General features: G+C 38.0%; 53 protein-coding genes and 2 pseudogenes (1 of these 55 running past the window's edge). 32 read left to right on the plus strand and 23 right to left on the minus strand.

Annotated features, from left to right (window positions below):
• Positions 1–414: 414 nt before the first annotated feature.
• On the plus strand, positions 415–1170 hold the full coding sequence (locus M3610_RS16760) for an IclR family transcriptional regulator (protein WP_098575995.1): 756 nt from the start codon (positions 415–417) through the stop codon (positions 1168–1170).
• A 379-nt stretch (positions 1171–1549) separates the two neighbouring features.
• On the opposite strand, the gene M3610_RS16765 is transcribed toward M3610_RS16760, so the two are convergent.
• Entirely contained in the window at positions 1550–2545 is a 996-nt protein-coding gene (locus M3610_RS16765; RefSeq protein ID WP_251460793.1) for a 5-oxoprolinase subunit C family protein, read from the minus strand.
• Positions 2542–3276, minus strand: coding sequence for a 5-oxoprolinase subunit PxpB (pxpB, locus tag M3610_RS16770; RefSeq protein ID WP_251460795.1), 735 nt, complete (start codon positions 3274–3276; stop codon positions 2542–2544). Before pxpB ends, M3610_RS16765 begins: the two co-directional genes overlap by 4 nt.
• Before the next feature lie 273 nt (positions 3277–3549).
• On the opposite strand from pxpB, the gene M3610_RS16775 reads away from it, so the two are divergent.
• The 5 genes from M3610_RS16775 to M3610_RS16795 all read left to right on the plus strand — a co-directional run bounded on the left by M3610_RS16775 (position 3550) and on the right by M3610_RS16795 (position 8225).
• Positions 3550–4320, plus strand: coding sequence for a LamB/YcsF family protein (locus M3610_RS16775; protein ID WP_251460796.1), 771 nt, complete (start codon positions 3550–3552; stop codon positions 4318–4320).
• Position 4321: 1 nt separating this feature from the next.
• Complete coding sequence (locus tag M3610_RS16780; protein ID WP_285851299.1) at positions 4322–5560, plus strand: NRAMP family divalent metal transporter; 1239 nt, start codon at positions 4322–4324, stop codon at positions 5558–5560.
• A gap of 32 nt (positions 5561–5592) precedes the next feature.
• Positions 5593–6384, plus strand: a complete 792-nt coding sequence (locus M3610_RS16785) for a putative hydro-lyase (RefSeq protein ID WP_251460798.1) — start codon at positions 5593–5595, stop codon at positions 6382–6384.
• A 163-nt stretch (positions 6385–6547) separates the two neighbouring features.
• Positions 6548–7432 carry a DMT family transporter gene (locus M3610_RS16790; protein ID WP_251460800.1) on the plus strand — a complete coding sequence of 295 codons (885 nt, stop codon included), beginning with the start codon at positions 6548–6550 and terminating at the stop codon, positions 7430–7432.
• A gap of 226 nt (positions 7433–7658) precedes the next feature.
• Entirely contained in the window at positions 7659–8225 is a 567-nt protein-coding gene (locus M3610_RS16795; RefSeq protein WP_251460801.1) for an MOSC domain-containing protein, read from the plus strand.
• A gap of 73 nt (positions 8226–8298) precedes the next feature.
• On the opposite strand, the gene M3610_RS16800 is transcribed toward M3610_RS16795, so the two are convergent.
• Entirely contained in the window at positions 8299–9204 is a 906-nt protein-coding gene (locus tag M3610_RS16800; RefSeq protein ID WP_251460803.1) for an AEC family transporter, read from the minus strand.
• Positions 9205–9628: 424 nt separating this feature from the next.
• Between M3610_RS16800 and M3610_RS16805 the strand changes: the two genes are divergently transcribed.
• Genes M3610_RS16805 through M3610_RS16815 form a run of 3 tightly spaced genes read left to right on the plus strand, consistent with a single transcriptional unit; the run spans position 9629 to position 12811 of the window.
• Positions 9629–10207: a biotin transporter BioY gene (locus M3610_RS16805; protein ID WP_251460805.1), complete on the plus strand. Its 579-nt coding sequence runs from the start codon at positions 9629–9631 to the stop codon at positions 10205–10207.
• 47 nt (positions 10208–10254) lie between these two features.
• A complete protein-coding gene (locus M3610_RS16810; protein ID WP_251460806.1) occupies positions 10255–11721 on the plus strand; it encodes an AMP-binding protein in 1467 nt (488 codons plus the stop codon).
• Positions 11717–12811 (plus strand): acetyl-CoA C-acyltransferase, encoded by a 1095-nt coding sequence (locus tag M3610_RS16815; protein WP_251461018.1) that lies wholly within the window; start codon positions 11717–11719, stop codon positions 12809–12811. The genes M3610_RS16810 and M3610_RS16815 overlap by 5 nt, the downstream gene beginning before the upstream one ends.
• A 206-nt stretch (positions 12812–13017) precedes the next feature.
• On the opposite strand, the gene M3610_RS16820 is transcribed toward M3610_RS16815, so the two are convergent.
• Together M3610_RS16820 and M3610_RS16825 are read right to left on the minus strand one after the other, a co-directional pair.
• On the minus strand, positions 13018–13920 hold the full coding sequence (locus tag M3610_RS16820; RefSeq protein WP_251460808.1) for a DMT family transporter: 903 nt from the start codon (positions 13918–13920) through the stop codon (positions 13018–13020).
• 222 nt (positions 13921–14142) lie between these two features.
• The gene (locus M3610_RS16825) at positions 14143–15531 is read right to left on the minus strand and encodes a M28 family peptidase (RefSeq protein ID WP_251460810.1); all 1389 of its coding nucleotides are present in this window, start codon (positions 15529–15531) and stop codon (positions 14143–14145) included.
• 429 nt (positions 15532–15960) lie between these two features.
• On the opposite strand from M3610_RS16825, the gene M3610_RS16830 reads away from it, so the two are divergent.
• Together M3610_RS16830 and M3610_RS16835 are read left to right on the plus strand one after the other, a co-directional pair.
• A complete protein-coding gene (locus M3610_RS16830; RefSeq protein ID WP_251460812.1) occupies positions 15961–16719 on the plus strand; it encodes a DNA replication protein DnaD in 759 nt (252 codons plus the stop codon).
• A gap of 142 nt (positions 16720–16861) precedes the next feature.
• On the plus strand, positions 16862–19675 hold the full coding sequence (locus M3610_RS16835; RefSeq protein ID WP_251460814.1) for a DEAD/DEAH box helicase: 2814 nt from the start codon (positions 16862–16864) through the stop codon (positions 19673–19675).
• Between the two features lie 19 nt (positions 19676–19694).
• Here M3610_RS16835 and M3610_RS16840 read toward each other — a convergent pair whose 3' ends face one another.
• Entirely contained in the window at positions 19695–20093 is a 399-nt protein-coding gene (locus M3610_RS16840; RefSeq protein WP_251460816.1) for a (deoxy)nucleoside triphosphate pyrophosphohydrolase, read from the minus strand.
• A gap of 560 nt (positions 20094–20653) precedes the next feature.
• Between M3610_RS16840 and M3610_RS16845 the strand changes: the two genes are divergently transcribed.
• A complete protein-coding gene (locus M3610_RS16845; RefSeq protein WP_251460818.1) occupies positions 20654–21100 on the plus strand; it encodes a carboxymuconolactone decarboxylase family protein in 447 nt (148 codons plus the stop codon).
• Between the two features lie 216 nt (positions 21101–21316).
• Here the strand turns inward: M3610_RS16845 and M3610_RS16850 are convergent, their stop codons facing one another.
• The 4 genes from M3610_RS16850 to M3610_RS16865 all read right to left on the minus strand — a co-directional run bounded on the left by M3610_RS16850 (position 21317) and on the right by M3610_RS16865 (position 25727).
• On the minus strand, positions 21317–21820 hold the full coding sequence (locus tag M3610_RS16850; RefSeq protein ID WP_251460820.1) for an RrF2 family transcriptional regulator: 504 nt from the start codon (positions 21818–21820) through the stop codon (positions 21317–21319).
• 173 nt (positions 21821–21993) lie between these two features.
• Positions 21994–23355 carry an MFS transporter gene (locus M3610_RS16855; RefSeq protein WP_251460822.1) on the minus strand — a complete coding sequence of 454 codons (1362 nt, stop codon included), beginning with the start codon at positions 23353–23355 and terminating at the stop codon, positions 21994–21996.
• A gap of 35 nt (positions 23356–23390) precedes the next feature.
• Positions 23391–24920: an FGGY-family carbohydrate kinase gene (locus tag M3610_RS16860; RefSeq protein ID WP_251460824.1), complete on the minus strand. Its 1530-nt coding sequence runs from the start codon at positions 24918–24920 to the stop codon at positions 23391–23393.
• A gap of 30 nt (positions 24921–24950) precedes the next feature.
• Entirely contained in the window at positions 24951–25727 is a 777-nt protein-coding gene (locus M3610_RS16865; RefSeq protein ID WP_251460826.1) for an SDR family oxidoreductase, read from the minus strand.
• A 222-nt stretch (positions 25728–25949) separates the two neighbouring features.
• Between M3610_RS16865 and M3610_RS16870 the strand changes: the two genes are divergently transcribed.
• On the plus strand, positions 25950–27074 hold the full coding sequence (locus M3610_RS16870) for an ROK family transcriptional regulator (protein WP_251460828.1): 1125 nt from the start codon (positions 25950–25952) through the stop codon (positions 27072–27074).
• Between the two features lie 327 nt (positions 27075–27401).
• Here M3610_RS16870 and M3610_RS16875 read toward each other — a convergent pair whose 3' ends face one another.
• On the minus strand, positions 27402–27536 hold the full coding sequence (locus tag M3610_RS16875) for a BA3454 family stress response protein (protein WP_098575974.1): 135 nt from the start codon (positions 27534–27536) through the stop codon (positions 27402–27404).
• Between the two features lie 579 nt (positions 27537–28115).
• Between M3610_RS16875 and M3610_RS16880 the strand changes: the two genes are divergently transcribed.
• Complete coding sequence (locus M3610_RS16880; protein WP_251460830.1) at positions 28116–28748, plus strand: MOSC domain-containing protein; 633 nt, start codon at positions 28116–28118, stop codon at positions 28746–28748.
• 192 nt (positions 28749–28940) lie between these two features.
• A complete protein-coding gene (locus tag M3610_RS16885; protein WP_251460832.1) occupies positions 28941–30173 on the plus strand; it encodes an aminopeptidase in 1233 nt (410 codons plus the stop codon).
• Between the two features lie 149 nt (positions 30174–30322).
• Here the strand turns inward: M3610_RS16885 and M3610_RS16890 are convergent, their stop codons facing one another.
• On the minus strand, positions 30323–31261 hold the full coding sequence (locus M3610_RS16890; RefSeq protein ID WP_251460833.1) for an amidohydrolase family protein: 939 nt from the start codon (positions 31259–31261) through the stop codon (positions 30323–30325).
• Positions 31262–31293: 32 nt separating this feature from the next.
• Complete coding sequence (locus tag M3610_RS16895) at positions 31294–32076, minus strand: IclR family transcriptional regulator (protein ID WP_098575969.1); 783 nt, start codon at positions 32074–32076, stop codon at positions 31294–31296.
• 319 nt (positions 32077–32395) lie between these two features.
• Between M3610_RS16895 and M3610_RS16900 the strand changes: the two genes are divergently transcribed.
• Positions 32396–32590 carry a 4-oxalocrotonate tautomerase gene (locus tag M3610_RS16900; RefSeq protein ID WP_098575968.1) on the plus strand — a complete coding sequence of 65 codons (195 nt, stop codon included), beginning with the start codon at positions 32396–32398 and terminating at the stop codon, positions 32588–32590.
• 28 nt (positions 32591–32618) lie between these two features.
• Positions 32619–33470 (plus strand): DODA-type extradiol aromatic ring-opening family dioxygenase, encoded by an 852-nt coding sequence (locus M3610_RS16905; protein ID WP_251460835.1) that lies wholly within the window; start codon positions 32619–32621, stop codon positions 33468–33470.
• A 74-nt stretch (positions 33471–33544) separates the two neighbouring features.
• Here the strand turns inward: M3610_RS16905 and M3610_RS16910 are convergent.
• A pseudogene (locus M3610_RS16910) lies at positions 33545–33660 on the minus strand (IS6 family transposase); the annotation flags it as partial.
• Positions 33661–33898: 238 nt separating this feature from the next.
• Between M3610_RS16910 and M3610_RS16915 the strand changes: the two are divergent.
• From M3610_RS16915 to M3610_RS16940, 6 genes are all read left to right on the plus strand, one after another.
• On the plus strand, positions 33899–35191 hold the full coding sequence (locus M3610_RS16915) for a Rieske 2Fe-2S domain-containing protein (protein WP_098575966.1): 1293 nt from the start codon (positions 33899–33901) through the stop codon (positions 35189–35191).
• A 100-nt stretch (positions 35192–35291) separates the two neighbouring features.
• The gene (locus M3610_RS16920) at positions 35292–35528 is read left to right on the plus strand and encodes a ketol-acid reductoisomerase (protein ID WP_098575965.1); all 237 of its coding nucleotides are present in this window, start codon (positions 35292–35294) and stop codon (positions 35526–35528) included.
• A 7-nt stretch (positions 35529–35535) separates the two neighbouring features.
• Positions 35536–35901, plus strand: coding sequence for a DMT family transporter (locus M3610_RS16925; RefSeq protein ID WP_251460837.1), 366 nt, complete (start codon positions 35536–35538; stop codon positions 35899–35901).
• A gap of 170 nt (positions 35902–36071) precedes the next feature.
• On the plus strand, positions 36072–36758 hold the full coding sequence (locus tag M3610_RS16930) for a class II aldolase/adducin family protein (protein WP_218936519.1): 687 nt from the start codon (positions 36072–36074) through the stop codon (positions 36756–36758).
• Between the two features lie 152 nt (positions 36759–36910).
• Positions 36911–38005 carry a zinc-dependent alcohol dehydrogenase gene (locus M3610_RS16935; protein WP_251460839.1) on the plus strand — a complete coding sequence of 365 codons (1095 nt, stop codon included), beginning with the start codon at positions 36911–36913 and terminating at the stop codon, positions 38003–38005.
• Between the two features lie 221 nt (positions 38006–38226).
• Complete coding sequence (locus M3610_RS16940; protein ID WP_098575961.1) at positions 38227–39048, plus strand: DODA-type extradiol aromatic ring-opening family dioxygenase; 822 nt, start codon at positions 38227–38229, stop codon at positions 39046–39048.
• A gap of 131 nt (positions 39049–39179) precedes the next feature.
• On the opposite strand, the gene M3610_RS16945 is transcribed toward M3610_RS16940, so the two are convergent.
• The 7 genes from M3610_RS16945 to M3610_RS16975 form a co-directional block, all read right to left on the minus strand.
• Positions 39180–39968, minus strand: coding sequence for a 2-keto-4-pentenoate hydratase (locus tag M3610_RS16945; protein ID WP_251460847.1), 789 nt, complete (start codon positions 39966–39968; stop codon positions 39180–39182).
• 40 nt (positions 39969–40008) lie between these two features.
• The gene (locus tag M3610_RS16950) at positions 40009–40788 is read right to left on the minus strand and encodes a 2-keto-4-pentenoate hydratase (protein WP_098575959.1); all 780 of its coding nucleotides are present in this window, start codon (positions 40786–40788) and stop codon (positions 40009–40011) included.
• A 109-nt stretch (positions 40789–40897) separates the two neighbouring features.
• A complete protein-coding gene (locus tag M3610_RS16955; RefSeq protein WP_098575958.1) occupies positions 40898–42382 on the minus strand; it encodes an aldehyde dehydrogenase in 1485 nt (494 codons plus the stop codon).
• Positions 42383–42775: 393 nt separating this feature from the next.
• Complete coding sequence (locus M3610_RS16960; RefSeq protein ID WP_251460849.1) at positions 42776–43585, minus strand: ABC transporter permease; 810 nt, start codon at positions 43583–43585, stop codon at positions 42776–42778.
• Positions 43585–44400 carry an ABC transporter ATP-binding protein gene (locus M3610_RS16965; RefSeq protein ID WP_098575956.1) on the minus strand — a complete coding sequence of 272 codons (816 nt, stop codon included), beginning with the start codon at positions 44398–44400 and terminating at the stop codon, positions 43585–43587. Before M3610_RS16965 ends, M3610_RS16960 begins: the two co-directional genes overlap by 1 nt.
• A gap of 44 nt (positions 44401–44444) precedes the next feature.
• Positions 44445–45470, minus strand: a complete 1026-nt coding sequence (locus M3610_RS16970) for an ABC transporter substrate-binding protein (protein WP_251460851.1) — start codon at positions 45468–45470, stop codon at positions 44445–44447.
• Positions 45471–45886: 416 nt separating this feature from the next.
• Positions 45887–46639, minus strand: a complete 753-nt coding sequence (locus tag M3610_RS16975; protein ID WP_180230212.1) for an IclR family transcriptional regulator — start codon at positions 46637–46639, stop codon at positions 45887–45889.
• 191 nt (positions 46640–46830) lie between these two features.
• On the opposite strand from M3610_RS16975, the gene M3610_RS16980 reads away from it, so the two are divergent.
• A complete protein-coding gene (locus M3610_RS16980) occupies positions 46831–47823 on the plus strand; it encodes an ABC transporter substrate-binding protein (RefSeq protein ID WP_098575953.1) in 993 nt (330 codons plus the stop codon).
• Between the two features lie 32 nt (positions 47824–47855).
• On the opposite strand, the pseudogene M3610_RS16985 reads toward M3610_RS16980, so the two are convergent.
• Positions 47856–47986, minus strand: a pseudogene (locus tag M3610_RS16985) (IS3 family transposase); the annotation flags it as partial.
• Between the two features lie 479 nt (positions 47987–48465).
• Between M3610_RS16985 and M3610_RS16990 the strand changes: the two are divergent.
• Positions 48466–48906: a CBO0543 family protein gene (locus M3610_RS16990; protein ID WP_251460853.1), complete on the plus strand. Its 441-nt coding sequence runs from the start codon at positions 48466–48468 to the stop codon at positions 48904–48906.
• A 100-nt stretch (positions 48907–49006) separates the two neighbouring features.
• Complete coding sequence (locus tag M3610_RS16995) at positions 49007–49651, plus strand: TerC family protein (RefSeq protein ID WP_251460855.1); 645 nt, start codon at positions 49007–49009, stop codon at positions 49649–49651.
• Between the two features lie 56 nt (positions 49652–49707).
• Here M3610_RS16995 and M3610_RS17000 read toward each other — a convergent pair whose 3' ends face one another.
• A complete protein-coding gene (locus M3610_RS17000) occupies positions 49708–50715 on the minus strand; it encodes a DUF3231 family protein (protein ID WP_251460857.1) in 1008 nt (335 codons plus the stop codon).
• A 419-nt stretch (positions 50716–51134) separates the two neighbouring features.
• Between M3610_RS17000 and M3610_RS17005 the strand changes: the two genes are divergently transcribed.
• The 6 genes from M3610_RS17005 to M3610_RS17030 all read left to right on the plus strand — a co-directional run.
• Positions 51135–52352 (plus strand): eIF2A family protein, encoded by a 1218-nt coding sequence (locus M3610_RS17005; RefSeq protein ID WP_251460859.1) that lies wholly within the window; start codon positions 51135–51137, stop codon positions 52350–52352.
• Between the two features lie 312 nt (positions 52353–52664).
• The gene (locus M3610_RS17010; protein WP_251460861.1) at positions 52665–53420 is read left to right on the plus strand and encodes a DeoR/GlpR family DNA-binding transcription regulator; all 756 of its coding nucleotides are present in this window, start codon (positions 52665–52667) and stop codon (positions 53418–53420) included.
• A 127-nt stretch (positions 53421–53547) separates the two neighbouring features.
• Positions 53548–54303: a DeoR/GlpR family DNA-binding transcription regulator gene (locus tag M3610_RS17015; RefSeq protein WP_251460863.1), complete on the plus strand. Its 756-nt coding sequence runs from the start codon at positions 53548–53550 to the stop codon at positions 54301–54303.
• A gap of 365 nt (positions 54304–54668) precedes the next feature.
• Complete coding sequence (locus M3610_RS17020) at positions 54669–55532, plus strand: sugar phosphate isomerase/epimerase family protein (protein WP_251460865.1); 864 nt, start codon at positions 54669–54671, stop codon at positions 55530–55532.
• Between the two features lie 312 nt (positions 55533–55844).
• Positions 55845–56234: a tautomerase family protein gene (locus M3610_RS17025; protein WP_251460866.1), complete on the plus strand. Its 390-nt coding sequence runs from the start codon at positions 55845–55847 to the stop codon at positions 56232–56234.
• Positions 56235–56456: 222 nt separating this feature from the next.
• A protein-coding gene (locus M3610_RS17030; RefSeq protein ID WP_251460868.1) for a CoA-acylating methylmalonate-semialdehyde dehydrogenase crosses the window boundary here: on the plus strand, positions 56457–57671 show its 5' portion. 261 nt of this gene lie beyond the right edge of the window; the window shows 1215 of its 1476 coding nt (coding positions 1–1215); it begins with the start codon at positions 56457–56459; the stop codon falls past the right edge of the window.

Below are 57671 nucleotides of genomic sequence, written 5' to 3' on the forward strand. Positions count from 1 at the left end.
AACTGGCTGTAGATCGAATCAACAAGCAAATGAGAGAAATGAAATTGGCTGCCTAATTTTATAAAAAATTGCATTTGATAATTCGGTCAGCCTAATAATTCAAAAAAACAATTATGAAATTAACTCACTTATAAGAAAATTCGATATGGAAAAAAAAGGGATATTTTTTACACCTTTAGTCAGTGCTTTTTTTGGATGGCACTTTTAGGCGAGAATCTTCATTTGAATTTACTAAATATAATCATCTTTTTCCAATAACCTGTGCAAACCTGAATTTTCATGTAGAATAATTTTTGTATAGAATACGTAAGGAGTATATTAAAGTGGAATGGTAGAAAAGCTTATGGAATACTAGAAAGATCATCGCAGGAGTAACTACGATCCGAAATGGTGAATGGGAAGGAGGCTACGATTATGAACAACAAAAACAAAACGGTTGTCCGTTCGATGGATGTATTAAATTTATTTATAGAGCATACCGAATTATCCTTTCAGGAAATTATTAATCTATCGGGGATTCCGAAAACTTCAGTCTATCGAATGCTCAGGTCGTTAGAGGAAATGGAGTTCTTGGAAAAAGGAAGTGATTCGAAATACCGACTTGGACTCTTGTTTCTCAAATTTGGTCATTTGGTTTTGGGCAGGATTGATTTACGTAAGATTGCTTATCCGTTTATGAATGAATTGCATAATGATGTAAAGGAAGCAATTAACTTGATTGTTAGAGATGGTAATGAAGCAATCTATATTGAGAAGATTGACACCAAACAAAAGGTTCGTCTGTATACTGCGATAGGAAGGAAAAGCCCGCTTTATGCTGGTGCCTGTCCACGTGCGATCTTGTCCTTTTTACCTGATTCGGAAGTGCAGTCATACCTCGAATCCATTGAGCCAAAATCATTTGCAATTGGTACAATTACTGACAAGGATAAAATTTATGAAGCGATAAAACAGGCGAGAATAGATGGATTTACAATTAGCCATTCTGAATTGGAAAACCATACATCTGCCATTGCCGCTCCGATTTTTAATCACAAAGGAGAAGTTGTTGCGGGTATAAGTATCGCAGGTATCGAAGCAAATTATCAGGGTGAGAACATTGAGAAATATGCGAAAAAAGTAAAAAGCGTTGCAAAGGAAATTTCAACGCGTTTAGGCTATACGGAATAAAAAGAACGGGGTGGTCTCTGCATCAATGGTTCGCACTTATCGGTTGGGGGACCAGCTTAAGCACCCGAGTTGATAAATAGACGGAAAAATTCCGCTTAAATCGTAATTATTATTAAAAAAAGCTTAAATAGACGGAGAGATTCCGCCTATTTACTCGAAAAACATGAAATGGGGAGATTTTTCTTTGCATAAGCGGAAAATCTTCCCTTATTTACTCCGAAACGAGCTACATTCTACATTTAACCGGAAAATCTCCGCTTATTTTACTTTTGTTGGTTGGACGTGCATAGAAATTTACGGTAGTACCGGCAACTTCTAGAGGGGGATGTGGCAGTGCCGTATCAGCAATCAGTTGTCGATTTTCATCCGCTTATATCCTTCATTCATAAAATGCTTTAAAATGAATGCCCATCGATATTTTACGGAGCAACTGCTCTTGCTTGATTAATTCTACTTCTGCTTGTTCAAGTGACACTTCCTTGAATTGAATGTGTGCGTTTGGCTGCATCTGTGCTAAACAAGGTAGATCAGTGGAAATGACTTGACCGATTTTTGGATATCCTCCAGTTGTTTGTCGATCAACCATTAAAATAATGGGTTGTCCGTTTGAAGGGACTTGAATGGTACCGTACGTGACCCCTTCTGATAACAACTCAAATTTCTCTGATAAGCAGAGTGATTCGCCTTCTAACCGATAGCCCATCCGATCAGCTTGAGTTGTTAATCTATAGTGCTTTGAAAAAAACGCTTGTTGACTGGCCGAATCGAAACGTTCGAACTCAGCCCCTTGTAAAACCCTAATCGTTTGTGTTTTATTGAACGTCAAAAATTCTGTATAGTTGACAGACCAATTAAAATGAGTAGGCATTCTTTCTAGTTGATGAACGAATGCCCGGCTGAGTGGATTGAAGTCTCCACATTCCAATACATCGCCTTTTTGTAATGCTCTGCCGTGAAACCCTCCGATCGCTGCACGAAGATAAGTGCTTTTACTTCCCATAACTTCAGGAACCACTATTCCGCCGGCGAATGCCACGTAGGCCCTGCACCCATTCATGGCGGATTTAAATTGTAAAATAGATCCTTTCCGAATCAGGACCGGCCGCCACATGGGTGCTTTTTTTCCATCAATCGTGGGCTGCAGGTCTCCTCCCGTAATGGCAACTAATTCATCAGTTTCAAATTGGAGAGTGGTCCCAAAAAGTGTTATTTCAAGTGCTCCTTCGCCTTCGTCATTTCCGACAAGTAAATTTGCAACTCTAAGAGAAATGGGATCCATTGCTCCACTGACGATGACCCCGAATTTTTGTGAGCCGAATCTCCCTAAATCTTGAATCGTAGTCAATAATCCTGGATGAAGCACTTTAATGCTCATTGTTTCATCTCCTTATAGGCAGCATACTCTTCAAGTGTTATCGGTACATAGCGGATTCTATCTCCAGACTGTAATAAGGTTGGCGGTGAAAGTTCTGGAAGAAACAAATCAAGCGGAGTACGGCCGATAATTTGCCATCCACCCGGTGTTTCCAGCGGGTAGATTCCTGTTTGTTTACCAGCAATTCCAACAGATCCCGGAGTGATGGCAAGTCGGGGTGAATCCTTTCGTGGTGTGGCAATTCTTTCGTCCATTCCGCCCATAAACGGAAACCCTGGTGCAAAGCCAATCATATAGACTAAGTAATCATTTGAAGAATGAATTTGAATTACTTCTTCAACAGAAAGGCCGTGATAATTTGCTACATATTCCAAATCTGGACCAAACTCTCCTCCGTACAGGACGGGGATTGTTATCAGCCTTTGTTCGGATATTTCGCTTGTTCCTAATTTATCAAGCAACGCTAAAATGAAAGCGCTGACTTTTTTATAAGGATTTGATAGTTCGTTATCTGAGCTGGAATAATAGACGGCAACAGGATTGTAATAAATGGTCAAGCTATTATAAGACGGCACAGATTCAATCAATCCTGTAAACGGCTCTTTTTCTAATAGGTTGGAAAGATTTTTCACTCTCTCATGGGTGGCGGGGCTGATTCCATCGCCTAATTGAATGACTAGTGCAGAATCCCCTAAAGGCCTTATGTTTGCTTTATTTTTCTGATGGGCCATTCTAAACAGCTCCTCTAGGTTTCGAATTTCGGTAACTAAGTTCTGTCAAACGGATATTACAAACATTATAGTTTACATTTAAATTAAAATACAAGTCTTGAAATATAGAATATTATGATATTTATAATTTTCATATAATTTTGCAAACAATATATTCAATTGAAAATAATTATGCTAGAATGGGTTTAAGTTTCAAAACCTAAGTTCCGAAATATGGAACAAATGAGAGCGCTTATTGCATGAGTAGACGAGTGATCAATGGAGGGGAGAAATATGTTTCAAGTCGATTTGAATTGTGATTTAGGGGAGAGTTTTGGCCGGTACAAGCTTGGGGAACAGGAAGAAATATTGAAATACGTTACATCTGCCAATATTGCTTGCGGGTTCCATAGCGGAGATCCAAGTGTGATGAGAGAAACCGTTAAGATGGCGATTTCTAATGGAGTCAAAATCGGAGCCCATCCTGGTCTGCCAGATTTAAATGGCTTCGGGCGAAGAGAGATGGCAATTACACCTCAAGAAGGATATGACATGGTTGTCTACCAAATTGGAGCATTGCAAGGATTTTTAATGACGTTCAATGAAAAAATGCAGCATGTCAAACCCCATGGTGCTTTGTACAATATGGCGGCAAAGGATCGGAAACTTGCCGAAGCCATTGCACAAGCAGTTTATGATGTATCCCCGTCATTGATATTATTCGGCCTTGCGGGCAGTGAATTAACAAAGGCCGGCGAAAAGATCGGTTTACGCACGGCACATGAGGTGTTTGCAGATCGCACGTATCAAGCGGACGGGTCTCTGACTTCCCGCTCACAAGAGGATGCGATGATTACAGATCAAGAACAATCGGTTACGCAAATTGTGAAAATGGTGACCGAAGGAAAAGTAGTTTCCCAGCAAAAAACAGAAGTTTCGCTTCGTGCAGATACCATTTGTATTCATGGAGATGGTGCACACGCCTTAGCCTTTGCAAAATATATAAATGAAACGTTAGAAAAGAAGAATATTACTGTAACTACAATCTCTAACTTGGAGGTTTAATATGGAAAATCCTAAATTTGATGTTATACAGGAAAATGCCAAAGCGACAGGGAAAAAGAAGGTAAGTAGAAGCGTCTTACTCGGTGCCGCCTTTTTAATGGCGACATCATCCATTGGACCTGGATTTTTGACACAAACGACTGTATTTACACAGCAATTGGCTGCAAGCTTTGCATTTGTTATTTTAATTTCATTATTATTAGATATCTTTTCACAAATGAACATTTGGAGAATTATTGCCGTTTCCGGGCTGCGTGGACAAGAAATTGCCAATAAAGTGTTTCCTGGACTCGGAGTGGTTTTGGCCATCCTTATCGTCATTGGGGGTTTGGCATTTAATATCGGAAACGTTGCCGGTGCTGGATTGGGTCTGAATGCCATGCTTGGCTGGGATCCAGTTACAGGTGCTGTAATTAGTGCACTGTTAGCGATTTTTATTTTTGTTGTGAAAGAAGCAGGTAAAGCGATGGACAAGGTCGCGCAAGCTGCAGGGTTTGTTATGATCCTCCTCATGCTGTACGTAGCATTCACAACATCACCGCCGGTTGGAGAGGCGATTGTGAATACGGTTATGCCAGAAAAGATTAGCATGTTCGCAATCGTTACACTTGTTGGAGGTACAGTAGGAGGATATATTACGTTTGCAGGCGGACACCGTCTATTAGACGCAGGTATCAAAGGCGTTGAAGCATTGCCAGCCGTGACGAAAAGTTCTGTAACAGGGATTCTCGTTACTGGTATTATGCGTGTGGCATTATTCTTGGCTGTTCTAGGGGTTGTAACAAAAGGACTCGCGATTGATCCAGCGAATCCGCCAGCTTCAGTGTTCCAACTGGCTGCAGGTGACGTCGGATATCGGATGTTTGGTGTAATCATGTGGGCTGCGGCGGTAACGTCTGTTGTTGGAGCGGCGTATACGTCGGTTTCATTTATCCGTACATTTCATCCTGCTATTGAGAAAAACCAAAATTGGGTCATTATTGCATTTATCGTTATTTCAACTGCCACGTTTGCCGTTGTTGGAAAACCAGTAACAATCTTGCTTATTGTTGGAGCATTAAACGCACTTATTTTGCCAATAGGTTTAGGTACATTATTAGTTGCTGCATATAAGAAAAGTATTGTTGGTGAGTATAAACATCCGCTTTGGTTGACGATTACGGGCGGCTTTGTGGTAGTGATTATGGGCTATTTAAGTATAGTGACATTGATCGAGCAATTGCCATTGGTTTTTAAGTAATTCTATAAGTAGCCAATTTGGGAGGTAGCTTTATGGGGAAATATGAAACGTTGGAGCCGCAAGAAATAAGAGAGTTGATTCGGAAACAAGAGATTACTGGACCGACGGCAGGAATGTCAAAAGGGAATACCCAAGCCAACTTGGTTATCTTAAAAAAGGAGCATGCCTTTGACTTTTTGCTTTTTTGTCAGCGGAATCCGAAGCCATGTCCTTTATTGGACGTGACGGAGCCTGGCTCCTATGTTCCTGCAATGATTGCCAAAAGTGCAGATATCCGTAAAGACATCCCGAAATATCGTATTTACAGAGACGGTGTTTTTACAGATGAAGTCGCAGATATTACTGAGTACTGGGAAGACGATATGGTTGGCTTCTTGTTAGGCTGCAGCTTTACATTTGAAACACCACTCCTAGAGGGCGGTATTCCAATCAGACATATCGAAGAAAACTGTAACGTTCCGATGTACAAAACGAATATTAAGTGCCAAAAAGCAGGCATGTTTGAGGGGCCGACAGTCGTCAGTATGCGGCCGATGACACCAGAAGATGCAATCCGTGCCGTTCAAATTACCTCACGTTTTCCAGCCGTACACGGTGCGCCAATTCATATCGGGGATCCTAGCCAAATTGGCATCATGGATATTTCAAAACCTGATTTTGGAGATGCTGTCTCATTTAAACAAGGGGAGATTCCAGTATTTTGGGCTTGTGGTGTAACTCCTCAAGCGGTTGCGATGGAAAGTAAGCCCTCGATCATGATTACTCATGCACCAGGATGTATGTTCATCAGTGATATAAAAGATGAAGAATTGAGTGTTTTATAAGACGTATTTGTCATCATAATTTTATAGTAAAATAGAAATGGAATTCTAATAGTAGGGTGTGTAAATTATCTTACTAAAATGAGGCGATGCATTAGTGCATCGTCTCTTCGAACTTTGCAGTTACAATTGCGACATGCTTTTTGTCGTTGAAAAGGGGATGTAGATGGTGTTTACAAAATCAACTGCTGCGCTTCTCGTCCTCATTTTGATCTGGGGAGCAAGCTGGCCAATCAATAAATTAGCAGTACCCTATTCACCGCCATTGCTTTATGCGGGACTGCGTGCATTTTTAGGAGGAATCCTGCTGACAGCCATTATTTGGAAGACGCGGAAGGCGATAAATTGGCGGAAGAACTGGCAGAAGTACTTTATAGCGGCTTTCTTTAACACCATCCTTTTTTTCGGGCTTCAGACAGCAGGATTGCTCTATTTACCGGGTGGATTGTTTTCCGTTCTTGTCTATTTTCAGCCGATTTTACTGGGCCTTTTCGCTTGGCTGTTACTTGGTGAATATTTATCGCCAGTCCAAATACTTGGTCTGCTTCTAGGATTTGTTGGAATAGCGGTCGTTAGTGTGGATGGTCTGACAGTCCATATCTCACCAATCGGAGTAATACTCGGGTTACTAACTGCAATAAGTTGGGCGTTCGGAGTAATCTACGTTAAGAAAGTAAGCAGAGACGTTGATTCGTTTTGGATGGTGGCGCTTCAATGTATCATCGGCGGTATTTTCCTCCTAAGTATCGGATCAGTGTTCGAAAGTTGGTCTGCCATCGAATGGAATGGATTTTACATATCTGGCCTCGGCTTTGGTGCGACAATTGGCATACCATTGGCATACATTCTTTACTACAGTCTTGTTAATGCCGGTAAGGCAAGCAAAGTGGGTTCCTATACGTTTCTCGTCCCGATTGTGGCTGTTATTCTCGGAGTGCTTTTCTTAGGAGAAAAGGTAACATATCCACTGATTATCGGGATGCTGCTAGTAGGAATAAGCATTCATTTTGTGAATTTCCGGTATAAGCCTAAATACAAAAGGAATATGTAAAAATTACAGTTTTGTCTTTGGTGCCTGACCCCCAATGCGTTAAAGTATTAATTCATTGGGGGTCAGGCACCTTTTTCCACGTAACCACTTGCTTTGTATTGGATTTAATTGATTGATAAAATGAATTTAACTACACCTTTCAATTAGTTTGTAATTAAGTGCACAGGTATTTCCAATTCGACCGGTGTTGTGAGGTATTATTTGTAAGAATAAAAGGAGCTTTCTTATGGAAAAAGTATGGGCAAACATAAATGCAGTACTAATTGCAGATGATCCAAAGACATTCGTAACTAGAAGAATACCAGAAACAAATCTTGAGTTTGGCGGGATTCGTGGTGACCGCCACTTTGGTATTACCAGTAAGGCGGATTCGAGGCAGCCGATGTATCCAAGAGGAACAGAGATTCTAAACCGCCGCCAAATAACGATTGTGTCAGTAGAAGAATTAGACAGGATCGCAGAAGAATTAGGTGTTGAAGCTGTTCTGCCAGAGTGGTTAGGGGCAAATCTCTTGATAACGGGATATCCGGAATTGACAAAACTCCCCATGGGATCACGTATCCTTTTCACAAGTGGAGCTGGATTAATATGTATGGGTGAAAACCAGCCTTGTACCTTACCTGGTGATGAAATCCAAAAGCATTATGATGATCATGAGAAGTTAACCATCCGTTTTGTAAAAGCAGGTTATAAGCGACGGGGGATTGTTTGTGCAGTAGAAAGTCCTGGAATCATTCACGAAAATGATGAAGTACAGATTTTGGTTAATAATTTTAAAAATCCGATGCAATAAATGGGAATATAGAAAGAATAGAGCTTGTAGGGAGATTGGATTACCTACAAGCTTTTTATCTTTAAGTGAGTACTTATACACCTAAATATAGAAGCACGAGTGGAATAGTCACAATGCTTAAAATCGTAGTGACCAAGGTTGTAAATGAAACGAGGTCGGGTTCTGTGCCAAATTGGACGGCAAACATGGTTGTATTTGCTGCAGCCGGCATTGCTGCTAGTAATATTAGGACATTTTTTAGTAGAGTATCAATCGGCATAAACGATACTATCAAGACCGCTAATGCTGGAGAAATAAACATTCGTATAAGTGTAATGGCGGATACAAATTGATAGGCGACTCGTTTTCTTGCGATTACTGCCAATTGCATTCCGAGGACAAGCATAACAGTCGGAATGGAAGCATTGGCTATCATATTAAATGCTTCCATAAAAGTTTCTGGTAGGTTTATAGAAAACAGTTGTAGACTAACACCCACTATTGCTCCGTGAAGAACCGGCATCCGAATCACACGTTTAAAGGAATCGCCTATAGAAGCTCCCTCTTCACCGCCAAGCGATGCAAAAAAGAGACCAACAGTATTCATAAGAAAGGATTGAAAAACCATCATAACGACCGCGTAATCAAAGCCAGCCGAACCGAAAGCAAAGAGAACAACAGGGGCACCATAATTACCAGCGTTCATAAAGGCTCCTCCGAGCATCATCGCGGACATTTGCTGCTTGGAAGCATGAGAGAAATAACTGCTCACTGCCACGACTAAAACTAGCAGAAAACAAAGAAGAACACAAAATAAAAAGATATAAAAGTATTCCATTGTTAATTCATTCGTGTAAAAAGTTCGGAATGCCAAAAAAGGAGACATGAGATATAGGGCGGCCATTGAAATCGATTTGATATCAAAGCCAATTAATTTTTGACCAAGATACCCGGTGAAAAAAATGAAAAAAGGAGGCAATATGATCATCAATAATGCCACAGGCTTCCACCCCCATCTGGTATGTATTTTTAACTAAAATGGCTGAGCTGCCACTATGGTTATTATAGTTGAAGAAAATAGAAACGTGAATTAAAAAAACTGATAGAAATTTTTTCAAAAAGCCAATTTGGATTAAAAATAGATAGAGAAAATTCAGTAGAGGTAGACTGTTAAAAAATTTATACTAATAAAAGTATGGTTTGGGATTTTTTTTGAAAAGGTGTGGGGGTTTTGGAAGAGGCATTATTGCATGGGGATGTCGTAAATAAGGAAGCTGTACATTCGAAAGGTCTTGATAATACTGATAATTTGAATAATGAAATTCGATTGTTAACTTCATTAAAAATCTAGTTGACATTTAATGTGAGATTCATTATTATGATGGTTGTAAATATTACAAATTCATCATTTGGGAGAATTAAAAATGAAAATTAAAGAAATGACCTCTGTTGCAGTGTTTGCTGCCGTCATGGGCGCTCTAGGCGTAGTTCCGCCTATTATGCTTTCTTTTACTCCTGTTCCTATTACATTACAAACTTTAGGTGTGCTTCTTACAGGAGGAGTATTGGGAGCAAGATTAGGGGCGATGAGCCAAACCATCTTTTTATTACTTGTTGCTGCTGGAATGCCTCTTCTATCTGGAGGACGAGGTGGACTAAGTGTATTTGTCGGACCAAGTGTTGGTTATTTAATTTCATGGCCAATTACGGCTTTTTGTATTGGGTATTTACTATCACGTTTTCAAAATTTAAAATTACAACATGTTTTAATGGTTAATTTGACAGTTGGAATTCTATTAATCTATTTAATTGGAATTCCTGCGCAAGCATTTATGATGGAAATTCCTGTTTTAGAAGCTGTTAAATTAAGTTTAATTTATATACCAGGGGATGTGTTAAAAGCTATTTTAGCTTCTATTTTAGTTTACAGACTAAGAAAGCACCCGTTTTTTTCACGCTCATTAGCAACAAGTTATTCTAATAACTTAACTAAAAATATCTAAATCTTAAGAGACACCTTGATGTGTCTCTTTTTTAAAGGAGATATATCATGGGAAATATTACAGATTCATATAAGACTTTCGCAAAATTATCCCCCAACCGAATAGCGATCCATACAAATCATCAGCAAATTAATTATCAATATTGGTATAAATTGATTAATCAAACAGCGAACTGGCTTCACTCACTTCATTCAGAAAATAAAACAATAGGAATCCTTTTGCCAAACGGTATCCCTTTCCTACAACTCTTTGCAGGAGCATCTAAGGCTGGCTGGATTGCTGTTCCATATGATTTGAAATGGAATATATCCGAATTAGAAAAAAGGGTCATCCTTTCCCGCCCTTCTATCGTTGTCACAACTAGAGAAATTTACTCTCAAATCAAGCAAATCATTCCTAATGTAACGATTTTGGATGATTGTTTACAGGAAATCCCTCAATTTGATCCTGCAACTGTAAGAAAAACAGAAGAAAGTCTGCCTTTTTACATTGGATTTACTTCTGGTACAACAGGTAACCCAAAAGCTTTTGTTCGCTCTCAAGATTCATGGGTGGCTAGCTTTGCTTGCAATCGTTTTGATTTCGGATTAGATGAATCCGATCAAGTTCTTATTCCTGGTGCCCTAATTCATTCTCATTTTCTGTATGGAGCTATTAGCACCTTGTATTTAGGTGGAACGGTATTTCTTTTAGAAAAGTTTTCTCCTATTGAAGCACTTACATGGATACAGTCCTTACCCATTACAACCATTTATGTAGTTCCGACTATGGTAGAAGCATTCCTGAAAAAAGGAATCCAAATCGATAAGACTATAAAAATTCTTTCTTCTGGTGCAAAATGGTCTGAAAGATCAAAACTTGAAATCCGTCATATGTTTCCTAGTATGACCATGTACGAGTTTTATGGAGCTAGTGAATTGAGCTTCATTACGGTACTTTCTGATAGAGAAGGTATTCAGAAAGCAACATCTGTCGGAAAGCCTTGTTATGGAGTTGAGGTACAAATACGGCGTCCAGATCAGAAATTAGCAAAGCTAAATGAGACCGGAAAAATATATGTGAGAAGCAAATTTGTGATAAATGGGTACTTTGATTATGAGGGAAGTACCATTCATTCCATTCATGATGAAGAGGGGTGGGCCACGGTCCATGATATGGGCTATTTTGACGAGGATGGCTTTTTATATATTATCGGCCGTGAACAAAATATGATTTTATATGGGGGAATTAATATTTTTCCTGAAGAAATTGAAAAAGTAATTGCCTTGCATCAAGATGTCGAGGAAGTTGCTGTAATAGGCCTATCAGATTCATACTGGGGTCAAATTGTGGCTGCAGTAGTAAAAGGAAAGGCTAGCCCATCAGATTTAAAAAAAGTTTGTAAGATGCATTTATCTTCCTTTAAAATTCCTCGTAAATGGTTTTTTCAATCTGAAATGCCTTATACAACGAGTGGTAAGATAGCTCGTGCTGAGCTTATAAAACAAATGGAAAGTAAGGTGAGCAGTGATTAAAAGGGCAGTAATTGTCAAAGCGAAACGAACACCAATTGGAAAAATGGGTGGAATGTTACGAGACGTTCAGCCACATAAGCTTGCGGCTCCTCTCCTCCAGCATTTAGCGAAAGGATTGGAAGATAGGATAGATGACATCATTTTGGGAAATGTAGTTGGACCAGGTGGAAACGTAGCTCGAGTTGCTGCGTTAGAAGGAGGACTTCCTCTTTCATTAACGGGAATCACCATTGACCGTCAATGTAGTGCAGGGTTGGAAGCAATTCGGATGGCATGTTACTTTGTCCAAGGCGGTGCTGGCTGTTGTTACATTGCTGGTGGTGTGGAAAGTACGAGTACCTCTCCGTTTCCATCTAGAGCGAGATTTTCTCCGGAAAAAATTGGCGACCCAGATATGGGCGTTGCAGCAGAATATGTGGCAGAAAAATACTCCATTTCAAAGGAAATGCAGGATGAATATGCTCTATTAAGTTATAAACGTAGCTGGGAAGCTTATGATAAAGGATATTTTAATCAAGAGATTATTCAAATTGGTGATTTTCACCAAGATGAAGAACTTTTTAGGAAAAGAAAGATGGAAGTACTTTTAAATAGGGCGAAGCCTATATTTAAAAAGTTCGGTACCGTTACCGCAGCCAACAGTTGTGGGATACATGACGGGGCATCGGCTGTACTTGTCATGGAAGAAAACATGGCAATAAATAATGGATTCCAACCCATATTACGATTTTTGGATAGTGAAGTCACAGGTGTACATCCTAATTACCCAGGGGCTGCCCCTATTCCAGCGATTCAAGATTTATTAAAAAGAAACGAATTAACCATTGCGGACATAAACCTAATTGAAATAAACGAAGCTTTCTCTTCCAAGATTGTCGCCTGTATAAAAGAACTTTCCATTTCTTATGACAAGTTGAACGTTTGCGGTGGAGCTTTAACGCTAGGACATCCTTATGGAGCTTCAGGAAGTATCATAATCACGAGGCTTTTCTATGAAGTTCAGAGACGAAAGGGTATGAAATATGTATTGGCTGCCATTGGAAGTGGTGGAGGAATTGGAGTAGCGGTCCTATTCGAGGTGGTAACATGAAAACGAAGGAACATGAGATTTTTTTTAATAAAGATGATGTGCAACAATATAGGATTTGAAGGAATATCTGATTTGACCTTGGGTGGTTTGTCATGTCTGGAAGATTGTTACATGAAATGTACAAAAAAAGGATAGATAGAGCATTTATTCTGCTCCACTATCCTTTTATTATTGACTAAAAAGTGAATGTATCTTCTTTATAAGCATTAAACTCCCATTTTCCCTTGAATGACAATCTGTTCCGACGCCTGCTTTTGCTTCTTATTTACAAGATAGATACTGGCCACGATCAGGACAATTCCTAGGAATAAAAGTTTCGTAAAGGGTTCATTTAATAATACAGTACCGATGATAACTGCGAGCATGGGAACCAAGAATGTAAATGTTGCGACAACACTGGCATCTCCTGTTTTCACAAGTATAACGTAGAGAATCCATGATAACGCAATCCCTAGAATCGTACCAAAGGAAAGCCCCCATATAAATGTATCATTCCAAACAATACTGGACCAATTCTCAGACGAAAGTCCGGCTATCATCAGAACACATCCCCCAATTAAACACTGGAATGCCACCATCCAAAGAGAATCAACCGAGTGAGAATTTTTTTTGGTGTACACTGTACCTAATGCCCAGGAAAGCGCGGATAATATGCCGAGTATAATACCTAAAATGGAAACATGGCCGGAAAATCCTTCTGCGCTTACAGAAATGACTCCAAGGAACCCTAGAATAAGTCCCAATACCTTAGGGAGGGTCATCGATTCGCCTAACCATAGCCATGCAAGCAGACCTACTAAAATAGGTTGAAAATAGACAATGACTGAGAATAAACCTGATGGGACTAATTTAAGCCCCACGGTTTGCAGCCCATAGAACAAAGCAATATTTAAAGTGCCGGTGACGACATATATTTTCCAATTCTTTCGCCAATGGATCCGGTCACGTGTTTTCCAAATGACAGCACCTAGGAGTACGCCGCCAAACAAACACCTCATCCCGGCAAAAAGCAAAGGAGGTGTATAGACTAATGCAACTTTATAAATTGGCCAAGAAACACTCCAAATTATAATTAAGCCTGCCATCATTAAAAACCATTTTAATTTCATTAGATCTCTTCTCCCTCAGTTTAATAGAACTAACTGCTGGCTCATAGACCTTAGATTATTGAGCCTAACATCTATTTTTCTATAAAAAACGAACTTTAATAGAATACGCCTCTATGTAAAAAATTTCAATTAAGAAATCTGGATGAAAATCTGGAAGCTGTTTTATGCCCATAGAAAAAAACGCTTGAATCTTTTGATTCAAGCGTTTTTTCTATTTTTTTATTAATCTACTGGTCTGTTTTCAAAATCGTAGTCTACTGTTGCAGGAGCCACATGTGCTCGATCAAGAGCTGGTGTATCCGGGCGAACAATTTGATAGGCTGATGCTCCAACGATGGATGCAGCTTGTTGCAGCTTTTCCTTGCTGATATGCTCAATCGTATCTGTTGGCTTGTGATACTGAGGTTCAACAGGTGAATGAATAAATAAAGCAGAAGGAATGCCAACGTCATGGAATGGCTGATGGTCACTTCTTCCTAACTGTCCATACGGTATTGCAACATCATACAATCTCGATGTGGATGACGCTCCTAAGTCGGTAACAAGATTCTTCTTACCATCAATTGTATACATGATCAGGCCGCCTAATGGATGATCTTCTCCTGCTTTTGCTCCGCCAATCATATCCATTTGGAAGTGGGCAACCATGCGGTCTATATCACTTTGTGGAAGCTGCGAAACGTAGAATGATGAGCCCACCATCCCTCTTTCTTCCGAACCGAAGGTAAGGAAGCGGACTTCTGTATCAATCGGTGTATTCACAAAAATTCTTGCCAGCTCGAGTACGGCGGATACCCCGGAAGCATCGTCATTTGCACCTGGTCCATTCGGAACGGAGTCATGGTGTGAACCTATTGTGACAATTTGACCGGTATCTTTGTTCTTTTTAGGCTTTAATTTAGCTTCAACTACATAGGATGTTTTTTCGATTTTTTGGATATCGACGTCTAGGGTTGCACTAACTTTTTCACCATTGTTTAATTTTTTTACTAAATCTAAGCCTTGTGCTCTTGTAATTCCGACAGCTGGGATATTTTGTCCCTCAGCAGCTTGTCCAAAGACATTACTGGTTCCGGTGCTATTGTACATAAGAACCCCAACTGCGCCTTTATCCAAAACATTCTGAATCTTATCCACGAAGGTATTTTCACCACGTTCTACTAAGGCAATTTTTCCCTTTACCTCATCACTAACTGTTCCTGGTAAAGCTTTACCTGCATCAAAAAGCTCTGCAGTGATAGTACCACTATAGCTGCCGCTAAAGGCATGTGCAGCAATTTCCGTATCGTTAATTTTCGCTGCTTCATGGTTTGTCTTATAATCATAGATTGGGAAAGGTATTCTTTTAGTTTCGAGTCCTAAGCTCTTAAACTGGCTTTCTATGTACTCAACCCCGCGAACCTCTCCCTCGGTACCCGCTTCCCTTGGTACTGCCGAAAGATACTTTATCGTATTGTACATATTCTCTGAACTGATTTTTTTGATAACCTTGTTGTCAAATGCTGTGTCTGATTGTGCATTTTGGGCACCATTTGCCTGGGCATACACCACTCCTGATGATAGAAGCATGCTTGCTGCGAGAACTGAGATAATCGATTTTCGACGAAACATGAAACTCCCCCTTTGAAAAAGTGATACTCTACTATTATTCCAATTTTGGTAAATATAGTAAATGGGGAAAAAATCCTAGAAGATTCAATAAAATCAGCAAATGGTACTACACCGAGTCGAGTTATTACAAAAAATTTCAATCAAATGCTGGATTCCAAATGAGTTTCAAGCACATAGAAAAAATATCAACTTTACAAAAAAATGGGTGAAATTTTAACGAAATTGCAAAAAAAGCCTTCAAAAATCATTTTTTGAAGGCTTTTTTTGATGTTTCACGCTAAAAATGCCTTCAAAAGTGAAAAAAGGAAGTTCGCTTGATCTTGCCAAACTCGATATCGTAGAAGTGCTGAGGGTGGGGATATTCACATATGGCACTTACCTATATTTATTTCTTTATCAATTATGAAATACGAAAGGTAGTGGTTAGAGATGGCAAGGTTTAGAATGGTTCCTACAGATTTTTGGAAGAATCCGATTGTTGTAGAAGAGATGACCCCTGAGGACAAATATTTTTATCTTTATCTTCTTACGAATCAAAATATGACTCAAACTGGCATCTATAAAATTACGAAAAAACAAATGGCTTTTGATTTGGGCTATTCGATTGAGAGTATCCATTCGTTAATGGAGCGATTCATCGAGCACCACAAGTTGATACGGTACAATCCTGATACGAGAGAACTGGCAATGAAAAACTGGTGGAAGGATAACCTGGTGAAAGGCGGGAAACCGGTGATGGACTGTATTTTTTCTGAGTTAAAGGATGTGGAGGATCTTTCACTTATTCGCTATGTTTCGGAATCCATTCAAAATCAGGAAATTCGCAGCCTATTTGAATCATTTTGTAATCAAGAAGAGAGGGGGTTCAGTAAGGAACATAACGATCAAAATGAAAAGAATACATATCAAGTGACTGACTGCGGAGAACATGACGATACGTTGACGCCTCGTGATACGATACGGGGACAAGAAGAAGAAGAAAATAAAAATAAAAAAGAAAATAAAAAACAACAACAAGAATCTTTTAATCCATGTATTGAGGAAAATCCATGGTTAAATGATTCCTTATATACCGTAGAAGAAATTGATTCCTTTTATGAAAGTCAGAATTGCTCACCAAAGCAAAGGAGATCATCAAAATTGTTCCTGCCGGAAGAGATATTTCATGTGGATTTGAATTTGACCTAACGGTAGGTGAAGATTGATGAATACAGCAGCACCACAGGGATTCCCAATAAAAAATAGATGATCTTTTTATTTCCCCAATTATATTGTACAATTTTGGTATATCCAATAAATAACAATATCAGAAAAATCAGGGGAAATTGAAATGGAAGCGACTGAAAAGAAACTTATTGTTAATTCAGATAAAGGCAATTTATTAAGAGAATTAGTGAAATCGATGAACGAGTGCGAGCGGTTTTATTTTAGTGTCGCGTTCATTAATTTTAGTGGGCTGCAGCTGCTGCTGGATCCGTTAATGGAAGCAGAGAAAAAAGGAATCAAAGGGAAGATTATCACTTCGACCTATCTAAACTTCACAGATGCTAAGGCTTTAGAAAAACTCAAAGAGTTTAATAACGTTGAGTTGAAGGTGTTTGTTACTGATAAAGAGATTGGTTTCCATACCAAGGCATACATATTTGAGTACCGTGATAGTTATAAGGTCATTATTGGCTCATCTAATATTACACAAAGTGCACTAAAAAGTAATATTGAATGGAATGTCGAGATTATTACGAAAGAAAATGGTCGGTTTATTCAAGATGTTTTGAAGGAATATGATAATCTCTGGAATATGAGTGAGGATGCTGATCAGGATTTTATTAAGCGATATGAAGAATTTTTGGCGAGCTTTAAGCAAACACAAAGAACTCACCAATTGATTTATGAAAACAAACAATATATTGTTCCAAATCGAATGCAAAAGCGTGCTACAGAGAATTTGGAGAGACTTAGAAGCTTCGGAGAGAAAAAGGCCTTGGTCATAGCAGCAACTGGAACAGGTAAAACCTATATGTCCGCATTTGATGTAAAGCGTTTTAAACCAAGAAAACTCCTGTTCATCGTACATAGAGAAGAAATATTAAAAAAAGCAAAAGATACTTTTGAGATGCTTCTTCCTAATGAGGGTATCACCTTTGGATTACTTACAGGTAATCACAAACAGAAACATGTTGATTATGTGTTTGCAACGATCCAAACCATTTCAAAATGCTATGAGGAATTTGGAAAAGATGAATTCGATTATTTAATCATTGATGAGGCCCATCATGCCACCAGTCCAACTTATCAAACTGTCTTAAGCTATTTTGAAGCAAAGTTTACTTTAGGGATGACAGCAACTCCTGAACGTAGTGATGGTTACAATGTTTTTGATTTGTTTGATAATAATGTAGCTTTAGAGGTGCGGCTGCACGAAGCATTAGAGGATGAGTTGGTGATACCTTTTCACTATTTTGGCATCACCGATATCGAAGGCATCGATTTAAGTGATGTGGATATTGATGATATCCCCGAAATTACCAAGAGGTTGAAGGTCAATGAACGGGTTGATTTTATCATCGAAAAGATGGATTTCTATGGTCATGATGGTGACAAAAGAAAAGGCCTAGGATTCTGTGTCAGCATAGAACATGCTCAGTATATGGCTAGTGAATTTAATAAACGGGGCTATAAAAGTGTGTGTCTGTATGGTGCTGATTCACCTGAAACCCGTGAGAGATATATTAATCGATTAGAGACTGACAATGATGAGTTAGAATTTATTTTTACCGTGGATATCTTTAATGAGGGTGTCGATATTCCTTCTGTTAATACTGTATTAATGTTAAGACCAACAAACTCTCCCATTGTCTTTATTCAACAGCTTGGTAGGGGATTACGAAGGCATGGTAATAAGGAATTCCTGACAGTTCTTGATTTTATCGGAAACCACAATAAAACATTTCTGATTGCGTTGGCGTTAAATGGGAGTCGTTATTATGATAAAGAAAGTTTGAAAGTAGCAGTTGCAACTGGATTTGCCAATATACCTGGGTGTACTCATATCCAAATGGATAAGATCTCTGAGGAAAGGATTCTGGCTCAGATTGATAAAGAAAACTTTAATTCAATGAAGTATTTGAAGGAAGAGTATTTCGAATTTAAGAAGCTTAATCAAGGGCGAATTCCTTATTTGCTGTTGGATTATCTGAAATACGATGGAGCACCCGATCCTGTGAAATTTATTGATCGTGAGAAAACATATCTATCCTTTGTTGCGAAAGTAGAGAAGGACGAGCATTTAAAAAGTCTGTTACTGAACGAATCGCTTGAGGGTGTATTGAAGGAGTTATCAAGTAAACTTCCACTAAAGAGGATATATGAGTTTGTCATCATTCGGTATTTGTCAGAGCACGAAGAAATTGATCTGGAGACAGCTAAGTATCAAATTCTAAAGATGATCAATTACGTGGATGATGATAGTATTTTGCATGCATTTGAGTGCTTAAATCAAAATTACTATGATAGTGTACAGATTAAAAATAAACCAAGGTTAGTGCACTATAGCAATGGCAAATTAGTTAAAACACCTCTTTTTAAAGAGGTATTAGAAAATGAAGAATTCAAGAATTATATTGAAGATATCATCACCTATGGAATTTTCCGTTACGAGAAAGAATTCAAAGGTGTATATTACGGAGTCCCTCACTTTAAACTTTATGAACAATATCAAATGGTAGACGCTGCTTTACTATCGAATTATCGGAAAATCCATAGTTCTTTCAGGGGCTCCGGTTTACTTGCAAATGGGAACGAGTATTTCCTTTTCATTGACTTACACAAAGAAGAGGATGTAAAGGAAAGTATTAACTACAAGGATAAATTCATTAGCCCTTATGAGTTCCAATGGCAGTCGGTGAATAGTACTACCCAGCAGTCTGAAAGAGGCAAGAATATAATCTTTAATAAGCAGCGCGGCGTAAATCTCCACTTATTTATTCGAAAATATAGAGAGATCGATGGAAAAACTGAACCGTATATTTACATTGGGAAAGGGAATTCTATTTCCTTCGAAGGAGATAAGCCAATTACTGTCATCATGGAATTAGAAAATGAAGTCCCGGCATCTTTATATACTGAGTTTACAAAAAAAGTGTAGTCTTCTCATTTCGAGAAGACTATTTTTCTTGGATTAATTGTTCAACAGCTGGAACATCCGCCGGTGCCCATTTCAGTGAATCTAAGTTTTCTCGTTTTAACCAAATTAACTTTGAATGCTCACTTGGCATCGGTGTCCCCTCAACAACTCTACATTTAATTGATATCAAGTTGATAATAAATGTTTCGTATTCATGGGTGTTGTCATTAAAAACTTCGTTAAATGTCTCAATCTTACAGCCTAGCTCTTCATCGATTTCCCTTTTTAGCGCTGAATAAATGTCCTCATTTGCTTCCACTTTACCACCAGGAAACTCCCACATATTTGGAATAGACATTTCTGGAGATCTTAGCGCACATAGAACTTCTTGCTGTTCATTTTCAATAATGGCAGCAACAACTTTTACAAGCTTTTTCAAGATAACCCTCCTATACATTTCACTAGCCATTATAATACCACTTTTAGTGGATAGATGCTGCACTTCTTTCTCGTAATACAAGTGTTCCTATGATTGTTGTGGCCCAAGGTTCGGAGGCTAAATCCAATGGTGGAATTTTTCGTTTGTGTAGTCAAAGGTGTGGAGAGAAAATGAGAGAAGCCTTGGCAAAGGAACTAGAACTGTTTAGAGAAGTGAATATGGTGTCTATGCAATAGCTGTTTTAGCTATAGATGAATATTAATACTACTGAATGCTCGGAGAAAACTCCGGGTTATTTATTTTTACGGATAATCTAGTGCTTACTTTTCCACCATCTTTCGACCACATAAATAATAAGCAATAACCCGCCAATCTCGATAGCGTGGTCCATTATCACTTTAAGGAACCTTCCATGTGGACCGTATATCTAGGCTAAATTTTTAAAGTCCTATTCTATGGAGAACCAATTATCTCGAATTGACAAAAGCTAATTAAAGGTGTAAATTATAGATACAGTTAATCGTCGATTAACTGTATCTATAATTATAGGGGGAATAAAAATGGAACTACGTATTAATTACTATGATATAGCACCTGAAGCACTTAAAATCATGATGGAAATGGAGAAGTATACGAAAACTACTGGACTAGACCGTAAGCTCCGAGAACTAATTAAAATCCGTGCTTCTCAAATTAATGGCTGTGCTTATTGTATTAATATGCATACCGCTGATGCTCGAAAAATGGGTGAAACGGAACAACGTTTATACTGCGTAAGCGCATGGGAAGATTGTGACTTCTACACGGATGCTGAAAAAGCAGCATTAGAATTAACTGAACATGTGACGTTAATACCAACTAAGCGAGTGCCCGATGAGCTTTATGATCGAGTCCGTGCTCATTTTAGTGAAAAGGATTATGTAGATCTTGTTATTTTGATCAATCAAATTAATAGTTGGAATCGAATCTCGATTTCAATGGGAAATTTCGCAACTGCGGCAAAATAGAATTTTTATGTATACATTAATCGGGCGCTAACCTCAAAAGGGGATTAGCGCTTGATTTGTAATATAGGGATTATCATAAGATAAGAGAATTTGGTTTTAGTAGGGGAAATGAATCGGGATAGAATGTTTGTTTTTGGAGCCGTTTTTTGAAATTTATGGGTAATTGGGTAAAGACCCCCTTAACTTGCGGGATAGAAGGGGAAAGGGGTGTCTTGATTAACTGTTGCTCTTCTCAAAATATTCACGTGTATCTTGACGTGTTTGTTTCGATAAAACATGATCCAGCTCTTCATTCAGCCATGAAAGGGTCTTTTTACGTAAGAAATTTCGCATATTTTCTTCTGCCTCAAGCATAACTAGGTTAATGGTGCAGGCGGAAGTTCCGGAGCAGCAGCTGGAGTTTTGGTTATCTCGAACTAGAAGGCCATTATCTTTTATGTTTTTACATTGAAAAATGGGCTTTTTCCCTTCAATTGCTTCGATTACATCCCAAAAAGAAATTTCTTCTGGGGACCTCGCTAATCTATAGCCGCCCTTAACCCCAGGTACTGAATTTACGATACCAGCCTTGGCTAATTTGGCAAAAATTTTTGAGAGATAGGTCTCTGAAATGCCTTGAAAGGCAGAAAGATCCTTTATTCCTATGCTTGAATCTGAAGGAATATCAATTAAATAAACAAGGCAATGCAGGCCATATTCAACACCAATACTATACTGCATGCAAACACCTGCTTCCTATTTGAATTAAGAGATTAATAATTATATTAGGTATATTTAATTTTTTTGTCAAACTTGTTCATCTGCCTCCTGTGGTGTTCAGGCATATAGAGGAAGAATAAAACATAGATGGAACATAAGAAAAGAGCCTCTCTATTCAGAAAGGCTCCAATTTATTAGAGGTTTACGGCATTGTGGCTTTCAACCTTTTGGTTTACCAATTCACGTCGGCGGTCGAGTTCTACATCCATTTCGGCCCGTTTATCGTCAAGTTTATAGAACCATATCGTAATTCCAATCAGTAAACAAATGACCAATGGCACCCAGATAAAACTAATTTCAATATAGGATAAAGCTTTGGCAGTTTGTGTGGTATTTGGAACATAGCCGCCCATTTTCAAAATAACACCAACGAGTGCACTCCCAAGCCCCAAGCTTACTTTAACAGAAAAACCTTGAAAGGCTGCAATCATTCCTGCAATACTTCTGTTGTTTTTGTACTCTGAATAATCAATAACATCTGGCTGGATCGCAAAGGTAGTACCGAAGATTCCATAAATCCCTAGCCCGGTAATCGTCAACCCGGCAATCAATAAGGCAGGTGATGACTTTCCGAAATAAATCACTAAATCTCCGACAATATAAATGACCGTACTTAATAGCAACACATTTTTCTTCGGCATTTTCTTTTGAAGCCAAGGCAAGAGCAGCAGCATTGGAAGCCCAGAAAGAATGCCGAATAGTCCGACAAACGTCAGCCAATCCGTACGTCCCAGATTATAGGTGAAATAGTAGATCACGGTTGTATTTCGAATGACAAAAAGACCAAAATAGAGAAAGTTCAAGATAAAGAAAATAACAGCAGGGCCCGTCAATCCTTTAAAATCGTCTTTAAAAGAGGACTTCCCAGGTTGAACGGTAGGCGGAACCACCTCTTTTGTATTCATAAAGGTAAACACAAACACGAATATCGCGGCGATGCCATAAATGGTCATTGTCATCAAATAGCCTTTTTGGTTATCTCCTTGACCAAAGAAAGTGACAAGCGGCGTCGTAATCGTCATAACTAAAGCGGTTCCAATTAATGCACAAATCATCCTAGTCGAAACTAACCAGTTCCGCTCATGGTTATCAGACGTTAACCTTGGTACAATCGTATTTAATGGGATATTGACCACTGTATAAGCAATGTTCAACAAGCAATAAGTGATATACGCCCAGAGAATTTTTCCTGATAGACTGAAGTCAGGAACAATGAAGGTCATAATCGTAAAAACAGCAAACGGAATCGCTCCAATGATGAAGTAGGGTCTTCCTTGTCCCCATCTCGTACGAGTCCGGTCAACCAATAATCCCATACCGGTATCGGCAAAAGCATCAATGACTTTGGTTACTAACATTAACGTACCAGCAACAGTTGCAGTGATTCCAAAGACATCTGTATAAAAAAATAACAGGTAAGACGCCATAGTACTAAATACGAGGTTACAGGCGAAGTCGCCCGCCCCGTATCCAATTCTTTTCTTCCATCTATTCATCTGCATCAACCATCCTTTATTTGCTTATGCTCAAATTATCTTGCAGAAAGCCTTGTCAACGTTTTCATATCAGCTTTTAAATTTTGATAGATAGATTTATAAACTTGGTAATACTCAGTATATTTCTGATGATTCCCCTTATTAGGCATAATCTTCTGGTCGAGAACCTGCCATTTCTTCACACCTTCATAAGAGAGAAGACCTGTGCCAATTCCAGCCAGCATGACATCACCCATATTCGCTTCTACATCATGAATAGGACAGACCACTGGATAACCCGTGACATCGGCGAAGATTTGTCTCCACAATTTTGATTTGGTGACTCCGCCGGCCAGCAGGATATATTCTCCAAGGTCTTCTCCTGTCGCTTCCATTGCATCCCGTAAAGAGAACGCAACCGCTTCCAGAAAGGCACGATAAATATGCGCTTTGGTATGCGCCAATGAAAGTCCCACGATTGTCCCTTTTGCATCGGAATCCCAAATTGGACTTCTTTCTCCCATAAAGTATGGAAGGACAATCAACCCATCGCTTCCAACTGGAATTTCTGCAGCTTGTTCATTCAATAGATCATAGGCATTTTTCCCGCCTGCTTTCTCTGCTTCCAATTCATATTGGCACATCGTTTGACGGAACCATTTCACAATCGCTCCAGCTGTCGCTCCACCAGCAAAATTATAGGAAAGTCTTTTGGCATCAAATAAGTAGGGCCAGACAATCAAATCTTTTCCTTTCACTGGTTTATCGGAAATGAAGGCCGCGCACATAGAAGTTCCAATGGCTGCTGCATAAATCCCAGATTCAAATACACCGAGACCGATATTGGCAGCACCACAGTCAATGCCACTGGCGATCACTGGCATTCCTTCAGAAAGTCCCAACTCGGCTGCGGCTTCTTTTGTCAATCCACCTACAATATCAGTTGATTCTACGATCTTTTCTGGCATCATCGACAGCGGAATGCCCATCGCATTCATCAACTCTTTGGACCAGGTTCTGTTATTCATATCAAAAATCCCGCCGATATTTCCTGCAGAAGAATAATCAATAGCAATTTCTCCAGTCAGCTTATAAATGACATAATCATTTGGCGGAAGAAAAAGCTTGGTTTTATTCCAATTTTCCGGTTCATGATTTTTCATCCATAACATTTTGGTAAAGCCATAATAAGGGTCGGCCCCATTATGGGTAATGTCGAGTAGTTTTGCTTCTCCGATCGTATCGATTACCCATTTTGTTTCGTCTTCTGCTCTTCGATCCATCCAAATCATGCATGGCCTAACCGGTTCCATGTTTTCGTCCAAGGGAATTCCAGAACCCCCGTATAGACAGCTAATAGCGATACCCTTTATGTTCTCCGCTGGAATTCCTGACTTATGTACCGTGTTTCTAATGGATGTTCTTGCTGCATCAAGCCATACATCTGGCCACTGCTCTGCCCATAAAGGCTTTGGGGTCAGAACATCGTATTCTTGTAAATCTTGAGCAATCAAATTGCCTTCTGTGTCCATTAGGATGGTTTTGGTGCCGGATGTTCCGATATCTGTACCAAGTAAGTACTTCATAGTTACTCCTCCTAAGAATCTTTTAGTCTATTAAATACAAGTAAAGGCACCATCGATGACAAAGTCAGATCCCGTAGTGAAGCTGCTAGTATCTCCTGCAAGATAGACACAGATGGACTGAAGTTCTTCCGGTCTTCCCATTCTGTGAAGCGGTGCCATTTCATTCCACTGTTGAATCAATGGCTGTAGGCTTGGAGAATTTAATGTCAGTTCGGTTCCAATATATCCAGGACTAATAGAATTGACGCGGACATTTCTTGTCGCCCATTCCACCGCGAGGGATTTAGTCAATTGGATGACCCCGGCTTTTGAGGCATTGTAGGAGCTTTGCGGTTGTGGCACATTCACAATATGCCCTGACATCGATGCCGTATTAATAATAGAACCGCTGCCTTGTTTTAACATGACTTTACCAGCTGCCTGCGCTGTTAGAAATACGCCGGAGAGATTAATATCAATCACTTTTTTCCACTGTTCATACGTCATTTCCTCTGCGGGAACATTCATACAGATTCCGGCATTACAGAAGGCAACATCTAAACGGCCGAAAGCACCCAGTACTTCTTCAATCATGGCATTTACATCTTCTGGGTTTGTAACATCTGCCTTGATGGCAATGGATTGAATCCCATTATTTTCTGCTAGTTCTTTTGCTGTCTTGCTTGCTTCCTCGATATCCAGGTCAACGATGGCTATATCTGCTCCTGCTTCAGCAAAAGCGGTCGCAACACTTTTCCCAATTCCCCTTGCACCACCAGTGACAAAAATTTTCTTCCCGTCTAGTCTCATTTTTTCAATAATGCCCATATTTTTTTCCCCATTTCTTTTTTTGTGAAATGAATTTTATAAAGTCGTTTTATAAAATGTATTTACATAATAAAACGTTTTCTTAACGAAGTCAATAAGGACAAAATATTAAAATGGCAGACACTTCATGACAAAGTTGTGATTGTATGAATTTGTATGGTATATTTAAATTGAATTTAAAAAAGGTTTTTTATAAAATTATTTTGCAAAATGAGGTATAACATGGAAAATAGCATCACATTTAAAGATATAAAAAGAGGTAATTATTCCTCGATTTATCATCTCATATATCAAAATCAGAAACTTTCTAAACAAGAAATTGCGAACCAACTAAATTTAAGTTTACCAACTGTGACCCAAAATCTCGTTCGCTTGGAAAAAGAAAAATTGATTGAGAAGAGTGGGCAGTTTGAATCTTCGGTAGGCAGGCGTGCCACCGCTTATGCAATATGTCCTCAAGCTCGTATCAGCATTGGAATAGAAATACAGAAAAGGACCGTCCAAATTATAGCCATTGATTTACGCGGCCATGCTTTTCAACATCAGAGACTTGCGATGGATTATTCCAATGTGGAGAGGTATTATAAAGAGCTAAGCTATGCTGTACAGTCTTTTATCACATCTCTTAATGTGGAAGAGGATCAAATTCTTGGGATTGGTTTTGCTGTACAAGGATTGACATCAAATGACGGTGAAAAAATAACGTATGGAAAAATATTAATACCAACAGGATTAGAGATTGGGGTTTTTACCCAATTTCTCCATTATCCTTGTAGGTTTTTACATGATGCAAAGTGTGCAGCAACAACGGAGTTGTGGGTAAGAAATGATATTGGAGATGCTGTATATCTCTCGATTGGTCCCCATCTTGGCGGAGCCATTATTATCAATGATCAAATTTATATGGGAAAACACGGACATAGCGGAACAATCGAGCATATGACGATTAATCCTAACGGGCCTTCCTGCTACTGCGGAAAAAAAGGATGCATGGAAACGTATAGCTCTATTAATGCCCTTCTGGATGAAGATGAGTCATTAGATTTTTTCTTCCAACAGGTTCGTATGGGTATCCCTTCTTATGCTGAGAGGTGGAATTCCTTTTTAGATCAATTGGCATTTTCAATCAACAATATCCATCTTGTCCTTAACAGAGAATTTATACTAGGTGGACATCTATCTCCATACTTAATAGAAGAAGACATTGACATTCTTCATGAAAAAATTAATGAAAAATCTGCATTTCCGAGCAGCGAGCCTTTTATTCACATAAGCCGTTCATCCGTTAATGGGGTACCTGTAGGTGCTGCTATCCCATTTATTCAATCCTTTTTGAATTCTATTTAATGTTTTTTTACCATAGATAAAACCCCTCTCAAATGGTGAGAGGGGCTATTTTCATTAGACCCCTTGAATAAAAGATGTGTGAACTCTTTTGATGAAAGAAGAAACCAAATTCAAATTATTCCGTCTAAGAATAGTAGGTATTTATCCATCTTAAATGACCTTTATTTATTTGTATTTGCAAGAAGGTTCTTTTTTTCTTCCCTTTCACGAACCCGTCCTTTTGTTAAACAAAAAAAGCCACCATTGGCAGCTAGATTTCTAGTAAAGGAAGCAATCCAAAATCTACTTTTCAAGTGGAAGTTCCAATTTAATCGCAAGATCCCGTATTTAATTTGCCCATTGTTTAAGAACTTGTTCTTGTGCTATACGATAAACTTCTTCTTCTGTTTGGTTTTTGGTAGCTATTACGTTGGTTTGATAGACTTTGCCATTATGCGTTACATAGATTGTATACTTGTACATTTTGTTCTATCTCCTTTATTTCATTCTAACTTTTTGGTTCGTGCACTTCTCTAATAAATTCAATTGCATTTAGGTATTTCTATAAATGTTTTCTAACTTTTTTATATTTTACAAATAAAATGAAATTGAATAAAGCTAAAAAAAAGGTCAAGATTTGACAAAATCTCGACTTACCAAAAATTTCTATCCCTTCTAGTAAAGGTAATGACAATAAAATCAATAAACTTTATATGATTCTACTCTCAAATGTATTTTTTTACCCTTCCTAGATTGCGGAAAAATGTCGAAAGATAAAAACAAAATTCGTTATGACAATCCTGCTCAATAAGGCACGTTAGCGCTACAAAACAGATGAAAAAACTTTTATTTTTGTAGATTTTTCTTCATAAGGGATGCCACTTGTATAGTATCTTTATATGAATAGACACATAATTCCAAGTAGGTACTGCTTTTTTTGTTAAAATGTTTAGGAATATACATGATTAGCTCCTCCTTCATTTGGCCAGGGTGCGGATTTGCATATTGAATAAGGATTTGCATATTGAATAAAGAGTTTTGTAAAAGTGAGGTAAATTCAAATTGAATCGAAAAATTATTAATTTAGCTGTTGGAAAACCGAAGGAATTTAATTGGAACAATAAAAAAGAACTTTCCGCAATCGGAAAGTCATCTGTACAAGCTGTTGAGCTGAAAAAATCTGGCTTTGTAGGTGATGATGTTCAAAACCACAAGTTTCACGGTGGACCAGATCGTGCGGTATGTTTATATGCATTTGAGCATTACTCTTATTGGGAAGAGATATTTCAAAAAAAGCTAATTCTACCTGCCTTTGGGGAAAATATTACTGCAACAGGAATGGTGGAAGAACAAGTTTGTATTGGCGATATATTTAAAATAGGGGAAACCATTGTTCAAGTAACACAAGGGAGAGTGCCTTGTGCAACTATCTCCAAATATAATCAGGAGAATCAATTTTTAAAGAAAGTAGTTGAGACAACCCTTACTGGTTACTTTTTTCGGGTATTGGAAGAGGGGACGATTAATTTCGATTCGGAAATCACTCTTATTGAAAAACACTCAAAAGAAATATCCGTTTCCTTTGCTACACAAATTCTTTTTCATCAACAACAAGATAAAACATCCGTTGAAAAAATATTGACGGTTGATGCTCTTGCAGAGGACTGGAGAAATAGATTTATAAAATTGATATGATTTTAATAAATACTGCAGATACATAAATAACCTAGCTTAAAAAGCTAGGCTCAGATTGTAGACAAAAGGTATTCGATGAGGATGTGTGAACTCTTTTGATGAAAAAAGAAACCAAATTCATATTATTCCTCTAAGGATAGTAGGTAATTTTCCATCTGTATTTGCAAGAATTTTATACAAAGGGGAAACGATATGAGAACTTTTCATGAAAAATTAGAAAAATACGCTGCTCTGGCAGTTGAAATCGGAGCAAATGTTCAAAAGGGACAAATTTTATTTATTTCAGCTTCAATTGAAAGTTATGAGTTTGTAAAATTAATAACAAAAAGAGCTTATGAAATCGGTGCAAGCGAAGTAATCTATGAATGGAATGATGACACGTTAACTCGAATGAAATATGAATCTGCATCCGATGAGGTTTTTACTGATTTCCCAACCTACCGTGTCATGCAGCGGGAAGAGCTGGCTGCAAAGAATGCTGCCTTTATCTTTATCGATTCAAGAAACCCAGATTTATTAAATGGAATTGACCCAGAGCGAATCTCGAACTTTAATAAAGCATCAGGTACAGCACTTGCTAAATTTCGAACCTATATGTTGAGTGATAAATTTGCCTGGACGATTGTTGCGTATCCTAATCAGGATTGGGCCGATAAAGTGTTTCCGAATATTGATGAAGCGGAAAGAATCAATGCGCTTTGGGATGCTATTTTTTCTGCAACGAGAATCGACGATGAGGATACAATTGGGGCATGGAAAGAGCATATAGCAGCGTTAGATAGTAAAGCTAATTATTTAAATGGCCGAAAATACAAATCACTACATTACCGTGCACCTGGCACCGATTTAACCATAGAACTATCAGAAAAACACAAATGGGTGAGTGCAGGAAATCATAATGAAAAAGGGACACTTTTCATAGCGAATATTCCTACAGAAGAAGTATTTACTTCTCCTAATAAATACGGGGTAAACGGCTTCGTTGCCAGTACCAAACCATTAAGTTACTCTGGAAACCTTATCGAGAACTTTACCTTAACATTCAAAGAAGGCAAAATCGTAGATTTCACCTGTGAAAACGGGTATGAGACACTTAAACAATTGATTGAAACAGATGATGGCAGCAGGTATCTTGGGGAAATCGCCCTTGTTCCGCATCAGTCGCCGATTTCAAACTCAAATACCATTTTTTATAACACGCTTTTCGACGAAAATGCCTCAAATCACTTAGCAATTGGCGAAGGATTTCCGTTTTGTTTAGACGAAGGAAAAACGATGTCTAAAGAGGAACTTGCAACAATCGGTTTAAATGAAAGTATGACACATGTAGATTTTATGATTGGCTCTTGTGATATGGATATTGACGGTATGCTTCCAGATGGAAGAATCGAACCTATTTTCCGAAATGGGAACTGGGCATTTTAATTCCCATTTTTGGAAAGATGAAATCTTCAAGGGCAATAACCGCCTCTGTCAACTTTGTGTGGCAGAGGTAATTAATTTATAGAAGTGATACACAAGCAGTCAAGCGCTTTCATAAAGCCTTGACTGCTAGTCGTTCTATTATAACTCCTTTAGATAGATAGGAGAGATTTAACTCCACTCTCATTATTTGCTATAGGAGGCCAAGCACATAGGTCGAAAGGAAAATCCGATCCAGGAACCACTCTATCGGATCCAACCATTTCTACGAGAAAATTCAAGCTTGTATTGTTCCAAAGTACGTTATCAAACCAAAAGCGGCGCAAGTACTCTTCTGGAGGAGCTTGCAATGAAGAGGAAACCCCTATCCATTTTTCATAACCTTTATTTAAACGCCCAATCTGGTAGGGAAGTAAGCCGCCGCCATGAGCTAGCAAAATTCTTACATTTGGATATTTGTCCAGCATACCACTTAACAATAAATCTGCAGCACAAATGGTTGTTTCCCACGGTACCCCAATTAGATTAGGCATCATCCTTTTCTGAAGTCGCGGATCCTCACAAAGCAGAGGATGAATAAAAATGATGGCTTTTTGATAATTGGCTTCCTCCCAAAATGGAGTGAAAAATTCGTCTGTTAACATGACATTTGATAGCCCTGGCCCAATAATAGCTCCTTTTAATCCTAAATTCATTGCATGCTTTATTTCGTTCGCTGCATGGACAGGATTGTTTAATGGAATGGTAGCTAGTGCCGATAATCGCTCACTGTTGTCATGAATCCAATTGCCAAGTGAACGATTGTAGACTGTTGAAAGCTCACTTGTAATATATTCAGGAAAATCATACATAAAAAGCTGGGGAATAGGTGAGACAAGGGAATGAGAAACGCCCGCTTTTTCTTGTTCCTGCAGATATAATCCAGGATTGATAAATGACTCTTTGAGCTCAAATCCCCATTTATTATTTACTGTAAGAAAGTCAGCTTGATCTGGTGATTTTTTCTCCCATCTTGCTTGAACCAAATTCTGGTTATCCTTAAGCCAAAGCAAGACATCTGGCGGAATGAAGTGAGTATGCATATCAAACAAAGTAATCACGCTCCTTTTTCTCAATTGAAAAATTAATGTTTCCTGTAACCCAGCCTCTCAGATATTTCTTTAGCCGCACTTTTCACTTTATTAATGAGTGCAGGGTTATGAGGATTCATACGATGGACAGGTCCAACAACACTTACAGCATACATGACTTTTCCGGTGTAATCCCATATTGGGGCTGCAACCGATGCAACTCCTTCGCGAAGTTCCTCAACACTTACCGCATATCTTTGTTCCTTGACAGTTTTTAATATGTTGCGAAGGTCATCAGGATCGGCTATTGTATTCATCGTATATTTTTGAAGGCCTTCTTCGAAGAATTGTTCAATTATTTCCTCCTTCTGGTGGGCAAGGATCACTTTTCCTGAGCTCGTACAGTGAAGAGGGTTTCTTCTTCCGATATGAGATAAAATTTGTACGGGATGTTTGCACTCTACCCTATTTAAATAAACAACACCCATATTTTCCAATACAGCAATATGAGCTGTTTCTCCAACCTCATTGACCAGCTTTTGGAGAACAGGTTGTGATTCACGGTTAATTTCAAGGTTTGAAGTGACTATGGTATTTAAATTAAGAATGGTGAGACCTAAACGATATTTTTGCGTCTCAGGGTCTTTATACACAAACCCTTCACTTGCGAGAGTCGCTAATAAACGACTAACTGTGCTTTTGCCCAGACCCAATGAAGAAGCCAAGTCAGTTACCTTTTTCTCAGGTTCATCTATCGAAAAGCTTCGTAATAGACGAAGAGCATTTTTTACTGAAGAAAGCAGGTAATCTTGATTGTTCTTAGTCTCCATAAACATTCTCCTTTCTAATTGATGCTTATATAAGAACATTAATCTCTTATGATGTACAACATATTTTAACTTAAACCTCATAACAAGTGCAATATTCTAAATAATTTAAAAATTTTTATTTTTTTGTTCCATATAGGAGAATGAGTTTGTTGTATAATGAACAACACCCCGTTACTATAAATAACAAGAAGTCAAAGGTTGAAAAACGGATGCATTCGCTGAGCGTCTGGAAATAAGGTTTTAGCTAAGCTTGACGGTTTAAGAGAAGTGTCTTTTAAGATGGCTGAATAGAACATTTCTTCATGTTAGAGGAGGTGATTAGGCTATGCCGATTGTAAACATTCAGATTTTGGAAGGAAGACCCGAAGAGAAAGTGAAGGAACTCATTCATAATGTGACAGAAGTCGTCAGCACTACGCTTGGTGCTCCAAAAGAAAACGTTCGTATTCTTGTATCAGAAGTGCCAAAAACTCACTGGGGAATCGGGGGTATATCTGTATCAGACATGCCAAACAGATAGAACGTAAATGGAAAGGAGAGAAGTGCAAATGACGCTTGAACTAGGAATACTTACACCTCATACACCTCGCATGTGTCATGAGGATCAAGCTCCGGAATTTTTGAACGAGATCGTGGAGGGAATGCATCAAGTGGCAAAGGTCATTGAAGAAGCAAAGCCTGATGTGCTCGTGATGATTTCTTGTCATTGGTTGTCCAGTTTTAAGCATTTTGTGGATGTTACGCCTGAACACAGGGGGATTTTAACGGCATTCGAGTGTCCTGAACTTATTTCCGATGTTCCCTACTATTATCCCGGAGATACAGAGCTAGCCAACCAATTAGTATCCGCAGGGATAGAGACAGGTCTTCCTGTCATAGCGGTAGACGATCCAACATACGTATGGGATTACGGTACAATCGTCCCTCTTCGCTATCTCGTTCCAAAAGAAGATATCCCTGTCATTGATCTCTCAGTGACATGGGCTGCTAGTTTAGAAGAAACGTATGCTTGGGGACAACAAATAGGAAAAGTTTTACGGGAAAGCGATAAACATGTCATGTTTATCAGTAGCGGTGCTCTTTCCCATAACCTTGTAAGGGGACCGGAGGCAATGCCATCCTTATCTGAGCAGGCTCTTGACCGTCAATTCCTAGAGTATTTGCAAAACAATGACCTTTCATCTGCGAGGAACATGCTTTCTCAGTATGCGAGAAATGCGGGTGTAGAATCAGGTGGCCGTCATCTGGCAGCGCTGCTAGGTGTGCTGGAAGAGAGTAAGAAAAGTAATTATTATGGCTATGGTCAATCTTCGGGCAGTGGAAATGTGCTCATGACTTTTGAGCCTCAACATTCAAACCTTAATTATAAGAATCCCCCTCATATCGTTGAGGCGAAATAAAATAGGAATCATGTTCTGGTGAAAATACTTGAAGAAAATAAAAAAATGCAAAAGATTTCTAGTGCCCCCTGGTCTTAAGCAACTAGTCCAAACAGTTGATGGATGAATTCTTTTGATTTTGGACAGACTTCTCCCTTTGGAGAGTCTGTCCTTTTTTGATCATGTGCATAGCCTCTATCCCCGCAAGTAATCTCTACCTCGTATGATTACAGTAGTAACCTGTCCCTTTTCGCTGAAAAAGAAAATAAACTATCGCAACAACCTGTTTCTTTTATGGGTGCAGATAAATAATTTTTAAAAAGGTTGATTATTTTTTTCATTTTGTTTCATATGCAAGAACCCTCCCTATAATACTCCCTTTTATCATCGTATAATTTTCTTATAAATGATCAATAAATTCAAAATAATCTTAAAAAGGAGAGAGCTTTATGTTAAAAAAAGAGGATAATGAAAAACTATGTCTAACGAACAAAGGAACACCAATGGGGGAAGTATTCAGAAGATACTGGGTCCCGGCAATTCTTTCAGAAGAGGTACCTAAACCAGATAGTCCGCAAATTAGATTGAGAATATTAGGGGAAGATCTGGTTGCTTTCCGTGATTCAGAGGGGAAGGTAGCGATTTTAGACGCGTATTGTCCACATCGCCGGGCGCATTTATTCTGGGGTAGGAATGAAGAATGCGGGATTCGCTGCACATATCACGGATGGAAGTTTAATCGAGACGGTGAATGTGTAGATATGCCAAATGAACCGAGTGAAAGCAACTTTAAGCAAAAAGTTCATCTGACATCTTATCCGACTTGGGAGAAAAACGGGATCGTTTGGACCTATATGGGACCTAAAGAAAAACAGCCAAGCTTTCCGGATTATGAATGGTTGAGGGCACCTGAAACTCATTTCCAAGTGTCGAAAACCTATGAGGGCTGCAATTGGCTGCAAGCTCTTGAAGGCGGAATTGATACCTCCCATTCGTCGTTTGCTCATAATAACAATATCCAAGATAAAAATTCCTTACGCAACCGTGCAACAAATCCAAAGCTCGAAGTGGATAAAACGGATTACGGTTTTCGTTATGCGGGGATCCGCGATTTAAAAGATGATGGCAACTATATTCGTGCCTATCAGTTTATCATGCCGTCCCAGCAAATGCGTGGTCAGATGTTGAAGTGGCACGATGGCAGCCAAGAGGAATATCCAACCATTCGCGGTCACATATGGGTACCAATTGATGATGAAAGTGTGTGGGTCTGGAATTTTAAATATACTTCTGAACCTTCCATTCCTTTAGATCCGGAATTTTCCTTACAGCAGGAGATTGCCTTTGGAAGAGGTCCTGATGATGTACTGCCAGGTTATCGATTAAAACGAAATCCTTCCAATGATTATCTCATTGATCGAGAAGTTCAGCGCACGAAAACATTTACCGGAATAGAGGGAATTAACACTCAGGACTATGCTTTGCAGGAGACTATGGAAAAACCGTTTCCTGACCGTACAAAAGAACGTCTTGGAACTGCCGATTTAGCAATTATTGCAGCAAGACAGCTATTGTTAGAAGCGGTAAGAGAGGTGGAAAGTGGTAAGGCTCCAAAAGGGATTCATCCAGAAACCTACCGTGATGTAAGGGCTTGTGATGCCTTCCTTCCTAAGGGAGTTGATTGGAGAAAAGGTTTGCAGGAAAATATGACAGCAAAATATCAGCTTATTAAAACAATTTAAAGCAATTAACTAGAATTTCAGATTTAGATGAAATCCATGTACGATAGAATAGTTGTGAATTTTTCTATCGTACTGGCTTTTACTTTAAGGGGTGAATCGTATGGCATTAGCGGAACAATTGGTGATACCAGATTATTTATATGGTAAATCCATTGCGATACTGGGATACAGCAGAGAAGGCATGGAATTTGCAAAAATGTTACGGGATCATGATATCTCAGTCGTTATTGGGCTTAGGCCAGTTGATGATTTATGGACAGAAGCAGAACGGGATGGGTTTCATGTGAAAAACCTTTGGGATGCAGTAGAATCAGCGGATATCATTCAAGTTTGGTAGCTGTGGAATGATAGGGGAAATTTTAGCTTTAGTCGCTGCCTTTTCTTTTGGCTGTGCCAATGTCATGGTGAAAAAAGGGGTAACCCCTATTTCAAAAAATAACGGAGCGTTTCTCTCTGTCCTGATAACCTTTGGACTTGCGGGCATCATCACCCTGGCCAAGGGGCTATTTCAGGATTGGCCGCAATATACAACAAAAGGGATAGGCTGGTATGTTTTAGCAGGTATCTTAACAGCTTACATCGGGAGAAGTTTACTATTTACATCTATCCAGCACTTAGGTTCAGTACGGGCTTCTACACTTAAACGTTTGAATTCACTTTTTACTGTCCTGATTGGTGTGGTGTTCTGTTTAGTGATGTATCCAGAGTAGCGCTTATTACATCAACCGATGTTATTTTTACACTTATATTGTCAGCTTTTATTTTTAAAACTCATGAGGGAACATCTAAAACTGTTTATTTGGCAGCTATTATTGCTATGATCGGAGCAGGTTTTATCGTAATTGGTTAGGCGATTAGGTTAGTGATGGGAGGTTACTATTTGAACGTTTATCATCTTGAAGAGTTAAAAAAGCAGCTGGTAGAGGGGATTCGGATGTTGGAGAATATCGGACATATCGATTTTAATGGTCATTCCAGTGTTCGGATTCCTAAAACCGATTTGATTTTCATAAACTCGGCTGAAGCAAGCAGAAGTTCTTTAACTGTAGATAATATCATTACCATTGATATGAACGGAAACCTTGTTGAAGGAACGGGTAGGCCGCCAAATGAATATCCTCTTCATACACAAATTTACAAGCGTAGACCAGATGTTCAGGCGATCAGTCATACCCATCCCAGGTGGTCAACGCTCTTTACAATAGCGAAGATGCCGCTGCGTCCAGTCATTATACAAGGAGCAGTGCTGGGAACGATTCCAGTTTTCTCTAAATCTCATTCAATTAGTAACGTTGAAATTGCCGATGAATTGGCAAGAAAAATAGAAGATCATCATATTGCTCTTTTAAAGGCACATGGTGCCGTCATCACCGGTCATTCCATTATCGAAACATTTGTGCGTAGTGTGTTTTTAGAAGAGAACGCACAGCGTCAATATACGGCAAGTCAATTAGGCTATGCTCATTCATTAGAGGATGAGGAAATCGTTAGTATGTCAAAATTTATTTGGCAGCCGAAAAATATTCAAAAGGTATGGGATTACCACCTTAGTAAACTTAAAAATTAAAAGCAAGGGGGACGTTACTCCTTTGCAGTTGGAAAACATCTTAATCCTATAATAGTTTTCATGGTTTTAAACAGGGGTAATAAAAACATATTTAATATTGAAAATAAAACGGGGTAAGGGACCTAAATAAGGATTTTTAGAGGAGGGTATTCATGGGAGAAGTAGCATTATCTGCAGTAGCAACGAGTACCAAACATACAGAGATTAAAGAAGTTCAATTACCAGATATAGATAAAGATACAGGTATTTTAAAAGTAGAAATTGTAGGGGTCTGTGGTACGGATGTTTCTTATTATAATAATTTAAAAGAACCTATGATTTTAGGGCACCATGTAGTAGGTCATATTTACAAAATTGGTGAATTAGCTTCGAAGCGTTGGGGCGTTAAAGAAGGCGACCGGATTGTCATGGAAGAGTATATTCCATGCGGTCAATGTGAATTTTGTCGAACCGGTTTATATCGTTTATGTGCAAGCACGAATCCAAAAGCGAATGGAATAAGATATGGAGCTACACCAATTGCTATTGAACCATCGCTTTACGGAGGTTTCAGTCAATATTTATACCTGCATCCCAATGCTGTAATCCACAAAATTCCCTCTCATGTTCCAGCTGATGAGGCAGCATTGACATTACCATTATCTAACGGATTTGAATGGATGCGAATCATCGGGCAAGTCGGCCCCGGGGATGTTGTAGTTATTCAAGGTCCAGGCCAGCAAGGACTGGCATGTGCTTTAGCTGCAAAAGCAGCCGGAGCTGAAACGGTAATTATGACTGGACGAAATAGTAGTGCTGAACGTCTGAAACTGGCTCTGGAACTTGGTGCTGATTATACGGTTAATGTAAGTTCAGAGGATTTGATCGAAAAGGTTTCTGAAATAACGAATGGAAAAATGGCTGATTTAGTTATTGATGTAACGAGTGGAGGAACGGACCCTGTCATCTCATCATTAGAAGTGGTAAAAACAAGAGGTACTGTGTTATTAGGAGCATTAAAACACCAACGCTTCAATGATTTTGATCTTGATATCATCTATAACAAATCGTTAACAATTAAAGGAGTTCGCGGACATAGTTATAAATCGGTACAAATGGCTGTAGAGCTTATATCTTCCGGTAAATTTCCTCTCGGTATCATGAATTCACATAATTATAAATTAAGTGAGACCGACCTGGCTTTAAGAACAGCTGCAGGAGAGGTTGACTCATCCCGGTTATTAGTTACCGTCTCACCGTGGATGTAAAGTTTAAAACAAAACTTCAAAAAGCTCCTTTTTGCAAAGGGGCTTTTTGATGCTTGAAAAGAACCACAAATAAACTTACGAAAATCTCCTTTTTGTTCCATATAGAAGAATAACATCCTTGTAGGAGAAAAAGGAATAAGCCACTATTAACATAGTGGTTGAAATTTTTTAAATACAAAAATAATTCAAACTATATAAAAACAATCTAGGAGGAATTATTCATGTCAATTGAGTTAAGCATGCTTGTACCACACGCTCCAAGTCTTTGCCACGAGGATAAAGTACCGGATTTTCAGCAAAACATAGTTGCGGGTTTGAAAGAAGTTGCAAAGGAAATTGCCCAAATCAAACCGGATGTGATTGTTTTAGTTTCTTGTCACTGGCCATCTACTTTTGCACATTATGTTGACTGTAATCCAGTTCATAAAGGGCTGCTGACTGCACAGGAAGCCCCAGATATGATTACAGACGTTCCATATAATTACCCTGGTGACGAAAACTTGGGAAAAAAATTAGTAGAAGCCGGAAAAGCGGCCAATATTCCAGTCGAAGGGGTATACGGGGGGCATTTCGAGTGGGATTATGGTACGGTTGTACCTTTACGGTATCTCGTCCCAAAAGAAGATATACCTGTTATCAACCTATCTGTTACGCTAGCTGCTAATATCGAAGAAACCTATAAATGGGGCCAAGTCATCGCTAAGGTTTTACAGGATACGAAGGAGAAGGTTGTTTTCGTTTCAAGCGGTGCTTTATCCCATAACTTAGTACGTGGAAGGCACAATATGCCAACTCTTTCTGAACATGCCCTTAATAAAGAGTTTTTAGATTTAATTATGAATAAAAATTATCATGCTGCCTATCAAATGCTGCCACAATTTTCAAGTATAGCTAAAGTGGAATCAGGCGGCCGACATGTAGCGATGCTTTTGGGAGTCATCGACATAGATTGTACTCCAGTCTATTATGCAGACGGACAATCATCGGGAAGCTGGAATCCCCTTATTACGTTTTCGAAAAACAAGGTTTCAAGTTTAAAGTAGTATGTTTCCAAGTATATAAATAGTAATAGAATCTATCAAAATCACAAAAAAACAGATGTTTGAAGAATCGTTCTTCTTGAAACATCTGTTTTTTTATTATACTTTCAAGTATGAAATCAAGATATATTAAATTATTCTGTAACAGTGAAAGTAACTTCCCCGAGACCATCAAATTTAGCAGAAACAAAATCCCCTACGTTTAACAGTACTGCACTTGTTATCGCTCCGGATAAAATGATGTCACCTTTCAAAATTCTTTCACCTTTTCTTGCAAGCACATTGGCTAATACAGCAATTGCATTGGCAGGATGTCCTAAAACGGCTGCACCCGTACCTAGTTCTCTAATTTTTCCATTAATCGATAATGTTGAGCCTACTAATTCCAAGTCAAACTCACTAGGTTTTTTAAGCGTATTTCCAAATACTACTCTGGAAGCAGACGTATTATCGGCAATAACATCTGTATGTGTAAAATTAAAATTTTCATAGCGGCTGTCAATAATTTCAAGTGCAGGTAAAACATACTCTGTTTTTGCCAGTACCTGAGCGCCTGTAATCCCTGGTCCTTCAATATCCTCGCCGATTACAAAAGCAATTTCTGCTTCTACTTTTGGGTGAATTAGTTCAGAATAAGGAAGTGCACCTCCGTTATCAATCAGCATATAATCGAAAATATATCCGTAAATTGGTTCCGAGACACCCATTTGATCCCATTTTGCTTTACTTGTTAATCCCATTTTAGGTCCAACAATTCTCTTGCCCTCATCCAATTTTTTCTGAACAAGTAATTCTTGTGCTTCATAAGCCTCTTCGACTGTTAAATCTGGTTTAATTTTTGAAGTAACTTTTACAACCTCACGTTTATCTACTTCTGCAGCAATTAAGTAATCAGCAATTTGCCTAATAATCTCACTAGCCATTTTTTCCCCTCTTTCGTCACTTTAATTAGTTTATTATTTATTATTTAAAGTTAACACTTACTTGTCCAAGATGAGCAAACCTTGCTGTAAAATTGTCTCCAGGATTTGCAACTACCATGCCAGATAATGCCCCTGACAGGATGACTTCCCCGGCTTTTAGGGTAATATCGTATTCGGCTAAACGGTTGGCAAGCCATGCCACACAAGTTGCAGGATTTCCAAGTGCAGCTGCACCTACACCGGTATTCGCCACTTCACCATTTTGGTATAAAACCATACCAATTAATTCAAGATTAATATCTTCAATTTTTGTAGGCGTGCCTCCTAAAACAAACAATCCAGAAGAAGCATTATCAGCAACCGTGTCCTGCAGTTTAATTTTCCAATCTTGCACCCGACTGTCAACAATTTCCAGGGCGGGAATAACATAATCTGTTGCTTGTAATACATCAAGAGCAGTAACATTTGGACCTTTTAAATCCTTTTTCAAAACAAAGGCGATTTCACCTTCAATTTTTGGCTGGAGCATGTTTTCGCAAAAAATCGTACCTCCATTTTCAACCACCATGCTATCTAATAGATGTCCATAGTCAGGCTCATCAACTCCCAACATTTTTTGAACTGCAACGGAGGTTAGACCGATTTTTTTGCCGACAATTTTTTGTCCTTCATTTAATTTCTTTTTGATATTTTCCAATTGAATATAGTAGGCTTCATCAACCGTAATTTCTGGATCAACTGTTGTTATAGGGTCAATTCCAACGTGTTTCTTTTCAGCTTCTAATAACTGAGCTGCAAACTTTTCAATTTTACTAGTCAATTGAATACATCCTTTCTATTTATTTATGTAGTTAAAGTGTGTAAATGCAGAGAAACATTTAATTATTCCGCTCAAATCAACAATGGCATCTGACACAGCCTAAAAAGAATTATAGTTTAACACAAATATTAGTTAATTCAGTGTAGAATTCCCAGCTGTGAACTCCACCAACACGACCTATTCCACTATCCTTCGTTCCGCCGAATGGAGTTCTTAAATCACGTACAAACCAGCAGTTGATATAAGATAAACCTGATTCGATTTTTTGTGCTACACGGTGGGCACGACGGATATCGTTTGTCCAGATTGTGTTACTTAAGCCCATCCGAGTATCGTTTGCTGCCGCAATCACTTCTTCTTCGGAGTCGAATGGAATAACGGTAACAACTGGTCCAAAGATTTCTTCACGAACACATCGAGAGCTGTCATCTAAACCAGTAATAATAGTCGGTTCAATGAAATATCCCTTATCCAAACCTTCAGGACGCTTACCTCCTGTAACGAAAGTACCGCCTTCTTCTTCAGCGATTTTCAGGTAGCTCATTACTTTATCATAGTGTACCTTAGCAACTAATGCGCCTTGATCGTTGGACAGATCAAATGGATCACCAACTTTTAATTCTCTTGTTTTTGCTGCAAATTTTTCTACGAATTCGTCAAAAATTGGGCGTTCAACATAAATTCTTGAACCGCAAACGCAAACTTCCCCTTGGTTTGTGAAACTTGATCTAACAGTTGTTGCGACTACTTCATCAATATCCACATCTGCAAAGATGATGTTCGGGTTTTTACCTCCTAATTCGAAAGATAGTTTTTTCAATGTTGGGGCAGCTTCCGCCATGATCCGAGCACCTGTACTTACTTGTCCGATAAAGCCAATACCTGCAATGTCAGGGTGTTTGTTGATTGCACTGCCCGCGCCAGGTCCAAAACCGTGAACCAAGTTTACAACTCCATCTGGCACGCCAGCTTCTTTAAGAATTTCCATTAATTTTGTTGCTGTCATTGGAGTTAATTCAGATGGTTTAATAACGACTGTACAGCCTGCAGCTAAAGCTGGAGCTAATTTCCAAGTTAATAAGAATAATGGAAGGTTCCATGGCTGGATTAATCCAACTACTCCGATGGGGCGGCGGTAACCGTAGTTAAGTGCATGATGAACTTCATCCTGGTATGCCTCTGTCCCTACGGAAAGCATATAGTCAGCAAAGAAATGAAAGTTTGCTGCTGCACGAGGAGCATCAACGTGACGTGAGAATTTAAGATGTTTACCAGTATCTAATGATTCTAATTGAGCGATTTCTTCTTGTCTTGCTTCAAGAATATCCCCAACTTTGCGGATAATTTTTGAACGAGCTTGAACACTCATTTTTCCCCATGGTCCTTCTTCAAAAGCACGTTTAGCAGCTTTAACAGCTAAATCAATATCTGCTGCGCTTCCTTCTGCAACTGTACCGTAAACTTCTTCGGTAACAGGGTTCACGTTTTTAAATGTTTTTCCATCTACAGATTCAACAAATTTTCCGTCAATATAATTTAAACAATCAAATGGTTTTACAATAGGTTCTACTACCGTTTTAGTTTCGACTTGCATGGTTAAAAAACCCTCCTTTAAAATGGCAATCTATAATACTTTCTAATATTATTTTATCGACTAATTGTTCCACATACAACTATGCTGTTGCTGTATATGGAACAGTTTTCACTTTTTTTAAAATTTCCCACTATTTTAAATAATATAACAAACACGCAAAAAAGAACCTCGGGATTACATTATTTAAATAGAAGAAACTCGTCAAAAAAGGGAATCTACGGTTGATCAGGACATCATTTATATTAAATCCAAATCAAAAGATAAAACCTAAATAATCCTTTAGTAACTCTTAACTCCATCCAATAATAAGGAGAGGGAAGGGAAAAACTCACCGATTTCGGTGAGTTTTTTCGTTTTTAACCTTAAAACAGCTCAAACTATAATTTTTTCACCCTATAAATTCCGCCAAGGAGCAATTTTCTTTTCAAATATCTTTAAAAGCTCTGTTAATAAAACAGCTACTACCATTAATACCGCCACATAGGCTAAATATTGGGCAGTTTGGAACAGCTCTGATGCATGCCTGATTGCATACCCAATTCCCTTATTACCTGCAAGCATTTCTGCAACAACTACTGCAATTAATGCTCGGCCAAGTGCTAAGCGGATACCAGTAATAATAAATGGGAAAGCTGATGGCAAAATAACCTCTTTAAACATTTGTCCTTTGCTTGCCCCATAGGAGCGGGCAGCCTTAATTAAAGACGGGTCCGTCATTTTGACACCTGACATTGTGTTAATCAAAATTGGGAAAATGGATAAGGCAAACACCATCATAACCTTGGAAAGAGTATCTAAACCGAACCATAACACAAATAATGGTGTCAATGCGATCATTGGTGTTGTATAGAGTGCTGTTACAAAGGGATCAAAAGCTAATTCAAGATTTTTCCAATATCCCATTGCTAATCCGATTGGAATCCCGATTAACGCCATAGCAAATCCAATGCCAACCTCCATCCCGCTGACAGCCAGATGTGTAAAAACCTCTGCAGAGACGAAAAAGACAATGGCTTCGGTGAAAATTTTGCTTGGCCAGCTAAACATAAACGGATCTATGAGATTTAAGCGACCGCATAACTCCCAAATAATTAAAATAATGAGCAGTGTCACAGAAGGATAGAGGACACCTTTAGGTATCTTCCATGTACTCTTTTTCAAAGTAGATGATGAGAGATTTTTAGTAACTCCTACTTCTTGCATTATGCTTCCCCCTTCTTATATTGCCTTCTTACTTCCCCTTTTAGATGATCCCAAATCGACTGCTTATATTCCTGGTATTCGGGTAATACTTTCGTTTCAAGCGTTCTTGGATAAGGGATATCTATTTTAATTTCATCCACTATTTGTCCAGGCCGCACGGACATTAAGATAATTCTGCTGGAGAGAAAAACCGCTTCATCAATCGAGTGTGTGATGAAAATGACCGTTTTCTTCTCATTTAACATAATTTTCAAGACTTCTTCCTGCATGATTTCCCGTGTTTGTTCATCTATCGCAGAGAATGGCTCGTCCATCAGTAAAACCTTTGGCTCTACTGCAAAACCACGGGCGATTCCAACCCTTTGTTTCATTCCTCCGGACAGCTGATGAGGGTATTTATGTTCAAAACCTTCCAAGCCAACCATTTTGATATAATGCAATACTTTATCACGAATCTCCTTGTTTTTCTTTCCTGCCATCCGTAATCCAAAAGCAACATTATCATAGACTGTTTGCCATGGCATTAAGGCAAAATCCTGGAATACCATTGCTCTATTTTCATCAGGTCCATGAACTTCTGATCCATTTATCAAAATAGTACCAGAGGTAGGCTTAAGCAGCCCATCTAATGTGTGAAGAAGCGTACTTTTTCCACATCCGCTCGGTCCTATGATCGAAATAAATTCTCCCTCATGTATTTCTCCGGAAACATCCTTTAATGCATGTACTTGATTCGGCTGACCTTCATTATAAATAACGTTCAGATTATCAAATTTTAAAATAGGGGTCTTTGTTTTTACGAATGTTTTAGTCATGGCGATCACCTCTTTAGATAGATTTTACTTAAGAATGTACTTGTTTAATCTACAATATAAGAATCATCATATAATTGGTCGATTGTTATATCACCTGTTAGCATCCCTGCTTCTTTCGCCGTTTTAACAGCCCATTCAAGCCCTTCAATGTTAGCTTTACCTTTATCTGCTAAAGCAGGCAACACGAAATCAACCGATTTTTCAGCTTCTCCCTGACTCATTTCTAATTTTTCCATTATGATTTGAACCATTTCCTCTTTATTTTCTGGCTTTTTTGCATACTCGGTTGCTTCAGCAATAGCAGCCATAAAGCCTTTTGCTGCTTCCGGATTGTTCTTTAAAAACTCGCCATTGGCAATTAACATGTTGTGATTATACGTTTTCAGGTCATCCCTCATAAGAGATAATTTATGCATTCCGGCAGCTTCTGCTTTTAAATCTGTTGGCTGACTTAGAATGGTTAACTTCGCTTGACCGGTTACTAATGCTTGAAGACGAGTTGAGTTTTCACCGGCTTCTATAATACGGACATCCTTATCAGGTTCCAATCCATTGTGCTGTAACCACCAGCGGAGCTGAATGTCTGTGCCATTTCCTGTCCGATTCGTTGCCACAACTTGTCCTTTAAGATCTTCCGGTTTTTTGATATCTGATGTTGTGTAAATACTATACATGGATTGATCGTCAAATGTCCCAATCAACTTGATATTCGCTCCAGATGCGATGCCATTAATGACTGATTCTGGAAGACTGGAAATAATCTGAAACTCATTTGTCTGAAGTCCTCTAAGCGCAATGACTCCGCCCTGTACCTTTGTAATAGAAACTACAAGATTGTTCTTCTCAAAAAGCTTATTCTTTTCAGCAACGAATACTGGCAGATAGCTAGCATTATAGGAAGGGAATGCCATGCTAATGCTCGTTTTTCCATGTTTACTTGTACCGTCTCCAGCTTTTACATTTGATTGAGTACTCTCCGTTTTTCCACAAGCACTAAGTATCAAAGCTAGTATCAAGAATGGTACGACGAATAGTTTTTGTGAAAATCCATATACTACTTTTTTCATCATTTAGCCCCCCTAGATTTGTTTTATTAGTACAAGAAATAATATTTACAGTTTTATTGAACGATTCCTTCTACCACCTATCTCCTCCTCATCAAGGAAACGCTTTCACTCCGAAAAAAATTCGGAATGTCTTCGTTATCTTTTAAAAAATATTCTAAATATTACAGTAAATATATTCTCATAAAAAAATAAGCGTGTAATTTGCTTTGTTCTCATATATGGAACGAGCTTAAAAAAATTTTCACTATTGTTAACTTGTAAATATTAACAATGAATGTTATTCATCAACTTACTCCACATTTTACTAAAATAAAAATGAAAACCTATAGTTAACTTTATATAAAAAGAAAGAATGATTAGTTAGACTAATCATTTCTCGAAAATTAAGTATGTAATTATTGCTATCAGTCTATTATTAATTAATAGTAGTCCATTCCCATTCGTTCTGTAATCAGGCTGCTGCAATGTCTGAGTTCACGCACGTATTGCTCGATCTGATTTAAATAAAAAAATGATCTAGAACCGGTAATGCTTATCGCGCCTACTACTTTTCCTAAGTCATTTTTTACAGGTACTGCTACAGAGGAGATTCCATTTCTCAACTCTTCCATTGTTAAAGCAAAATCTTTCTTTCTAATTTCGTTTAAATTTTCTCTCAATTCGTTTGCAGAAACAATTGTTTTATCTGTATATTGAGTCAAACCATCTTCAATTACCCTTTCAACTTCTTTGTCATTTTGGTGAGCTAACAGCATTTTACCAATTGCAGTGCAGTGTGTAGGAATCCGGTCACCGATCTTCGATTTCGTTCCATTATCCCCATCGGGACTTCGCTTAACAAGGTATACCACTCCACCATTATCATATACACCAAGCCGTACAACGCGGTTAATAGACTTTGCTAGCTTTTCAAGGATAGTGACTGAAACTCTGCGTAGTTCCATTGAATGATAGACAGTGAAGCCGAGCTCGAATGCAGCGATACCTAATTGATATTTTTGGGTTTCCTGATTTTTTTCGACTAAATTTGATTCATTTAATGTTTTCATAAGCCGGAAAACAGTACTCTTTGCCAGCCCTAATCGAATACTCAATTCAGTTATTCCTAATTCCGTCTCTGTCTTCGAAAATGTCTGTAAAATTCTGATTGCATTATGTACTGAAGACAACATTTTTCGTCCCTCACTTTTTATTTTCATAATATTTTTATTATTATTATTTTAACGACAAATTCCTATTTTTTCAAATGATTTCGCTAAATAGTGTGCCGTATAAAGGGACAGCCTGTTTCCAACACATGCATCCATAAGGCATTATGAAAGATATAATTTTTTATAAAGTAATTGAGAGAGGAAGTTGCTGTATGTCTAAACTATCATTAAGCTTTGCCTGTTGGGATTACGATCGGATCCATGCTCTAACTAATGGTTCTGTTCAAGTAGAAGGAATTGATCTTAATTGGCTGAATATGCCGGTTGAGGAAACCTTTTGGAGAATGATGCGTCACCAAGAATTTGATGTAGCAGAATTATCCTTATCATCTTATTTAGTTGCTAAGGATCGCGGTTATCCTAATTTCACGGCGATTCCCGTTTTTATGTCCCGATTCTTCCGCCATTCCGGCATTTATATCAATAAGAATTCTGGTATAAAAAAACCGGAAGATCTAAAAGGAAAACGAGTTGGGATTCCAGAATATCAGTTAACCGCCTGCCTTTGGATTCGTGGTATACTCCAACATGATTACGGAGTTCATCCAGCCGACATGAATTGGTATATTGGCGGACAAGAAACAGCAGGCCGAATCGAGAAGATTAAGCTTGACCTACCTTGGAATATTAACATCAGGCAAATCGATGATAACCAAACTTTAAATCAAATGCTCGAATCTGGAGAAATAGATGCTTTTATCGCACCACGTGCACCGTCTTGTTTTCTTGAAGGGTCGCCAAATGTTCAGCGTCTTTTTCCTGATTATCCAGCTGTTGAAAAGGAATATTACAAGCGTACCGGGATTTTTCCTATTATGCATGTAGTAGCGATAAAAGATGAAATTTTAGCAGAACATCCATGGGTTGCTCAAAATTTATTCAAGGCTTTTGAGCAGGCAAAACAAAAGGTATATGAGGGTTTCAAGCAAACGGCCGCATTAAAAGTAACACTTCCATGGTTCACTTCCGAATGGGAGAATACGAGAGAACTAATGGGAGAGGATTTCTGGCCATACGGATTAGAAAATAACCGCCAAACCTTAGAAGCGGCTGTAGCCTATTCCTATGAACAGGGAATGATCAAGAACCAATTAAAGATAGAAGATTTGTTTGCCAAATCTACTTTAGAAAAATATACATTATAACAAAAGGTCTTATTATTAGACACAATATTTCGTTAGGCAGCTTGTTGGGCATGAGCTCGGTATTGAACGGGGCTCATGCCTTTTAATTTTGCCTTGATTCGTTGTGATTATAGTATTTTAAATACTTTTCTAGTTCTTGCTTAAAGTGTTCCACACTAATAAAAATTGTTAGATTGAATCATCGGAATAAAAATCATTAATAGTGTCAATTCTTTCAAGGAGTGAATTGTAGCCTGAATCACCTTCTACTTCTGTTCACTCTAACCATACAAATGTACCATCCTCATTTTATTAGCTCATTTTTGTCAATTTCCCTTAAAAGGTTTAAGTCCTAAGAAATGCATATCTATTTCTATGTCAGTAAAAAATACGGAAGAGGTGAGAACAAATGGAAATTGATAAGTTATTTTTAATGAACTTTTTAATTTTAGGTTATGAAAATTCTTTAAAAGGCTAAGTGAATAAAAGACTGTTTAAAAGAAAAAATGTAATAACTATGTTTTAAGGAGATGTAATTGAATGGCATTTGAGGAAGGGCTCGCTTAATCAGAAAAAGCTTACAACCAGCTCACTGAGGTTTGTTCTTTATTTGCTAAAACATTGAAAGAAGATTTTCTCTCAACATGGCAATGGTGGTTTGGAGTGGCCCTATTTATTATTCCATGGATTGTTTGGATTATATTTAGGAAAAAAGATAGCACAGGACGCCTTCTTTTAGCAGGCTTAATGACCATTATATTGTCACTTACAATAGATCTTGCTGCCTTATCTCTAGGGTTGTGGTCTTATCCAATGGTAATCATTCCACTAGCCCCCTTTCTGTTTTTACCTTATCACTTCTCTTTAGCACCAGTTGGGATCATGCTTGCTCTACAAATAAAGCCAAAAATGAATCCCTTGTTAAAAGGAGTCGTATTCGCTGCAATTAGTGCTTTTGGAGGAATGAATTTCTTTGATGCAATCGACTTTTATAACCCTAAAAATTGGTCTACTTTATATGATTTTATTATTTTTTTAACTCTTTACTTTGTCGCTTATTCAGTTACAAAGATGGAGAGCTATACTCAATTAGATAAGAGATAAAATATTCGATTGTGACATTAGGTGTTCTATTCTTTATATCAAATGAATATAATGACAAAGTTAAACTTGTCCAGAGGTGAATATTTTGGAGATTTTTGGTTTGTCATTTGCAGTATTATTGAAAGTTATAGTAATCAATATTGTATTAAGTGGAGATAATGCAGTTGTGATTGCCATGGCGTCACGAAATGTTCCAAAGAAACAGCAAAAGAAAGCAATCTTTTGGGGAACCTTTGGAGCGATTATTTTACGGTTACTATTTGCAGTAGTCATTGTTAACCTGCTTGACGTACCGTTCGTTACCTTTATTGGCGGCCTTCTGCTCGTGTATATTGCCATTAAATTATTAATTGGTGAGGAGGAGGAACATCTGAAAGAGGGCGGGTCAAGTTTATTTTCCGCTGTCAAAACAATTATCATTGCAGATGCTGTCATGTCTCTTGATAATGTCCTAGCTATTGCGGGGGCAGTTGGTGGGAATTTGGGCGGTATTGTGATCGGTGTGATTGTAAGTGTTCCAATTGTTGTCTTTGGAAGCCAGTTAATATTAATAGCAATGGAGAAGTACCCGATTATCTCTTATGCAGGCGCTGGAATCTTATCATGGACTGCAGGAGAAATGATTGTCGAGGAACCCGAATTTGTATCATTTCTCACTCGTGATTTACAGTTATTGATTCCTACTGCAATTACAGTCTTTGTTATTGGTTTTGGGTATTTACTAGCAAGGAAAAGACTAGTATAGAAGTGAAAAGGGCGATGCAAGAATTTGCAACGCTCTTTATTTGAATTGGCAAAATTTCATGAGTTATTTATGATTTGATTTCTGTCTTCTGATTGAGGTGGTTCCTCAAACCATTTATGCTTGATCATAATTTCAATCCCTTCTTGACCATAAAAATAGATATCTTTGGCTAGGAGGGCTAATTTTAAGGAGATATCATTTCTTAATGTAAAAAATGTACCAAAGCTATTTCCTACGATGCAAAATCCATTTAGAAAGGCGATACAATGCATCATTAGTTTGTCCGAAAATGGGGCAATGTTTGACGTTGTTACTGTACCCCCTGAATGGGCCGAAAACTGTATATCATTATCCAAAAGAATGCCTTGGAATATTTTAACTTGTTTTTTTGCAAGTTCTTTCCCTTTTTCAAAATATTTTCTAACTTCTTTGTTCTGCGCGCATTGAGCAAATCCTGTAATAAGCTGCATTCCAATGTTATTAGTCTCTATTCCATGATGAAGTACACCAAGTTCAATGTCGTTTAATGCCCGTTTAGAATTAAATGGGTTAAAGCCGTTCATATATTCTTTACTCTTAATAAATTCTGTTGTTTTTGGCATTGTCACTTTTGGTGGAAGGGCTAAGATTCCTTTTTCCAGTAAATATAGGGTGGCTAACTTATAAATTTTGTGGGTAACAGTCGTAAGTCCTTCATAAATCTTTATCACATCATCGTTATATGCCATATTCATGTTAATGGTGTACATACCCATGCTTACTTCTTTTAATACTCGTAAAAACATCACGTCAAATCCATTGTCAAATAATTTGGGCGCTTCTAAATTCACATCTTCTTTTCTAAAACCAATCGGAATAACGACCCCTTGCTGGCTAAATATTTTCTCAATTTCTATAACATAGTAATTTAACTCCTGCCATAAGCCCCCTAAAATATTCCTGGCTTCCTCGTCATCCGCTTTTTTCATGAAATATTCTAAAATTCTCATAATAAGAGTTTTTTCTTGGTATGTAAGCCAAAGGGTTCCTACCTCTGATGAGCTTATCGGATTTGTTAAAATCAAAAGGATCCCACCTTCTTTAAATATAAATAAATTATTCCCGAGGCAGTGGGTAATCATTCGAAAATCAGTTTTTTTAAACTAAAACGTCTTTTCCTTAATCGACTTGCCAGCGAAAATAAGCGGAGATTTTCCGGTTATATTTAGAATGGAGATTGTTTCGGGGGAAATAAGCGGAGATTTTCCGCTTATGAAAAGAAAGATCTTCCATTTCCACGTTTTTAGAGTACATAGGCGGAATTTCTCCGTCTATTTGAGCCTTTTTTTATGATAATTTAGAATTAAGCGGAATTTCTCCGGTTATTTATCAGATCGGGTTCTTAAAATTGGAAGATATCCTCCAAATTGGACCATTTCACGATTGTTAGTTAAGGAGCATCCCAAGTACCTATCAGGGCACAATATAAACAGGAGGGATACTCTTGGGATTTCGGATTGTATTATTAATAATTTTATTCAGTCTTAATTTTTCGTTGGTTGTCAGTGCAGAAACTCCGCTCACTGCTGCTTTTATCCGTGATCATCAGCTCTGGATCAAAAAGGGAGAACAAGAAATACAAATCACTAAAAATCGATATGTGTATTCTCAGAAATGGTCATATGATGGCAGGTTTATTGGTTTTATTGATGGGGATGAAAAGGGTGAAAAATCTAATCTGTTTATTTATGATACAAAGGAAAGGGAAACCTACCAGCCTTACGTAAGGGTCGAAACATCTGACTTTAAATGGTCTCCAACCAAAAATCAATTAGCCTACAATGATCAAGGCATTTTGAACATTACGAAAACAAAGAATGGCCGTCCGGAAGGTTTTGAAAATGTCTCACTTGGGGTTAGCGGTTTTGAATGGTTTCCGAATGGGAAGGAATTTATCGTTGCCTCACAATCTAAGTTACGTCCAACGGGATGGGGGCCCATTCCGCTTTATCGAATACCACTAGATGCCAATCTCGTGAAAGAAAAAATGAAGCATTTTTATACCATAAAAACAAAAGAACCTGAGCTGTTTGCGATTGATGCTGATTATTTTAAGTGGAGTGCGGACGGGAAGTGGGTTAGCTTTTTAGCAACTCCAACCGCGTCTTGGTCGATGGATAGCAATACTTTATGTGTTTTAACCTCCAAAGGAGAACACTTTCAAGCGGTTGGTAAAATGTTAGGTTTCAAAAACTGGTTCAAGTGGGCTCCATCAGCCAACCAACTAGCCTATATTTCAGGAGAAGGAAGATTTTTTGTTGAAAATAAGAAAACGACGATTGCTGATATGCCAACTTACAAGCAGCAAAAGGAATACACACCTAAAGGTTTTGTAGACCTTGATTTGGAATGGTTCTCACCGGAAAAGGTGATTGTCGCTCGTGCAAAAGAGAACAAGGTGTGGAAAGAAGGGCCCGTTCCAACGATGTTCACCACACTGTATGAGATCAATATTAAAACAAAAGAACAAAAGCAAATCTCATTTCCAAACAATAATGAACTTGATGAAGTACCTCAAGTTGTTGGTACCTATCTTACTTGGGTTCGCAAGCATGGAGTGGGAGCTAAAGGTGATGTCTGGGTGAAGGACGGTTTAAATGGTAAAGAGCATATATGGCTAAAGAGTGTTGATGGAGCGCCAATCTTTTTTACTCCGAATTGAAGGCCATTACAATCCCATCGTTATAGAGCCCGTAGTGAAATATTACAAATTATCCGATCTAATACTTAATAAGTGAACCAAAAGAAATTCCCCTTTTTTATTATGAAGGGGAATTTTTGATTTTTAGGTAGATTAACAAAATAGAAAAATATACCTGAACGATTAAATTCCGATTGGTGGAAGAACAAATTATTAAGTTAATCACTTGAAAAAAACTAATAAAGTATTGGTTAAGTATTGGTTATGTTTGTGTTATATTATATAATAAATGGATATATGGGTATTATTAAGCCAGAACTAGGGTGAACTAAAATGATGAAAGAGAAGCGTATCAAAAAAATTCAGGAATATGTTATTGAGCATCAATCAGTGTCATTAGATGAACTGATTACAGTTTTTGAGGTATCTAAAAATACCATTAGACGAGATATTCAAGAATTAGTTGACCGTGGAGAACTGAAGAAAGTTTATGGCGGGGTTACTACCGTGCGTAAAAGACTTGAATCCTTTCAGGATAGAAAGATACGTAACAAAGGGCAAAAAGAATCAATTGTGAAAAGAGCCTCAAGTTATGTGGAAGATGGCGATATTATTTTCATTGATTCAGGAACCACGACAATCGGATTGTTTGAATTTTTAAAGGAAAGACAGCTGACCATATTTACGAATAGTATTGATTTTATTCTTCGTGCCATTCCACTTGAACATTTGAATGTCATCTCAATCGGAGGAATGCTTGATCCTAAAACCAATTCGTTTAGTAACCCACGAAGTTTGGACTTACTAAAAGATTACAATATTAAGAAAGCGTTTATGGCATCTACTGGTATATCATTAGCAAACGGTGTAACGAATGCATCCCCTCTAGAAAGTGAATTGAAAAAGACAATTGTTGACAGAAGTTCCGAGGTTTACTTATTGGTAGACCATGACAAGTTTGATAAATATGGATTAATGACCTATTGCAGTTTAGCTGAGATCGATTATCTAGTAACCGATAAGCTCCCAAGTAATTCCTATCAGGAATACGCTAGGAATAATGGCATACAACTAATCATAGCCAATTAAAAGACCCAATAAATGACTTTACATTTTTTAAAAATATAACCAAGGTTTTGGTTAGTTGTTGGTAATATATATGTTATAATTGTAAACGATAACAATTTATGATGCAGAAAACTAGGGTGAAACGGATATGATTAAAGAGAAACGTTTAAAAAAGATTCAAGAATATGTTAATGAGCACCAATCAGCGTCATTAGACGAATTAGTTACAGTTTTTAATGTATCTAAAAATACGATCAGACGCGATGTCCAAGAATTGGTGGACCGCGGGGAACTTAAAAAAGTTTATGGCGGGGTATCCGTCGTTCAAAGTAAGCTCGAATCTTTCCAAGTAAGACAAGTGCGTAACCAGGATCGGAAAGAATTAATTGCAAAAAAGGCAGCAAGTTATGTGGAAGATGGGGATTTTATTTTTATTGATTCAGGCACGACTACAATTGAAATGCTTGTATATTTAAAGGACAAACAAGTGACCGTTTTTACAAATAACATTGATTTTATAGTTGATTCACTTCCATATGAAAAAATAAATGTTATCACAATCGGTGGTATGCTTGAACGTAAAACCAAATCATTTGTAAACCCGCGAAATATGGATTTGCTAAAAGATTATAATATTAAGAAAGCCTTTATGGCTTCCACTGGGATTTCCTTAACAAATGGTGTAACCAACGCATCCCCCCTAGAAAGTGAATTGAAAAAGATCGTTGTGAATAGAAGTGCAGAGGTCTATTTATTGGTAGACCACGATAAATTTGATAAATATGGTTTAATGACCTATTGCGGTTTTGATGAAATTGACTATATTGTTACCGACGCGCTTCCGAATGAAACCTATCAAGAATATGCTAAGAAAAATGGCATACAACTTGTTATGGCAGACTAGTGGAATCTTTCAAAATCCCCTTCAATTGTGGCTAACGCCACGAAAGAAGGGGATTTTTTGTAAATATTAATGGTTCTCACATATTCTCATAAAAAAATAATAAAAAAATATTGATTGTAGGTACGTTTCGTATTAATATGTACTTATAGATAACCAAAAGTTACCCAACATATAATAAAAACTTTGGGTATGTGAAGGTTGTCAATCATGAGATCGCTTTGGGATTTATATTTTGCTAAAAAATATTTTGGAATGGGTAGAGAATTACATTACATATTAAGAGTAATAAAGAGTATTTACTTTTTAATAGTAATACAAAACATAATTGACATGTTGTTGCTTACAAAAGAAAGGGGAAAATGAGAATGCGTTTAGCTTACGATCCGTCACACTATCGTGACAACACCAATTTAAAAGATACTATCGATGCAGTTGCCAGATTAGGGTATGAATGGGTGGAGTTATCTCCGCGTAAAGATTTTATTTGGTTTAATCAATATCCAAAGGTTGATAAGCAGCTGATAAAAGATTTGAAAAGATATTGTTCAGATGCCGGCGTTCAAATCTCTTCCGTGCTTCCTGTTCAACAATGGTCTTCGCCAAACGAAGAAGTACGCCAGGCTGCAGTAAGGAATTGGAAACGTTGTATTGAAATCACTTCTGAATTAGGAGTTGATTTAATGAACAGCGAATTTGCCGGCGACAAAAGCCGTCCAGTTGAAAGTGAAGCTGCTTTTGTAAAATCAATGGACGAGCTAATGCCGATCTTTGAACAAGAAGGTATTAAACTAAATTTACAATCTCATCCCCATGATTTTATTGAGTTGAACACGGAAGCAATTCAAATGATTCGTGCACTTGATAAGGATTGGATTAAGTTGGTATATTCAGTAGCACATGCTTTCTTTTATGATGATGGTATTGGTGATGTTGCCAAACACTTAGATGAAGCAGGAGATTTACTCGCACATGTCCTAATTGCTGATACGCTTAATCATAAAGCGGCATTTGGATTACGTTATATCATTAATCCGCCTGATGCAAACGTAACCATCCATCAACATTTGAATCCTGGTCAAGGGGAAGTAAACTTTGATGCCTTATATCGGAAATTAAGAGAAATGAAATTTGATGGAATTGTAACAAATTCAGTATTCGCGTTTCCTGATAAACCAGAGTGGTCCAATGAGGTAACGTTGAAATCCATTAGAGAAGGATTATATATTTAATCGTGCGCAAGTAGCGTTTTAGAATATACTAGAAACTCTAGTCTGGGTCGAAAAATCTCATAAAACAAAAGCCTTTCCTCAGTGTTTGATGAGGAAAGGCTTTTTTAGATTCTATCTCTTTTAGCAAATTCCTAAAGCTAGTCAATGAATTCTCGTAGTTCCAAAAACTTTTCTTCCAAATGGCTGAATAAGTATTGACGACAGCCTGAATTAACACTATGATATAATCATAACTTAACCAAAATATACTCAATATTTGATAGTGAGTTGATAAGTTGGTTGAAATCCTACTTTTAATAGGGGGAGAGAAATATGCCGTTAATTCGCTTTGATTTAATACAGGGCCGGGATGATAAAGCTTTAAAACAATTATTAGATGCTTCCCACCGAGCCGTTGTAAAGGCTTTTGGCGTACCTGAAAGAGATCGTTACCAAATAATAAACCAACATCCTGTCAATGAATTAATCATTGAAGATACTGGATTAGGATTCGAGAGGAGCCATGATTTAGTCATTGTGAGTGTAACAAGTACCCAAAGAAGTGATCAGCAAAAGAAATCCTTTTATAAACTCTTGGTACAAGAGCTTGGTGTAAGCTGTGGAATTGCCCCAAATGATATTATGGTTTCTATTGTTACTAATGGTGCATCTGACTGGAGCTTTGGATTTGGAGAAGCACAGTTTTTAACTGGTAAATTGTAAGGAGCCTAGGCCGAAATTATGTTAATTCGATACTAAAAAAATATTAAAAAATAGTTGACTGAAAGCGTTTATAGTATTAAGATGTAATCAAAGATAACCAAAACATAACCAACAAATAACAAAAAATTAAAAGTATCTTACCAGTTAACTAGAGTCTAGATTGTTTCGAAGTTAAAAATTACTCAAAAAATGATAAGAAGTTTTTCTAAAGGAGGAAATAAGATGTCTAAAGTATTAACACAGGTAAAGAAACTAAAAAATTACATAAATGGTGAATGGCTTGAAAGTAAAGCGACTCAATTCGAAGATGTGTACGATCCTGCGAAAAAAGAAGTCATTGCCCAGGTTCCCCTTTCAACAAAAGAAGAAATTGATTATGCCATAGAAGTAGCAGCAAAAGCATTTGAAAGCTGGAAAAATGTACCCGTGCTAAAACGTACGAAAGTCCTGTTCAACTTCCAGCAGCTATTAGAAAAAAACAAGCAAGAATTGGCTAAAATCATTACAATAGAAAATGGTAAGAATCTTACAGAAGCACTTGGGGAAGTAGGGCGCGGAATTGAAAATGTGGAATTTGCATCAGGTGCTCCTACACTGATGATGGGAGATTCACTTTCAACAATTGCAACAGATGTTGAGGTCACAAATTATCGTTATCCAATCGGTGTTGTTGGCGGAATTACACCATTTAACTTCCCAATGATGGTACCATGCTGGATGTTCCCAACCGCCATTGCCGTTGGAAATACCTTTGTTCTTAAACCATCTGAAAGAACACCATTATTGGCTAATAGATTAGCAGAACTATTAGAAGAAGCTGGTCTTCCTAAGGGCGTATTTAATGTGGTTCATGGTGCACATGATGTAGTAAACGGACTGTTAGACCACCCAGAAGTAAAAGCCATTTCATTCGTAGGTTCAAAGCCAGTTGGAGAATATGTTTATAAGCGCGGAAGCCAAAATTTAAAACGTGTTCAAGCCTTAACAGGTGCGAAAAACCATTCCATCGTATTAAACGATGCAGATTTAGAACTTGCCACAACTAACGTTATATCTTCAGCGTTTGGTTCTGCTGGCGAACGTTGCATGGCTTGCGCTGTTGTAACAGTTGAAGAAGGAATTGCAGATGAATTTCTTGAGAAATTAGTCGAGAAAGCAAAAGAGATCAAAATCGGACATGGCCTTGATGAGGGTGTATTCTTAGGACCAGTTATTCGCGAACAAAATCAGCAGCGTACATTAGGATATATTCAAACAGGTATTGATGAAGGTGCTAAACTTGTATGTGATGGCCGTGAAAATGCCCCTGAAGAAGGATATTTTGTCGGACCAACGATTTTCGACGATGTGACAACTGATATGACCATTTGGAAAGATGAAATTTTCGCACCAGTCCTTTCCATCGTTCGTGTTAAACATCTAAAAGAAGCGGTTGAA

This window comes from Neobacillus sp. MER 74 (assembly GCF_023714155.1).

What these genes read in the sequence shown, in the direction of transcription:
- M3610_RS16760 (WP_098575995.1), top strand. Translation starts at nt 415, where the DNA reads ATGAACAACAAAAACAAAACGGTTGTCCGTTCGATGGATGTATTAAAT.
- M3610_RS16765 (WP_251460793.1), bottom strand. Translation starts at nt 2,545, where the DNA reads ATGAGCATTAAAGTGCTTCATCCAGGATTATTGACTACGATTCAAGAT.
- pxpB (WP_251460795.1), bottom strand. Translation starts at nt 3,276, where the DNA reads ATGGCCCATCAGAAAAATAAAGCAAACATAAGGCCTTTAGGGGATTCT.
- M3610_RS16775 (WP_251460796.1), top strand. Translation starts at nt 3,550, where the DNA reads ATGTTTCAAGTCGATTTGAATTGTGATTTAGGGGAGAGTTTTGGCCGG.
- M3610_RS16780 (WP_285851299.1), top strand. Translation starts at nt 4,322, where the DNA reads ATGGAAAATCCTAAATTTGATGTTATACAGGAAAATGCCAAAGCGACA.
- M3610_RS16785 (WP_251460798.1), top strand. Translation starts at nt 5,593, where the DNA reads ATGGGGAAATATGAAACGTTGGAGCCGCAAGAAATAAGAGAGTTGATT.
- M3610_RS16790 (WP_251460800.1), top strand. Translation starts at nt 6,548, where the DNA reads ATGGTGTTTACAAAATCAACTGCTGCGCTTCTCGTCCTCATTTTGATC.
- M3610_RS16795 (WP_251460801.1), top strand. Translation starts at nt 7,659, where the DNA reads ATGGAAAAAGTATGGGCAAACATAAATGCAGTACTAATTGCAGATGAT.
- M3610_RS16805 (WP_251460805.1), top strand. Translation starts at nt 9,629, where the DNA reads ATGAAAATTAAAGAAATGACCTCTGTTGCAGTGTTTGCTGCCGTCATG.
- M3610_RS16810 (WP_251460806.1), top strand. Translation starts at nt 10,255, where the DNA reads ATGGGAAATATTACAGATTCATATAAGACTTTCGCAAAATTATCCCCC.
- M3610_RS16820 (WP_251460808.1), bottom strand. Translation starts at nt 13,920, where the DNA reads ATGAAATTAAAATGGTTTTTAATGATGGCAGGCTTAATTATAATTTGG.
- M3610_RS16825 (WP_251460810.1), bottom strand. Translation starts at nt 15,531, where the DNA reads ATGTTTCGTCGAAAATCGATTATCTCAGTTCTCGCAGCAAGCATGCTT.
- M3610_RS16830 (WP_251460812.1), top strand. Translation starts at nt 15,961, where the DNA reads ATGGCAAGGTTTAGAATGGTTCCTACAGATTTTTGGAAGAATCCGATT.
- M3610_RS16835 (WP_251460814.1), top strand. Translation starts at nt 16,862, where the DNA reads ATGGAAGCGACTGAAAAGAAACTTATTGTTAATTCAGATAAAGGCAAT.
- M3610_RS16845 (WP_251460818.1), top strand. Translation starts at nt 20,654, where the DNA reads ATGGAACTACGTATTAATTACTATGATATAGCACCTGAAGCACTTAAA.
- M3610_RS16850 (WP_251460820.1), bottom strand. Translation starts at nt 21,820, where the DNA reads ATGCAGTATAGTATTGGTGTTGAATATGGCCTGCATTGCCTTGTTTAT.
- M3610_RS16855 (WP_251460822.1), bottom strand. Translation starts at nt 23,355, where the DNA reads ATGAATAGATGGAAGAAAAGAATTGGATACGGGGCGGGCGACTTCGCC.
- M3610_RS16860 (WP_251460824.1), bottom strand. Translation starts at nt 24,920, where the DNA reads ATGAAGTACTTACTTGGTACAGATATCGGAACATCCGGCACCAAAACC.
- M3610_RS16865 (WP_251460826.1), bottom strand. Translation starts at nt 25,727, where the DNA reads ATGGGCATTATTGAAAAAATGAGACTAGACGGGAAGAAAATTTTTGTC.
- M3610_RS16870 (WP_251460828.1), top strand. Translation starts at nt 25,950, where the DNA reads ATGGAAAATAGCATCACATTTAAAGATATAAAAAGAGGTAATTATTCC.
- M3610_RS16875 (WP_098575974.1), bottom strand. Translation starts at nt 27,536, where the DNA reads ATGTACAAGTATACAATCTATGTAACGCATAATGGCAAAGTCTATCAA.
- M3610_RS16885 (WP_251460832.1), top strand. Translation starts at nt 28,941, where the DNA reads ATGAGAACTTTTCATGAAAAATTAGAAAAATACGCTGCTCTGGCAGTT.
- M3610_RS16895 (WP_098575969.1), bottom strand. Translation starts at nt 32,076, where the DNA reads ATGTTTATGGAGACTAAGAACAATCAAGATTACCTGCTTTCTTCAGTA.
- M3610_RS16900 (WP_098575968.1), top strand. Translation starts at nt 32,396, where the DNA reads ATGCCGATTGTAAACATTCAGATTTTGGAAGGAAGACCCGAAGAGAAA.
- M3610_RS16905 (WP_251460835.1), top strand. Translation starts at nt 32,619, where the DNA reads ATGACGCTTGAACTAGGAATACTTACACCTCATACACCTCGCATGTGT.
- M3610_RS16915 (WP_098575966.1), top strand. Translation starts at nt 33,899, where the DNA reads ATGTTAAAAAAAGAGGATAATGAAAAACTATGTCTAACGAACAAAGGA.
- M3610_RS16920 (WP_098575965.1), top strand. Translation starts at nt 35,292, where the DNA reads ATGGCATTAGCGGAACAATTGGTGATACCAGATTATTTATATGGTAAA.
- M3610_RS16925 (WP_251460837.1), top strand. Translation starts at nt 35,536, where the DNA reads ATGATAGGGGAAATTTTAGCTTTAGTCGCTGCCTTTTCTTTTGGCTGT.
- M3610_RS16935 (WP_251460839.1), top strand. Translation starts at nt 36,911, where the DNA reads ATGGGAGAAGTAGCATTATCTGCAGTAGCAACGAGTACCAAACATACA.
- M3610_RS16940 (WP_098575961.1), top strand. Translation starts at nt 38,227, where the DNA reads ATGTCAATTGAGTTAAGCATGCTTGTACCACACGCTCCAAGTCTTTGC.
- M3610_RS16945 (WP_251460847.1), bottom strand. Translation starts at nt 39,968, where the DNA reads ATGGCTAGTGAGATTATTAGGCAAATTGCTGATTACTTAATTGCTGCA.
- M3610_RS16955 (WP_098575958.1), bottom strand. Translation starts at nt 42,382, where the DNA reads ATGCAAGTCGAAACTAAAACGGTAGTAGAACCTATTGTAAAACCATTT.
- M3610_RS16960 (WP_251460849.1), bottom strand. Translation starts at nt 43,585, where the DNA reads ATGCAAGAAGTAGGAGTTACTAAAAATCTCTCATCATCTACTTTGAAA.
- M3610_RS16965 (WP_098575956.1), bottom strand. Translation starts at nt 44,400, where the DNA reads ATGACTAAAACATTCGTAAAAACAAAGACCCCTATTTTAAAATTTGAT.
- M3610_RS16970 (WP_251460851.1), bottom strand. Translation starts at nt 45,470, where the DNA reads ATGATGAAAAAAGTAGTATATGGATTTTCACAAAAACTATTCGTCGTA.
- M3610_RS16975 (WP_180230212.1), bottom strand. Translation starts at nt 46,639, where the DNA reads ATGTTGTCTTCAGTACATAATGCAATCAGAATTTTACAGACATTTTCG.
- M3610_RS16980 (WP_098575953.1), top strand. Translation starts at nt 46,831, where the DNA reads ATGTCTAAACTATCATTAAGCTTTGCCTGTTGGGATTACGATCGGATC.
- M3610_RS17010 (WP_251460861.1), top strand. Translation starts at nt 52,665, where the DNA reads ATGATGAAAGAGAAGCGTATCAAAAAAATTCAGGAATATGTTATTGAG.
- M3610_RS17015 (WP_251460863.1), top strand. Translation starts at nt 53,548, where the DNA reads ATGATTAAAGAGAAACGTTTAAAAAAGATTCAAGAATATGTTAATGAG.
- M3610_RS17020 (WP_251460865.1), top strand. Translation starts at nt 54,669, where the DNA reads ATGCGTTTAGCTTACGATCCGTCACACTATCGTGACAACACCAATTTA.
- M3610_RS17025 (WP_251460866.1), top strand. Translation starts at nt 55,845, where the DNA reads ATGCCGTTAATTCGCTTTGATTTAATACAGGGCCGGGATGATAAAGCT.